At 25.9% G+C, this 57,671-nt stretch carries 45 protein-coding genes, 2 riboswitches and 1 other annotated feature (1 of these 48 running past the window's edge); of the genes, 4 read left to right on the top strand and 41 right to left on the bottom strand.

From position 1 onward, the window contains the following. The 9 genes from RGC78_RS10355 to RGC78_RS10315 all read right to left on the bottom strand — a co-directional run. Window positions 1-1,627, bottom strand: the 5' portion of a protein-coding gene (locus tag RGC78_RS10355; RefSeq protein ID WP_309556589.1) for a cellulose biosynthesis cyclic di-GMP-binding regulatory protein BcsB. It extends 593 nt beyond the left edge of the window; 1,627 of the gene's 2,220 nt are visible here — the first part of the coding sequence; it begins with the start codon at window positions 1,625-1,627; its stop codon lies beyond the left edge, outside the window. A gap of 21 nt (window positions 1,628-1,648) precedes the next feature. Further along, window positions 1,649-2,899, bottom strand: a complete 1,251-nt coding sequence (locus RGC78_RS10350; protein WP_105176543.1) for a glycosyltransferase family 2 protein — start codon at window positions 2,897-2,899, stop codon at window positions 1,649-1,651. Window positions 2,900-2,910: 11 nt separating this feature from the next. After that, window positions 2,911-4,260 carry a DUF2334 domain-containing protein gene (locus tag RGC78_RS10345; protein WP_309556588.1) on the bottom strand — a complete coding sequence of 450 codons (1,350 nt, stop codon included), beginning with the start codon at window positions 4,258-4,260 and terminating at the stop codon, window positions 2,911-2,913. Beyond that, entirely contained in the window at window positions 4,244-5,098 is an 855-nt protein-coding gene (locus RGC78_RS10340) for a diguanylate cyclase domain-containing protein (RefSeq protein ID WP_017352627.1), read from the bottom strand. Before RGC78_RS10340 ends, RGC78_RS10345 begins: the two co-directional genes overlap by 17 nt. 14 nt (window positions 5,099-5,112) lie before the next feature. Further along, complete coding sequence (gene wsfD / locus RGC78_RS10335; protein ID WP_309556587.1) at window positions 5,113-6,600, bottom strand: glycan biosynthesis hexose transferase WsfD; 1,488 nt, start codon at window positions 6,598-6,600, stop codon at window positions 5,113-5,115. Window positions 6,601-6,930: 330 nt separating this feature from the next. Next, window positions 6,931-7,437, bottom strand: coding sequence for a hypothetical protein (locus RGC78_RS10330; RefSeq protein WP_309556586.1), 507 nt, complete (start codon window positions 7,435-7,437; stop codon window positions 6,931-6,933). A 389-nt stretch (window positions 7,438-7,826) separates the two neighbouring features. Then, window positions 7,827-8,336, bottom strand: a complete 510-nt coding sequence (locus RGC78_RS10325; protein ID WP_012423750.1) for a QueT transporter family protein — start codon at window positions 8,334-8,336, stop codon at window positions 7,827-7,829. A 499-nt stretch (window positions 8,337-8,835) separates the two neighbouring features. Next, on the bottom strand, window positions 8,836-9,825 hold the full coding sequence (gene galE, locus RGC78_RS10320) for a UDP-glucose 4-epimerase GalE (RefSeq protein ID WP_309556585.1): 990 nt from the start codon (window positions 9,823-9,825) through the stop codon (window positions 8,836-8,838). Window positions 9,826-9,983: 158 nt separating this feature from the next. Further along, window positions 9,984-10,661, bottom strand: a complete 678-nt coding sequence (locus RGC78_RS10315) for a GTP pyrophosphokinase (RefSeq protein ID WP_309556584.1) — start codon at window positions 10,659-10,661, stop codon at window positions 9,984-9,986. Between the two features lie 206 nt (window positions 10,662-10,867). On the opposite strand from RGC78_RS10315, the gene RGC78_RS10310 reads away from it, so the two are divergent. Both RGC78_RS10310 and RGC78_RS10305 read left to right on the top strand, forming a co-directional pair. Continuing rightward, the gene (locus RGC78_RS10310) at window positions 10,868-12,217 is read left to right on the top strand and encodes a [Fe-Fe] hydrogenase large subunit C-terminal domain-containing protein (protein ID WP_309556583.1); all 1,350 of its coding nucleotides are present in this window, start codon (window positions 10,868-10,870) and stop codon (window positions 12,215-12,217) included. A gap of 352 nt (window positions 12,218-12,569) precedes the next feature. Next, on the top strand, window positions 12,570-14,612 hold the full coding sequence (locus tag RGC78_RS10305) for a YcdB/YcdC domain-containing protein (protein ID WP_309556582.1): 2,043 nt from the start codon (window positions 12,570-12,572) through the stop codon (window positions 14,610-14,612). A 305-nt stretch (window positions 14,613-14,917) separates the two neighbouring features. Here RGC78_RS10305 and RGC78_RS10300 read toward each other — a convergent pair whose 3' ends face one another. The 19 genes from RGC78_RS10300 to RGC78_RS10210 all read right to left on the bottom strand — a co-directional run bounded on the left by RGC78_RS10300 (window position 14,918) and on the right by RGC78_RS10210 (window position 41,072). Next, window positions 14,918-15,397, bottom strand: a complete 480-nt coding sequence (locus RGC78_RS10300) for a methylated-DNA--[protein]-cysteine S-methyltransferase (RefSeq protein WP_309556581.1) — start codon at window positions 15,395-15,397, stop codon at window positions 14,918-14,920. A gap of 35 nt (window positions 15,398-15,432) precedes the next feature. After that, a complete protein-coding gene (locus tag RGC78_RS10295; protein WP_309556580.1) occupies window positions 15,433-16,245 on the bottom strand; it encodes a purine-nucleoside phosphorylase in 813 nt (270 codons plus the stop codon). Window positions 16,246-16,315: 70 nt separating this feature from the next. Further along, a complete protein-coding gene (tyrS, locus tag RGC78_RS10290) occupies window positions 16,316-17,530 on the bottom strand; it encodes a tyrosine--tRNA ligase (protein WP_309556579.1) in 1,215 nt (404 codons plus the stop codon). A gap of 174 nt (window positions 17,531-17,704) precedes the next feature. Beyond that, window positions 17,705-17,967 (bottom strand) — a binding site (T-box leader). A 238-nt stretch (window positions 17,968-18,205) separates the two neighbouring features. Beyond that, window positions 18,206-18,301, bottom strand: a riboswitch (purine riboswitch). A 231-nt stretch (window positions 18,302-18,532) separates the two neighbouring features. After that, window positions 18,533-19,828, bottom strand: a complete 1,296-nt coding sequence (locus RGC78_RS10285) for an amidohydrolase (RefSeq protein ID WP_309556578.1) — start codon at window positions 19,826-19,828, stop codon at window positions 18,533-18,535. 384 nt (window positions 19,829-20,212) lie between these two features. Further along, entirely contained in the window at window positions 20,213-23,653 is a 3,441-nt protein-coding gene (locus RGC78_RS10280; protein WP_309556577.1) for a pyruvate carboxylase, read from the bottom strand. Window positions 23,654-24,505: 852 nt separating this feature from the next. Next, complete coding sequence (locus tag RGC78_RS10275; protein ID WP_252212366.1) at window positions 24,506-25,879, bottom strand: MATE family efflux transporter; 1,374 nt, start codon at window positions 25,877-25,879, stop codon at window positions 24,506-24,508. Between the two features lie 255 nt (window positions 25,880-26,134). Next, on the bottom strand, window positions 26,135-26,707 hold the full coding sequence (locus tag RGC78_RS10270; RefSeq protein WP_252212367.1) for a xanthine phosphoribosyltransferase: 573 nt from the start codon (window positions 26,705-26,707) through the stop codon (window positions 26,135-26,137). Between the two features lie 2 nt (window positions 26,708-26,709). Then, the gene (locus RGC78_RS10265; RefSeq protein WP_434062234.1) at window positions 26,710-28,074 is read right to left on the bottom strand and encodes a uracil-xanthine permease family protein; all 1,365 of its coding nucleotides are present in this window, start codon (window positions 28,072-28,074) and stop codon (window positions 26,710-26,712) included. A 138-nt stretch (window positions 28,075-28,212) separates the two neighbouring features. Next, window positions 28,213-28,314: riboswitch (purine riboswitch) on the bottom strand. 99 nt (window positions 28,315-28,413) lie between these two features. Beyond that, window positions 28,414-29,601 carry an MFS transporter gene (locus RGC78_RS10260; RefSeq protein WP_309556576.1) on the bottom strand — a complete coding sequence of 396 codons (1,188 nt, stop codon included), beginning with the start codon at window positions 29,599-29,601 and terminating at the stop codon, window positions 28,414-28,416. Between the two features lie 302 nt (window positions 29,602-29,903). After that, entirely contained in the window at window positions 29,904-31,274 is a 1,371-nt protein-coding gene (locus RGC78_RS10255; protein ID WP_252212369.1) for an MATE family efflux transporter, read from the bottom strand. A 214-nt stretch (window positions 31,275-31,488) separates the two neighbouring features. Further along, complete coding sequence (locus RGC78_RS10250; protein ID WP_309556575.1) at window positions 31,489-34,413, bottom strand: helicase C-terminal domain-containing protein; 2,925 nt, start codon at window positions 34,411-34,413, stop codon at window positions 31,489-31,491. A gap of 369 nt (window positions 34,414-34,782) precedes the next feature. Then, on the bottom strand, window positions 34,783-35,022 hold the full coding sequence (locus RGC78_RS10245) for a hypothetical protein (RefSeq protein ID WP_252212371.1): 240 nt from the start codon (window positions 35,020-35,022) through the stop codon (window positions 34,783-34,785). 93 nt (window positions 35,023-35,115) lie between these two features. Continuing rightward, complete coding sequence (locus RGC78_RS10240; RefSeq protein ID WP_252212372.1) at window positions 35,116-35,307, bottom strand: hypothetical protein; 192 nt, start codon at window positions 35,305-35,307, stop codon at window positions 35,116-35,118. Window positions 35,308-35,355: 48 nt separating this feature from the next. After that, the gene (locus RGC78_RS10235) at window positions 35,356-35,853 is read right to left on the bottom strand and encodes a hypothetical protein (RefSeq protein ID WP_252212373.1); all 498 of its coding nucleotides are present in this window, start codon (window positions 35,851-35,853) and stop codon (window positions 35,356-35,358) included. A 386-nt stretch (window positions 35,854-36,239) separates the two neighbouring features. Beyond that, window positions 36,240-38,429, bottom strand: coding sequence for a DNA topoisomerase III (locus RGC78_RS10230; protein ID WP_252225346.1), 2,190 nt, complete (start codon window positions 38,427-38,429; stop codon window positions 36,240-36,242). Window positions 38,430-38,702: 273 nt separating this feature from the next. Next, window positions 38,703-38,894 (bottom strand): YwbE family protein, encoded by a 192-nt coding sequence (locus RGC78_RS10225; RefSeq protein WP_252212375.1) that lies wholly within the window; start codon window positions 38,892-38,894, stop codon window positions 38,703-38,705. A 200-nt stretch (window positions 38,895-39,094) separates the two neighbouring features. Next, window positions 39,095-39,616: a metal-dependent hydrolase gene (locus tag RGC78_RS10220; RefSeq protein WP_252212376.1), complete on the bottom strand. Its 522-nt coding sequence runs from the start codon at window positions 39,614-39,616 to the stop codon at window positions 39,095-39,097. 265 nt (window positions 39,617-39,881) lie between these two features. After that, complete coding sequence (locus RGC78_RS10215) at window positions 39,882-40,112, bottom strand: hypothetical protein (RefSeq protein WP_012424825.1); 231 nt, start codon at window positions 40,110-40,112, stop codon at window positions 39,882-39,884. Window positions 40,113-40,184: 72 nt separating this feature from the next. Then, complete coding sequence (locus tag RGC78_RS10210) at window positions 40,185-41,072, bottom strand: radical SAM protein (protein WP_252212377.1); 888 nt, start codon at window positions 41,070-41,072, stop codon at window positions 40,185-40,187. A gap of 378 nt (window positions 41,073-41,450) precedes the next feature. Between RGC78_RS10210 and RGC78_RS10205 the strand changes: the two genes are divergently transcribed. After that, window positions 41,451-43,166 (top strand): methyl-accepting chemotaxis protein, encoded by a 1,716-nt coding sequence (locus RGC78_RS10205; RefSeq protein ID WP_309556574.1) that lies wholly within the window; start codon window positions 41,451-41,453, stop codon window positions 43,164-43,166. A gap of 91 nt (window positions 43,167-43,257) precedes the next feature. Here RGC78_RS10205 and RGC78_RS10200 read toward each other — a convergent pair whose 3' ends face one another. The 13 genes from RGC78_RS10200 to RGC78_RS10140 form a co-directional block, all read right to left on the bottom strand. Beyond that, on the bottom strand, window positions 43,258-44,229 hold the full coding sequence (locus RGC78_RS10200) for an alpha/beta hydrolase (RefSeq protein WP_252212379.1): 972 nt from the start codon (window positions 44,227-44,229) through the stop codon (window positions 43,258-43,260). 324 nt (window positions 44,230-44,553) lie between these two features. Beyond that, the gene (locus RGC78_RS10195) at window positions 44,554-46,818 is read right to left on the bottom strand and encodes a sensor histidine kinase (protein WP_309556573.1); all 2,265 of its coding nucleotides are present in this window, start codon (window positions 46,816-46,818) and stop codon (window positions 44,554-44,556) included. Next, complete coding sequence (locus RGC78_RS10190; RefSeq protein ID WP_252212381.1) at window positions 46,796-47,488, bottom strand: response regulator transcription factor; 693 nt, start codon at window positions 47,486-47,488, stop codon at window positions 46,796-46,798. The genes RGC78_RS10195 and RGC78_RS10190 overlap by 23 nt, the downstream gene beginning before the upstream one ends. 231 nt (window positions 47,489-47,719) lie before the next feature. Next, on the bottom strand, window positions 47,720-47,998 hold the full coding sequence (locus tag RGC78_RS10185; protein WP_252212382.1) for a late competence development ComFB family protein: 279 nt from the start codon (window positions 47,996-47,998) through the stop codon (window positions 47,720-47,722). A gap of 18 nt (window positions 47,999-48,016) precedes the next feature. Next, window positions 48,017-49,315, bottom strand: coding sequence for a CCA tRNA nucleotidyltransferase (locus RGC78_RS10180; RefSeq protein WP_252229762.1), 1,299 nt, complete (start codon window positions 49,313-49,315; stop codon window positions 48,017-48,019). Window positions 49,316-49,473: 158 nt separating this feature from the next. Continuing rightward, a complete protein-coding gene (locus RGC78_RS10175; RefSeq protein WP_252212386.1) occupies window positions 49,474-50,379 on the bottom strand; it encodes a MurR/RpiR family transcriptional regulator in 906 nt (301 codons plus the stop codon). Window positions 50,380-50,552: 173 nt separating this feature from the next. Beyond that, a complete protein-coding gene (locus tag RGC78_RS10170) occupies window positions 50,553-51,263 on the bottom strand; it encodes a pseudouridine synthase (RefSeq protein WP_252212387.1) in 711 nt (236 codons plus the stop codon). Between the two features lie 344 nt (window positions 51,264-51,607). After that, window positions 51,608-51,880: a hypothetical protein gene (locus RGC78_RS10165; protein WP_252212388.1), complete on the bottom strand. Its 273-nt coding sequence runs from the start codon at window positions 51,878-51,880 to the stop codon at window positions 51,608-51,610. A gap of 184 nt (window positions 51,881-52,064) precedes the next feature. Next, entirely contained in the window at window positions 52,065-53,114 is a 1,050-nt protein-coding gene (locus RGC78_RS10160) for a hypothetical protein (protein ID WP_252212389.1), read from the bottom strand. Next, window positions 53,095-53,991 (bottom strand): ABC transporter ATP-binding protein, encoded by an 897-nt coding sequence (locus RGC78_RS10155; RefSeq protein ID WP_252225329.1) that lies wholly within the window; start codon window positions 53,989-53,991, stop codon window positions 53,095-53,097. Before RGC78_RS10155 ends, RGC78_RS10160 begins: the two co-directional genes overlap by 20 nt. Beyond that, a complete protein-coding gene (locus tag RGC78_RS10150) occupies window positions 53,975-54,373 on the bottom strand; it encodes a GntR family transcriptional regulator (RefSeq protein WP_252212391.1) in 399 nt (132 codons plus the stop codon). Before RGC78_RS10150 ends, RGC78_RS10155 begins: the two co-directional genes overlap by 17 nt. Then, complete coding sequence (locus tag RGC78_RS10145) at window positions 54,360-54,899, bottom strand: hypothetical protein (protein ID WP_252212392.1); 540 nt, start codon at window positions 54,897-54,899, stop codon at window positions 54,360-54,362. Before RGC78_RS10145 ends, RGC78_RS10150 begins: the two co-directional genes overlap by 14 nt. Before the next feature lie 205 nt (window positions 54,900-55,104). Next, window positions 55,105-55,755, bottom strand: a complete 651-nt coding sequence (locus tag RGC78_RS10140) for a hypothetical protein (RefSeq protein WP_252212393.1) — start codon at window positions 55,753-55,755, stop codon at window positions 55,105-55,107. A gap of 454 nt (window positions 55,756-56,209) precedes the next feature. Here RGC78_RS10140 and RGC78_RS10135 point away from each other — a divergent pair, with 454 nt between their 5' ends. After that, window positions 56,210-57,571, top strand: coding sequence for an MATE family efflux transporter (locus RGC78_RS10135; protein ID WP_252212394.1), 1,362 nt, complete (start codon window positions 56,210-56,212; stop codon window positions 57,569-57,571). The last annotated feature ends 100 nt before the right edge of the window (window positions 57,572-57,671 follow it).

Genomic DNA, 57,671 nt, shown 5'->3' with positions numbered 1-57,671 from the left:
TTTTTGAACTTCTAATTGCTTTTAAACTTCCAGTATTATAATATAAATCTTTACCTAAATAAGCAAAAACTCTTCCTATATAAGTTAAATCTTGTGATGTCAAATTATCAGGCAAAACTACTAATGTATCATTATAAGATCTATCTTTAATAAAAGGTGCTCCATATGTGGAAAAGTAGTAATTATCTATATCAGTTAATCCAGTATATATATACGAGTCTCCACTCACTAAAGCCCAGGGCATTTCTTCTTGCCTTTTTTCACAATATGAATTTTCCATTTCTAAATCAAAAGCTATAGTAAGTTCCATATAACTGCTTAATTTGACATCATTAGGTATTGCTAATTCCAATTCATCACCATTTGCTTTATCTTTTTCTAATTTTTTGCTTCCAATAGGAGTATTATTCATATATATAGTTACTAAACTTTTATTAAAATCTAAGTTTTCAGAATACCTCATAAATAATTTTATTTTATCACCAGAACTTAATACCCTATTTTTAGGTAAACTATAATTTAAAGTAGCACTTCTTCTAAATTGACCTTTTAAGTTAATTTCATTACTTCCTATATCCTTGAAAGTTATTCGTCCATTCTCCTCTTTGCTTTTCATATTTTCTTTTAAATTTTTATCTACTATAAATGTATCTTTGTCTAATTGAAAAACAATATCGTTATTCATAAGTGTTTTTACACCTTTTAAAAGACTTTCATTATTGTTGCTTAAAAGAAGTAACATCTTTCTATTTTCATCAGTACTATATGGTGAATTCAACACTTTTATAACACAGTCTTCATTTTCCACATTATTTGATATACTTATTTCTTTAGGAAGAATATCATAGTTTCCAATATAAATTACATTTTGAGATTTTTTCTTAGAAAAGTCATCATATTTTAATATTTCTCCATGATAGTCTCCATTTTCATACATCTTTCCCAAGTAAGAATTTAATAATAATGCAGCACTTAATTCTCCATCACTATATTCATTTGGAATTACTATATTTGTATATACATTATCTTCATCATCTTCATTTAAATAAGGATATGGAAAATTACATATTTTATTGTCAGCTATAACATTATTAAAATTAACTTTTACATTTGAATCACCTTTTAAAGTAATCCAATTTGCAATATTAACATCATCTATACACGGTAAATCAGAAATTCTTGAATATGTTTCGACTTTCAATTCATTACTTCCATTTAAAAGTAAATCCTTGGGGATGGTTAATTTAATATCTTGAATTTCTGTCTTTTCATCATAATATATTTTTTTAGAATAAAAATTAACATTATTAATAGACAGTACTATATATGCATCTTTTTTACTATCTACTAATTGATTTATTGAAAATTGTATATGTGCTTCAACAAAGTTAACATTCCACCACTTATTAATGTTAAAATACCAACTGTGACCTGAAAATACACCTTTAAAACTTAAATCATTTCCCATTTTATATGTCTTTGTATTAATTGTATTTTCTACATTTGTAAAATTCTTAATTGGCTCTGCATTTGCTTTAATAGGCAACATATTTCCTAAAAATATAATTACAAAAGTAAAAAATAAAAAAAGTTTTAATTTATATAAAATTACATTCTCCTTACTCATATATAAATACCTCCTCCAGGTTTAAAACCTTTCAGTTTTATACCATTTAGTTTCTCTTTTTAACAATGAATCTTTTATGTAATTATAAAATCCTATTGCCGCTACAATAGCCCATAATTTACAATAAGTAAAATACATTATAGATATAACCATAATATTTTTTATATTTAATTCTCCCTTTTCTGTTGAAATTGCTATCATTATAGAAAGATTAAATACTGAATACGCCATAACCCATAATATTAATCCATATCCAGTAATATTTATTTGAATTATATCTCCAAATCCTAATAAAAATAACATATCTGAAATAACACTAGCTGATAAAAAGAAAAAATAAATCATAGTGTAATACAATATATCAAATTTAGTTACTCCAAACCCTGGTTTAAATAAGTATTTGAAATTTTTTATAACAACATAAGTATTCCCCTTTGCCCATCTTATTCTTTGCTTAAACCATACATTTAATGTTTGAGGCTCTTGTTCATATGTTACAGCGAGAGGCATAAATTTTATTTTATATCCCATCATATAAATTCTAAAACTCACTTCAGTATCTTCTGTTATAGCTTTTGTATCCCATCCATTCATTTCTTCCATGATACTTCTTCTTACTACAAAGTTAGTACCTGGAATAGTACAAAGCTTAAACATTTCCCATCGTCCTGCTTGAGCCATCCATTGATACGTTAATGTTTCTATATTTATAAAATTAGTTAATAAGTTTTTATCTTTATTTCTGCATCTAAATTTTCCAATAACTGCACCTAACTTATCATCCTCTAACAATGTTTGAACTAAATATTTTAATGCTTTAGAATCTGGAGTATTGTCAGCATCATAAACAGCTAAAATTTCTCCCTTACTTTTTTCAAGCCCTATATTAAGTGCATTGGATTTTCCCTTTCCGCCAGTTATATTATCAGTGTTTATTATTATTAGATTTCTATCTAAAACTTTTTCTTTAACTGCTTGCAGTATTTCTGCTGAATTATCATTTGAATTATCATTTATTATTATAATTTCATATCTGTCATGAGGATAATCTAATTCTAGTAATGACTCTACTGTTTTTCTTATAACAATAGCTTCATTATGTGCTGGAACCATGACTGATACAAATGGATAGTACTTTAATTTTTCTTTCATTATTTTATTATGTACTTTAGAATAGTATATATATCCAAATACAACTAAAATAATATTAACAAATATTATTATCCAAATTATCCCCAGGGAATATAATGCCATGTAGTCAAATACATTCATAACATTTTCTCCTATTTTAAAAATTTTCTTTTATCAATATTAAAATTTATCAAAACAATTATTATAAAAAGAATTACAACTACGGTACTAATAATCACAAGTATTTTATTTGTTTTATCTAAATTTATATTAACATCATCATGTCTCTGATTTTCATATCCATTCATTACAGTTTTATATTTTTCACTATCAACAAACTGTACCTGTGTAACATTTTTATCATTTAAAAATATTCCATTTTTATTACTCTTGATATTTAAGTTATCAATAGTAATACTGCTATTTATATCATGAGTATCTTTAAAATATATATCTTTATCTAATAACTCTTCAACCTTATTCTTAAATTCCTTAACAGATAATTTACTACTTATATTTATCGCTACATTATTATATAAATTACTGCTATTATCAAAATCAACTTTTTCAATTATATTCTTATAAGATGATAGATTGTATTTATCAAAATCTAAAATCCCCATATCTATATTAGAATCTATAAAGATAGTATTCGTCTTTTTAAGCAATTCCTTTAAATCATCTCTATACAGCCAATAATCACTTATACTTATAGCAGTTGGATAAATCCAATAATTAATATAATTTTTAAATCCCAAATTAACTTTCTCTTCTATATTTTTTCCTTTAACATCTAAGCTTACTAATGGTGGAAGTGTTAATACTATTTCTCCTCCATTAGCTTGTGCATATCTCAATACCTCTGCGAATCTGTTCATAGCAGATAAATTTTCATTTTTAAATACAGGTGATACTTCAATAAAAAAGCGTATTCCAATTTTTTTTAAATAGTCTATCTCTTCAATTAAAACATTAAGGTCATTAAATGGAGTGACTTTATCAAAATAAAGATATATATTTTTCTCATACTCTTTATTAAAATATTTACAAATAACATCATATATCTTCTTATAATTATCAAAATACAGACCTTCCATGTATATTACCTTATCTGTATTTAAAAAGTTATTATATGATTTTTTCCCAATCCAAAATATTTCATTCTTATATTTAATTAGATTTTGCTTTAAAGTCTCACTTAAAGTATTATCACTTAAATTTAATATAAAAATAGTTTTATACTGTGATAAATCTGATCCCTCATAAGCTGAGAATCTCATTATTTCAATGTCATCAGCAAATTCTAAACATATTCTATTTAAATCATTTAAAGTATTTCTTTTTTCTCCATATTCTTTATAAGCATCATATAAGACCAACACTTTTTCTCTTGATTCAACACCATATACATTTTTAGTGAAACATAAACTATTTATCAGTATAAAAATTAATACTACTATAATTAATTTTTTAACTTTAAACAGTTTATTCTTGAATGTCATATTCAATTTCCTTTTCAGCTTTTATTAAGAATTCCATAGAATCCTTTATTGATTTATCAAATGTACATGATCCCATTTGAATATCTAACTTTATATTTTTATATAATGAATATTGTATTAAATCAGCATTATTAATGTTTTCCCTAAACCTATTTTTTACTACCTTAGCACCATCTTCATTGGTGATTGTTATAAATGCCAATGTACTTTCATCTAATATGTACTTTACATCTTCTTCTCTTAAAGCTTTTTTAAAAATATCACATGTTTGAACCAGTAATTCTAAGTACTTTTTTCTTCCAAGAATTCTTTTTAATTTATCTGCAAATTTAACTTTTACAATTATTAAAGTTAAAGGTAAATTATGCCTTTTGCTTATATTCATATATATTGGTAATTCCATAATAATTGCTTTATCATTTCTTATTCCTGTAGATTCATCAATCATTATAAGTCTTGAATTCTCTTCTTCCAAAGATATCACTTTTTCTTGCAGCAACACTATATTCTTTGACATAAATGAAACTATTAAAGCAGTAATAGGTATTATTACAATCCAATAATATGTGTTAAATTCAGCAGTAAGATTTCCAGTAAAATTCAAGTATAATTTTATACTCATATAAATAAAATCAACTATCAACGTAACAATTAATGAAAATGTCACATTAGTATAGTAACTTATAACTGCAATTATCATTATAAGTGTCAGCATAAAGTAATTTTCAAAGGATTGTTGAAAGTTAAAAATATTAAAGCTAATAGATATAATAAAAAAATACGTTATTAAAAACGTTATTAGAATATCAACCTTTTTTCTAATGTTTATCTCATTCATAATTTAAAACCACCCTACGATTTTATTGTTTTATTTTCAAAAATCAAACTAATTATATATATAAATATCAAATCAAATGCCATGTTGTACATAAATACATGTTTAGATAAATCTGCATCACCAGCCCCTATTACAGAAATGATAATTTGTGATATTCCAACTAGAAATACATAAAAATACGTAATTTCTTTAAGTTGAATTTTTTTATTATTGTTCTTTATGGCCTTTAAAAATCTAGATGTAGATAAATATAAATAAATAACTATTGTAGCTACAGTAAACAACATGTTCTTTGGTATAACTTTTTCTTTAAATGTACTCCATGTTGCAAAGAAGTATGATTTAGCTCCAAATTCTTTGTGTTCACTTTGTTCATAATTTCCAATTACTTTTGGTCTGATTGAATATCCATTATTAAAACTTATTTTTAATACTTTAATAAATGCCTTAGGATGTGTTATATAATATTCTAAAATTTTTCCTAATGAGAATTTTTCATAATAGTCGTCTATTAATTTTTCTTCATATGGATCTAACAACTTAATTTCTTCAAAAAAATCTGTTTCTTGCAACAAAGAATATTGTGTACTTATATTAAAATCTTCTAATATGCTGTCTGGATCATCTTCATTCAATAAAATACCTCTGTTCATAGAATGATATATATTTATGTATTTAAAATCTCCTGTGATTGACTTATAAAATACCATTGAGCTTATTATAAAAATTATAGCTAAAATATAAGTTAATATTTTAGTTAATGGTTTATTTGTTGTGTAAACTCCTATTATTATAAAAATAAATGATATTAATATACCAACTGGTGCTAATTGTTGTTTAGATCCGAAAAACAGAAACGAACTTATTCCAAAAGCTATTAAGTTATACCACGTAAACTTATCAAATTCTATCATATAAATTAGTAAACCTATACTCATTAGAAAACAGCATATATTAACACTTTCTCCATAAAAAGAATTGTAATACGCTAAATACCCTGTATCACAAAATATTAAAATAGTTAATAAAGTTATTATTAGTTTATATTTAGAATTATCTACTTTATTTATTAGTGCTTTTATAAAAAAATAAACTCCTATAGCTTCAATTATCAAAAACATAATAGACATAAATCTTATATCTAAAACATAGTCTTTCGTAAAAAAACTATCTAAAAAAATAGCTGACTTTACAAATATAGATTGAGTTGATATTAGAATGTTAGCATAATCATTGTTATATTTATAAATTCCATAGTCTTTTATAAAATATCCTAAGAATATATCATTAGAATTTTTGTTCAAATGATATGCACCGCTCTTATTTATCACTCTATAAAAATCCCCATTGTCAGCCATTCCTATAATAGGATGTATAAATAATGTCAAACTTCCTATAATTAATACAAGAAAAGATGCCAAAAGAGGATAGTTAATCTTATCTAGCTTTAAAATGTTATTATATTTATGATTATATGTGTTAACATTCCCTATATTATTCACCTTCTTTTATAAAATTATCTTAATTTTATATCTAATAAATAAAACTGTAATTAAATTATCACTAACCTTATCTTGCGAAACTTAGTAAAATTTCATACTAAAATCCAGCTTATTCTTATAGATTTGCATTTTTAAATATATTTATGTGAAAATCATTATATTTAGTAATAAAATTTTTACTACTTATTTTTAAATTTGAATTTTTGTAGATTTAATATAATATCTATTTATATATATATAGTTTTTTACATATTTATACTGAAAATAAAAAATAAGTCACTTAAAATAATAGTAACTTATTTCTCTTATTTCTTATTCATTTTTATAGATTTACAAAGCTCCATTTACTGCATTTTCTATATATTTAGAAAATAACTCTCCCTTTGATGTTAATGCTTTTTTATTAGAAATGTCTAAATTTCTAAACCCAAGTTCAATATTTCTTAAGGGCATTTCCATTTTTCCACTATGATTTTCTTGCAAATTTTCAAAGTTATCTACCATATAATCTATTGTTTCTAACATATCATTAATAGAATATTTATCTGAATAAATTTTTTCTTTTAATTCTATAAAATATTTTTCTTTGAAATCACTTAAATTTGATAGTAAATATCCTTTATTTTCTTTTTGCCACATTTCATAATCTTTAATGTACGCATCTTCTTTTAAGATACTACTTGGTATACTAATAAGTTTTTTAAATTCTGTTTGATTCATATCCCAAATAGTATTTCTAACTTCGCTAATTACCCATCTTATAGTAGATAAATCATAATCAATTTTTATAAATTTATCTCCTATCTTATTAAACCTTTTTTTTGTTGATATGTGCATAATATCACCTCATAATTTTATTGATTCATTATTTATGATATTCATAAATACTTACATATGATAATAAATTTAATGCTATAAGTTACTTGAAAATAGAACAACCCATTACTTTTTCAAATATCAATGTAATTATAAGTAAAATTTTATATAAAAAATATTTAGGTATTTTATGTTGTTCTTCCCTTAACATACATATTATATCTAATATTAAAGAGAATAAAATAATTATTAGCAAAGATAGATATATAATTTTATTCATTTTACTTTTCCTAAAATAATATTCTTTAATATAATATATGCAATTTTTCATTATAAAATAATTAAATTTATAAAAAAGACACAAAAAAGATTTTTTTCTCTTTTTTATGTCTTTTATTAACTTATTTTATTTAAATATCTTGTACTAAAATTAATTTTTTATATTTATGTTGTACTAACTTAAGTATAGGTAATCCTACTAAAGTTACAACAACAAATTCACCTACTGCTATTTCTCCCATGGATAATATAAGTGGAATTTTAAATAAATAATTAAGCATCCATCCTATAATTAAAGCGTTAAATATTGTTGGCCACAATGATGCTATAAATAATGCTTTTTTATTATTTTTAATATATTTCGCTGTAAATGATATAGCTGTAACACTAATCAATGTAGCTAATGTTCCTAAAAATATATCTAACATACCGTTAGGTCCAAGCATATTTGCTATAAAGCAACCTAATGTAAGTCCTCCTATATAAAATGGATCTACAAAAGCTAATAATACCATTATTTCTGAAATCCTAAATTGAATGTTTCCATAACTTATAGGTGCTAATATAAGTGTTAGCACTGCATAAATAGCAGCTATAAGTGCTGTTCTAACTAATCGTTTTGTTGTTTTACTACTTTTCATTAAATATCCTCCTAAAAAATTAGTTTAACAACCTCCTAAACTTTACACTAAGTTTTAATTTATATTTTAGTATAAAAATTTCACTAAAATATATGGACAATTTAAACAAAACGAGTAACTGTAAGTATGATTAAAGCCAGAACAAAATCGCTAAGATGACGATAAGCCATTGATATATAAATATACTTCTTAAAATGCATATATTTATATACATCTACTAGGCGAATATATTCTTTGTTTACTCTTTATTTTTCTATCTTTATTAATAAGTTAAATCATAAATAACACTTAAATTTAATGCCTTTATCATTATATAAAGAATAAAAAAATCGTAGGACATTACATCCTACGATAAAAATTCAATAATCTAATAAACCCTTATAAATATATAAAAGTTTATTATTACTAAAAGTTAACCGTAGTTTTGTTTAAAGTCAGGAGGCTTCCGAACTGACTATATTAAATTATAACAAATCTTTAGAATTATTACAACGTAATATTATTTGTTATATCCATCCTTATTATTTGTATGCCATACCCAAGCATCTTCTATAATCTTTGTTATATTAGTTCTACTTGGATTCCATCCTAATATTTTTTTTGCTTTATCTGAAGACGCAACTAACTTACTTGGATCCCCTGCTCTTCTTTCACCTATTTGTGCTGGAATTGAATGCTTAGTAACTTTTCTTGCAGATTCAATTATTTCTTTAACTGAAAATCCTTGACTACTTCCAAGATTAAATATATTACTATTTCCTCCATTTAATAGATATTTCATTGCTAAAATATGTGCTTCTATTAAATCTTCAACATGAATGTAATCTCTTACACAAGTACCATCTTCAGTGTCATAATCTTCACCATATATTGTTATAAAATCTCTTTTTCCAAGTGCTACTTGAAGTACTATTGGAATTAAATGTGTTTCTGGATTATGATCTTCTCCAATAACTCCACCTTCTCTTGCTCCAGCAACATTAAAATAACGAAGTGATACATATTTTATTCCATAAGCCTTATCACACCATTTCATTATTTTTTCCATTGTAAGTTTTGTTTCACCATATGGATTTGTAGGACAAGTTTCCATTTCTTCAGTTATTGGAATTTGTTTTGGTTCACCATAAGTTGCTGCTGTTGAAGAAAATACTATATTTTTCACATTAAATTCATTCATAACTTCTAATAAAACTTGAGTTCCTTGAACATTGTTATTGAAGTATTTAAGAGGATCTACCATAGATTCTCCAACTAAAGAATTTGCTGCAAAATGAATTACTGCTTCAAAAGATTCTTTTTCAAAAACATCCTTTAAAAATTCCTTGTCCCTTATATCACCCTTGTAAAATTTTGCCTTTTCATTTATTGCTTCCTTATGCCCAGTTAGTAAATTATCTACAACCACAACATCATAATCATTATCTATTAATTGGCTTACTGCATGAGAACCAATATAGCCTGCTCCACCTAAAACTAAAATACTCATTATTAACCTCACTTCTATAAATCACTAAATATATTTATTTTAAAATTATATATTTAAGTCCTTAACTCTTATACATAATATGTTAAATCTATAATTTATATTATATTACTTTTTAATTGTAAAATCATCCTCTAAAACATAATATTTTATTAAGCATTTTATAATTTTTCAACTTCTTCTTGTATTTTTTGCATTTTTAAATCTGTTGCTGAAATTATATCTGCACATTCCTTTAAATCTGCTCTTATATGTTTTGGCGTATCTTTTCCTTTTTTATAATAAAGTTTATGTTCTAAGCTTGCCCAAAAATCCATTGCAATAGTTCTTATCTGAACTTCTACTTTTACATTTTCTATATGATCTGAAAAATAAATTGGAACTTCTAATACCATATGTAAACTTCTATATCCATTTTCCTTTGGATTTTTTATATAATCTTTTTCTTCCACTAATCTTATGTCATTTTGACTTTTTAACATATTAGCAATTTCATATATATCACTTACAAATGAACATACAACCCTTACTCCAGCTATATCATTTAAATTTTCTCTCGCTGATTTAATACTAATATCAAAGCCTCTTCGCTTAAGCTTTTCTAATATGCTTCTAGGTGATTTAACTCTAGATTTCATATATTCTATAGGATTTCTTTTTCTTCTTATTTTAAATTCAAAATCTAAAATATCTAATTTAGTTTTAATTTCTTTTATAGCAGAACTATATATCATTAAAATTTCTTGAACTTCATCTAGTTTTTCCTCTACGTTTTCAGTTGATATGGTTACATTTCCACAATCAAAAAATATTTTATCACTCTCTCTTAAGTCGTTCATAATTATGTCATCCCCCTTTAGTATACTAAATAAACATCTACAATGAATATGTTAACATATTCATTGTAAAAATCAATCTTTTAAAATCATTATAACTTTTAAGCAATTAAATTTATATATAATTTAATAAAATACAGCATATTAATACATACTAATATTAAAATAGAAAATTTGATATTATTCATTAACTTGGAGGTTATATATTTATGAACAATAAATACTTAGACTTATTTGATACATTAGTCAAGTCATATTATGATGGTAATTTTGATGAAACCCTTAATCGCATTATGATATGTCATGAAGTATCTCCACAAGAAACATTTGAAATAATAACATCGCTTTGTGGAGTAAAACTTAAATTTGATAATAATTATGTATATAATATAAAAAAAGCAATTACAGAATATACTGTAAATAAGAGAATAGTTGAAAAACTTGAATGTTGTGGCGCTAATTGCACACCTAACAAAGAAAAAAAATACACTTGTGAATTAGCATGTCCTTTTAATGCTATATATTATGATAGTGAAAAAAACTCTACTGCTATAAACAAGGATATGTGTATTAATTGTGGTATATGTATTGATTCATGCAAGAATGGACGAATATTAGATAAGGTTGAATTCTTACCTATAATTAATCTAATAAAAGAAAATAAAACTGTTATTGCTGCTGTAGCACCTGCAATTGCTGGACAATTTGGAGAAAATGTAACAATGGATCAATTAAGAGAAGCTTTTATCAAAGCAGGTTTTACTGATATGGTTGAAGTTGCATTTGCTGCTGATATACTAACAGTGAAAGAAGCTGTTGAATTTAATAAGCATGTTAATAAACCTGATGATTTAATGATAACCTCTTGTTGTTGTCCAATGTGGGTCGGAATGTTAAAAAAAGTATATAAAGAACTTGTCCCTGATTTATCGCCATCAGTTTCTCCCATGATTGCAGCTGGAAGAATATTAAAAAAACTAAATAAAGATACTAAAGTAGTCTTCATAGGCCCATGTATCGCAAAAAAAGCTGAGGCAAAGGAAAAAGATCTAATTGGAGCTATTGATTTTGTATTAACATTCCAAGAAGTAGAACAAATCTTTAGAGCTTTAAAGATAAATCCAATAGACTTAAAGGGAGTTCCATCTGTTGAATATACATCAAAGGCTGGACGTTTATACGCTAGAACTGGTGGTGTTTCAATTGCTGTTTCTGAAACAATAGAAGAACTCTATCCAGAAAAATTTAAAGATTTTAAAAGTGTTAAAGTTGATGGAATTAAAGATTGCAAATCAATACTTGATAAAGCTCTAAAAAAAGAAGTAAATGCTAATTTTATAGAAGGTATGGGGTGTCCTGGTGGATGTGTTGGAGGACCTAAAGCTATTGTTCCACCAACTAAATCTAAAGTTGCTGTTGATGAATTAGCTTATGATTCACCTATAAAAGTTCCTGTTCATAGTAAAATTTTAGATGAGGTATTATCAAAAATTGATATAAATTCATTAGAAGATTTTAAAGATCCTAAAAAAATAGAAATATTAGAACGTGATTTTTAAAATTTAATTTTTTTACTTATTATTAAACAATGAATTTTAACTTTTTAATACCTAGAAAATTTAAAATACAATACATTTAAGGCTCTGTTTTAAATATGTGTTGATATATGCAATAGGTGAAGTGGCATGCAATATCAACATGCTACTAAAACAGAGCCTAATTTAATAATTCTTTCTTAAATTAAACTTAATAAACATATTAAATAGTAGCTGGAAAATATATTTAATGATACCATATAATTATAAGGTTGATGAGTAGGTTCAGGATCAAGCGAATATTTATATCCTGTTTCATACTATAGACTATAACTGTATTTTTAATTTTTTTATAATTTAATGGAGGGATATATTAATGAAAAAGAATTATTTTTTTAGTATTTTACTACTCTTTTGTCTTCTTTTTAGTCTTCAATATCCAGCATTTGCAGATGAAAATTATAGTAAATCATTAGAAAATGCTATTACAAAAACAAAAAACATAATAACTATTCCCGATACTTATACTGATTTTACTCATTCTAGTAGAGAACAAAAAACAATTCTTGGACAAGTAAACTTATTTGAACTTAATTGGTCAGAAGTACAAGGAAAATACGGAAATATATCTATATCTATAGATGAAAATGGGAATATATATGATTTTTATAAGTACAGTAATGAAAATACTTCAAAGTTGCTTGCATCTGTCACTAAGAATGAATCAAGACAAGCTTGTGAAGATTTTATAAAAAAAGCGCTTGTAAATCATTATAGCTCTTTAAAAGAAATAAATGTTTACAATGATCCAACAGACAGTGCCTATACATTTAAATATAAATGTTATTTTAATAATATTCCATTAAACTTTTTATATGTAAATATTTCTGTGGATAAACATACTGGTGAAATAATTACTTTTAATACAAATAACTTAAATACAAACTCTCTTTCTTATCCTCCTAATGATAATATAATTGAAAAATTTAAAGCTAAACAATCATATATTGATAAAATTGGTTTAAAGTTAAATTATTATTCTTATTATGACTATAAAAATGATAAGCTAAATATTTTCCCAGCATACTGCATAAATAGTACTCCTGATGTAGCTATAGATGCACATTCTGGAGAAAAGATTTCTATAAATAATGACAATATATATTTAGGTAAAAATGGATATGAAAATACTAATGAGAGCTTAGATTCCTTTAAAAATTTAACAAAAGAAGAAGACGATGCAATAAAAAATGTATCTGGACTTATAAGCAAAGACACAGCTACAGATATAATAAAAAAATATAGTGATTTAGACTCTTTTGAAAGTAAAATTTCTAATTCTCATATAAACAAAGATTTAATATCAAATAATTATATTTGGACAATTAATTTTGAAAATGCTTCTGCAGAAATAGATGCTAAATCAAGTGAACTATTATCTTTTTATCATTATTCAAATATTGATGATAAAAACAATATGATACCTATTGATGATGCTAAAAATATAGCAGATAATTTTCTAAATGAAGTTTCTCCTAATAAGTTTAAAGAAACAAAATTAGAAGTCTTAGATACAAATATAAATGAAAATGATAACTTTTATAATTTTAAATTTATCCGTCAAGTAAACGGAATTAACTTCATAAACAACTATCTTATGGTTTCTATTAATAAATCTAGCGGAAAAGTTTGTGAGTATACTCGCCAATGGTATGATGATGTTAACTTTCCAGACATAGATTCAGCATTAACATCTGAATCAATCTTTGATAAAATTGGTGATAAATTTGGATTAGAATATACAATGTCTAATGATAAAAATATTTCTTTAATATATAACTTTATAGATTTAGGTGAAAATTATCTTGTTAATCCTTTTAATGGGACAAGAATTAAGTTTAATGGCGAAGAATATACAGAAAATACACTTCCTAAATATTCTGATATAAATGGACATTGGTGTGAGAAAACAGTTAAAGAGCTATTAGAAAATGGTTATTACTTAAAAGGTGATAAGTTTAATCCTGATAATAACATAACTCAAATTAATTTTTTAAGATATCTTTATTCTCAAATTGGGGACTTTAATGATGATGATAAATTTTATGACATGCTTATAGAAAAAGGTATTTTAAAAATAGAAGAAAAGTCACCAAATTTATTGCTTACAAATAAAGATATAAGTAAATTAATAGTTCGATATTTAGGATATGATAAGATTGCTAGAAATTTTTATATTTTTAATAACCCATTTAATGATTCAATTGAAGATAATGTTAAAGGCTATGCCGCAATTTGTCATTCCTTAGGTATAATTACAGGTGATGAAAATAATAATTTTAATCCAAACAATAATGTAACAAATGCTGAAGCTGCAAAAATAATATATAACTTATTAACTAAAGCAAACAATAAATAAGACTGTGTTTTAGTAAAATAGCTGATATATGTAGAAGTAATGTTTACTAAGTAATTAAACTTAAAAATGCTTAAATGAGAATAGTCCCATTTTAGCTTGCTCTCAATATAAAATTGGGACAAACCATAAATGGGACTATTAAAAGGGAATTCCATTTTGTTGAGTAAATTCAAAATGCAAAATCCACAGTATGAAAGTTATGTAGCCAAATGTAAAATTTGGACACTTACTTTTTTTGGTTCTCACATAAGAATTCTCAAAGTCCAATTGCAACTCAACTTTAACATTACATATATCAAACATATTTAAAACAGAGTATTATTAGTTGAACCTTCCAAATATAAAAGCTTTTCTTTTATGTCTAAACCACCCGAATATCCAACTAACTTACCACTTTTCCCAATAACTCTATGACATGGTATAAAGATAGGAATTGGATTCTTATTATTAGCAAGACCAACAGCCCTTGATGCTTTAGGATTTCCTATTTTTTCAGCTATATCTCCATAAGTACAAGTTTTTCCGTATTGAATACCTTGCAATTCATTCCATACAGATTTCATAAAATCAGTACCATATGGCTCTAATGGAATTTCAAACTGCTTTCTATTTTTACAAAGATATTCTTCTAACTGAGTAAAAGCTTTTTTTATAAGATCAGTTTCAATTAAAATCATATCTTTAGCAACACTATCTCTATTAAAATATAAATTTGTGATAGCGCTTCCATTGTCCGCTATTCCTATATTCCCAAGAACTGTTTTATAGAAAAATATATTTTTCACTAAATACAAATCCCCTATCTTTTTTTATGTTTAAGTTATATAACTTCTATAACTTTTGATACCCATTTGCATAAGTTAGCTGATGCTTTTTGAGCTGTTTCTACTACTCTTTCATGTGAATGTTTAACTTTTTGAATTCCTGTTGCCATATTAGTAATACAAGCTATTCCTAATACATCCATTCCTAAATAATTAGCAACTATTGTTTCTGGTACCGTTGACATACCTACTGCATCAGCGCCATGTTTTCCTATCATTCTAACTTCAGCAGCTGTTTCATAGTATGGTCCCATAAATCCAGCGTAAACGCCTTCATCATATTTTATTCCTAATTCATCAGCTACTTTTTTAGCTTTATTCATAAGTTCTATTTTATATGGTTCTGACATATCTGGGAATCTAGTTCCTAATCTTTCATCATTAACCCCAATTAATGGATTTGTTCCAAATAAGTTAATGAAGTCATTTATAATCATTAATGTTCCTGGTTCAAAATTTGTATTTATTCCACCACAAGCATTTGTTACTATTATTTTTTCTATTCCTAATTGTTTCATTACATATATTGGGTATGTAACTTCTTTCATATTATACCCTTCATAATAGTGAAATCTTCCTTGCATTAACAGAACTTCAACACCATTAATTTTTCCAAATGCTAATTTTCCTTCATGTCCTTTAACTGTAGAAACTGGAAAATTAGGTATTTTCTCATAAGATATACTTTCCATATCTTCTACGACATTAACTAAGTCTCCTAATCCTGATCCAAGTATTATTGCGATTTTAGGGTTTCTTTTTACTTTCTCATTAATGTAACTTACTGATTCCATTATTTTATTGTACATATCATTTCCTCCATTGTTAAATTTATTGTATATTACTATATTAACCGCAAATGTTAATATTGTAAAATACTTATATCCTTTTTATCTTAATAAATTTCTTTTTCCCTATTTTTAGTATATCATTATCATTGATTTTAGCATTGTCAAACTCTAGTACTTTTTCAGTATTTATTTGTACTCCACCTTGTTCTGCTAGTCTTCTAAATTCCTTATTAGAAGATACTAACCCTTCATCTACAAGGATTTTACTTATTTCTTTTAACTTTAAAAATTCTTTTGGTATATTTATTTCTGGCACTTCACTAGGTAAACATCTATTTTTAAATACTTGTTCATAATATTCAATAGCAGCCTTTGTTTCTTCTTCTGAATGATATAAACTTGTAATAATTTTAGCAAGTTCTAACTTTATATCTCTAGGATTTTTTCCATTTTCAAGATCACTTTTTATCTCATCAATTCTATCTGGATGTTCATCAGTTGCTAATTCAAAGTACTTTATAATAAGATTATCTGGTACTTCCATAATCTTTTTAAACATTACTTCAGCCTGTTCATCTACTCCAATGTAATTTCCAAGACTTTTACTCATCTTTTCCACTCCATCGAGTCCTTCTAAAATTGGCATGAATATTGCTATTTGTTGCTCCATTCCCATGCCTTTTTGTAGAGTTCTGCCCATAAGAATATTAAATGTTTGATCAGTTCCACCAAGCTCTATGTCAGCTTTTAGTACAATTGAATCGTATCCTTGCATCAAAGGGTAAAAAAATTCATGGATACCAATAGGTGCATTATTACTATAGCGATTTTTAAAATCATCTCTTTCAAGCATTCTTGCAACTGTGGTCGTTGCAGCTAATTTTAATACTTCTTCAAATTTTAATTTAGATAACCATTCACTGTTGAATCTAATTTCTGTCTTTTCCTTATCTAAAACTTTTAAAATTTGTTTTTTGTATGTCATTGCATTTTCTATAACTTGTTCTTGTGTTAATGGTTTTCTTGTTTTTGACTTACCTGTTGGATCTCCAATTTTTCCTGTAAAATCTCCAATTAAAATAACAGCTCTATGTCCTAAATCTTGCAGTTGTTTTATTTTTCTTAAAACAACTGCGTGCCCTAGATGTATGTCTGGTGCACTTGGATCTAAACCTAATTTAATTGTTAAGGGTTTATTTTCCTTTTCAGATTTGATAAGCTTTTCTTTTAATTCTTCTATGCTTATAATATCTGCTGCTCCCTTTGCTATAATTTTAATTTGTTCATCAATTGTCTTTTTCATATATCATAACTCCTTATATTTAAAATTTTTAATATAAGCAAGTTCTATAAGATTTATAAAAGCTAATAAAAATTATTAAGGCTAGTTTTAGTTGTGTATAACTTCTCTCACATTCGCATTTCTAAATATACACGATAAAATATGATAACAAAAAAAACTCTCATCCTTTATTTTATAAAGGACGAGAGTATATCTCGTGTTACCACCTTAATTTATTAATTACTCACATAATTAACCTCTTCAAGTACGCCATATTTTATGGATATACTTTAGCACTATAACGTGTGCAAGGATACGTCTCACCTAATTAGATTTTAAATCTGTTCAGTTTGAAGCTCTAAGATGTATTCAAAATTAGAATTCCAAGTTCCTCTCATCATCCGGCAACTTTCTGTTTGGCTTAACTAATTTCTACTTTTTCTTTTCAAAGCTTTTCTTTAAATCTCATACTCCGAAATATATAAAATATAAATCTTCGTTATGCTATGTATATATTAAATTATTTACAATTATAGATAAATATTTTTTATTTGTCAAGTAATATAAATTCTATTTTTTGTAACCACTTTCAATTTTAAAATAAAGTATTTGTACGAGAATTTACTATATTTTATCAATTTATTCTATTTTTATGTACAAAAAAACCAACACTCATAAAAATTTGAATATAGCAATCCCGTAAAAGGATTAACTTATAATCAACTATTATGGTAGTTGGTAGAAACGTTCAACCTATTATGAACTTATATAAGTTAAAATATTATTTAATTAATGATTGTTTATTATTCAATTAAAATGCAAATTATAAATTTCGCTACCGTATTATTTAAACCATATAATATCATAGTAAAAATATAAAGTCAACATTATATTAACTTTTTTTAATATATTTAATGTAAATAATTCTTTTTAAAATACACCTATATATAAAGAAAATAGCGAGAAAAACTTACTTTAAATCTAAAATTTTTCTCGCCAAAACTTTATTAATATATAAAATTTCTATTTTAACTTAGAAATTTTTTCATTCTTAATTCTATTAACATTATAATAAACTTTTTCTATATCAATAGTTGTAAATATTCCGTTTTTATATACAACTTTTCCATCTATCATAGATAAACAAATATCACTTGCTTGTGAAGAATAAAATATATTTGCTAAAACATCATGCACTGGTTGCATATGAGGACTATTGAAATCATAAACAACAATATCCGCTCTATTTCCTACTTTAATACAACCACAATCATCTCTTCCTTGTGACATTGCACCATTCAAACATGATATTTTTAGTATTTCTTTTGAACTTAAGAATAATGGATCATTATTAGCACCCTTATGTAATAAAGCTGCAAGATTAACTTCTTCAAGCATATTAAGATTATTATTACTTGCTGCACCATCAGTTCCAATACTCACATTAATTCCATGTTCTAGCATAGTCTTCACTGGCGCTATTCCACTACCAAGTTTTAAATTACTAGTTGGACAATGTGATACTGTAACATTATTTTCTTTAAGAATATTAAAATCATTACCTTCAAGAAAAACACAATGAGCTGCTGTTGTTTTACTATTAAAAGTTCCACATTTACAAAAATATTCAGCTGGAGTTAATCCCCCATGTCTTTCTTTGCAAGCTTGTTGCTCAAGTATTGTTTCTGAAAGATGTATATGCATATTCATTTCTGTAGAATTGCAATACTCAGAAATTTGTTTTACTAACTCTTCTGATGAAGTATATTCAGCGTGTATAGATACATCACCTTTAATAGCTCCATTTTTAGAACTTTTAGCATAATTTCTTATAAATTCTGTTTCTTTATATGAATTATGTTTAAAATAATCATTATTATCATCATTTTTTAAGTATGAACTTGAAATATTTGCTTTTATTCCTGTTTCATCAATAGCTTGTACTAAAGATTCAAGATGAGAATACATATCAGTAAAAGATACTACCCCACTTTTTATCATTTCAGATATTCCAAGTAAAGTACCCCAATAACAGTCTTCATCTGTAAGTAAAGCCTCAAATGGAAAAATTCTTTCAGTTAACCATCTTTGTAAAGGTAAACCTTCGCCATATCCTCTAAGTAACGTCATTGGTACATGGCAATGTGTGTTGAAAAATCCTGGCATTGCAACCTTATTTTTACCATCATACACTTCACCAACATAGTTTTCCTGAATATTTTCTCCAATATATACTATTTTATTATCCTCTACTAAAATATTAGTTCCTTCAATAGTATTAAAATTTTCATCAATCATTGTAATATTTTTAAATAACATAATAAGCATCCCCATTTCTTTTATTTACGGTAGCTAGTATTATAAATTTGCTTATTATAATTTATGATATATTACCAAAAATAATTATAACATTCAACAACTATTTTTATTTAAAAACTTATTTTTTTATATTTCATTATTCATATTTAATAATTTTTTCTATATTATTTTTTCAAATAGATATATTAAACGTTATACATATTTACTAACCGAAAAAAATATTATAAATTTAAAACTAAATGTATAATATAGAAAAATCATATTTAAAATGTTTAAATGAATACACTGTTATCAAATATACAAAACAAAACAAAAAACAACTCGATTATTAAATTAAATAATCAAGTTGTTTTTTCGTTATTCATATATTTTAGTTTTACTAATTTATTTTAGTTTTACTAATAATTCACCTGTTTTTACTTGTTCTCCCTCTTTAGCAAAAACATATTCTACAATTCCATCACAACTAGCAACTATATTTGTTTCCATTTTCATTGCTTCTATCACAACTAAACCTTCGCCTTCTTTAACTTCTTGCCCTTCTTTAACAAGTACATTTATTATATTTCCTGGAATACTTGCACCAATTTCAAGCTTATTTGATGAATCTGCCATTTTAGTTGGATTATCTAAGCTCAATGCACTTGTAGCTCTCTCAGTTCTATCTTTTATTTTTATTTCTCTTCTATTACCATTTATTTCAAAGTCAACAGTTCTATATCCCTCTTTATCTAATTTTCCAATTTCAATTAATTGAACTATCATAGTCTTACCTTCAGCAACTTCAATTTCACTTGTTTCACCTTCAGATAAGCCATGGAAAAATACATCACTTCCCATAAGACTTACATCACCATATTTTAATACTGACTTTATAAAGTCTTCAAATACATCTGGATATAAAGCATAACTTAGTATATCTCTTTTGCATGGTTTAAATTTATATTTTTCTTTTAAGTATTTTTCGATTTTATCAAAATCTTCTGGTGGTAATAGTTCTCCTGGTCTAACTGTAATAGGTTGTTCTCCCTTTAAAACAAGTTTTTGTAATTCTTCAGGAAATCCGCCTTCTGGTTGACCCATCATTCCTTTAAAATATGAAACCACAGAATCTGGGAAAGCCATATTCTTTGCTTTTTCATATATGTTTTCAGGAGTTAAATTGTTTTGTACCATAAATATAGCCATATCACCAACCATTTTTGAAGATGGTGTAACCTTTATTATGTCTCCAAGTAAATCATTTACTTTTTTATACATCTTCTTCACTTCATTAAATCTATGTCCCAGTCCAAAACTTTCAACTTGTGGCTTTAAATTTGAATATTGTCCTCCTGGAATTTCAAATTTATAAATCTCCGCACTACCTGATTTTAAATCAGATTCAAATTGATCATATACAGGTCTTACTGCATCCCAATAATCAGATAATTTTTGAATTCCACGTATATCAATTCCCGTATCTCTTCCAGTATTATTAAGAGCTGCAACTATTGAATTTAAAGCTGGTTGACTTGTAAGTCCTGACATACTATTAAAAGTTGTATCAATAATATCAACTCCAGCATCTGCTGCCATTAATACAGTTGCAACACCATTACCTGTAGTATCATGTGTATGAAGGTGAATTGGAATTGAAACTTCATTTTTTAATGCAGTTATAAGTTTCTTAGCTGCATAAGGTTTAAGCAATGCAGACATATCTTTTATTGCAAGTATATGTGCACCCATTTTTTCAATTTCTTTAGCTTTATCTACATAGTATTTTAGACTATACTTATCTCTATTCTCATCTAAAATATCACCTGTATAACATAGTGCAACTTCTGCTATTTTATTAGCTTTTAGTACTTCTTCTAAAGATACTTCTATTCCTTTTAACCAATTTAGTGAATCAAATATTCTAAATATATCTATTCCACTGTTTGCTGATTCTTTTATAAATTCTCTTATAACATTATCTGGATAGTTTTTATATCCAACCCCATTAGCACCTCTAATAAGCATTTGGAACATAACATTAGGAATTCTTTTTCTTAATGAGTCAAGTCTTCTCCATGGAGATTCTTTTAAAAATCTATATGCAGTATCAAAAGTAGCTCCACCCCACATTTCAAGTGAGAACAAGTCATTTCCATATACAGCTGTTGCCTTAGCTATGTTTTTCATATCCTTACTTCTAACACGAGTAGCCATTAATGATTGTTGAGCATCTCTCATTGTAGTGTCCGTAAGCAATAATTTATTTTGATTTTTTATCCATTTGACTACTCCATCAGGACCTTCTGCTTCTAATATTTGCTTAGTTCCTGATAAACCATCTAAAGAATTTACTATAGGAATTACAGGAACATCGTATTCTTTCTTAATTCCTTTAGTTTCATTTACTAACTTTTCACCAATGAAATTAAGTAATTTATATTCACTATCGCTTTGTGGTGTTATATCAAACAATTGTGGGTTTTCTGATATAAAATTAGTGTCACACTCACCTTTTTGGAATGTTTTATTATTTAATACATTTATTAAAAAGTCCACATTGGTTTTTACACCTGTAATAGTTGACTCTTTTATTGCACGTATTGATTTTCTAACAGCATCTTCAAAAGTTCTTGAATATGCTGTTGTTTTAACTAGTAAGCTATCATAATAAGGGCTTATAACTGCACCACCAAATCCATTTCCACCATCAAGTCTTATACCAAATCCTGAGCTAGTTCTATAAACATCAATTTTTCCAGTATCAGGTGCAAAATTGTTTGATGGGTCCTCAGTAGTTATTCTGCATTGAATAGCATAACCTCTTGGTTTTATATCATCTTGTGAATTTATTCCAATTTCATTAGAATCTAATGGATAACCTTGAGCTACCAAAATTTGACTTTGAACTAAATCTATTCCTGTAGTCATTTCTGTTATTGTGTGCTCTACTTGAATTCTTGGGTTCATTTCTATAAAATAATGATTTCCATGTATATCTACTAGAAATTCTAAAGTTCCTGCATTTCTATAATCAACAGCTTTAGCTATTTTTAATGCATCAGCACATATTTCTTCTCTCTTTTCTTGTGTTAGAGATAGTGCTGGACTAATCTCAATAACTTTTTGATGTCTTCTTTGAATAGAACAATCTCTTTCATAAAGATGAACTATATTTCCATATTTATCACCTAAAATTTGAATTTCTATATGTTTTGGTCCTTCTATGTATTTTTCAATGAACATATCATCTATGCCAAAAGCTTTTTTAGCTTCATTTTTGGCACTTAAAAATGCATCAATAAGCTCATTTTCATTTCTTACTATTCTCATTCCTCTTCCGCCACCACCTGCAGCAGCTTTTATCATAACTGGATAACCGCACATTTTAGCAATTTCAATTGCCTCTTTTTCACAAGTTATTGGCTTTTCTACTCCTGGTATTACAGGAACTCCAACATTTTTAGCAACTATTTTTGATTTTATCTTATCGCCTAATTGCTCCATCATTTCAGATTTTGGTCCTATAAATTCTATACCTGCTTCTTCGCATCTTCTTGCAAAATCAGCATTTTCAGATAAGAATCCATACCCCGGATGTATAGCATCAACATTTTTCTTTAATGCAAGATTTATAATTTCATCAATATTCAAATATGCTTCTACTGGCCCCTTTTTTCTACCTATTTGATATGCTTCATGTGCTTTTGTTCTAAAAAGAGCACGCTTATCTTCTTCTGAGTATATAGCAACCGTTCTTATTCCAAGTTCATGACATGCTCTAAATATTCTTATTGCAATTTCTCCTCTATTGGCAACTAATACTCTTTTAAATTTCTTCCCCAATTAATACACTCCTTTGTTTCTTCTTATTATTATAATTACAGTACATTTGATTGATTTAATTAATTTAATTGATAATATTATAAAAATTATAGCACATTTGCCTAAAATTATCACTTAATATTCGTTATTATTTTTCTTTTAATTCTATCATTATTAATTTTACTCCAATAAATAATAAAAATCTTAAACACCAACAATTATCAATATTTTTATTTTTAAAATATTGATAATATATTATAAATTTTTATCAATATTTATTCAATCTTACAAATAATTTTTTAGTTATAAAGTTCGTATTATTATGTAAAATCATAATATCTTTAATATTTACATTATAACAATTAATCATCTAATTCTGTTTAATTTGTATTTTTAAGCCTTATTTTTTCATAAATATCATCTATATCTAAAAATCAAAAAACACTTCTTCATCATTTAAATTATTTATAGCATTGTTCTTAAGAAATTCATTACTAAATGCAATTAAACTAGATATTAATACTGTAGACATAATTATACTTATAATTTTTTTAATTATCTATTCTCCTTAAAAATTATATCAATAACATTATTTTCTTTCTATAATAGAAAAATATACTTATTACTAAATTAATATATTGAAAGTATTATTTTGTACTTACTTATAATAATTTTCTAAATACTGATTTAACCCCTAGCATTTTAAATACAAAAATAGCTAAGTGTAACAAAATACTCTCAGCTATTTTTTAACCAGGCTAATATCTATTTCTAAAGTTCCTAAAGTAAATCCCTCTGTCCACTAGGCTTATACTATAATATTAATACTATTTTTAAACATAGCCTTAATTTTAATAAGTAGTATCTAAACCATTATATTTCAACAATATTTTTTAGCCATTTCTTTTTTTTATATCTTTTAAAGCTTAAAACAAATTTATAAATTTCTTCTGCTAATACTAGTACATAAACCCAATAAATAGGTAATGATAAAAATATTCCGCCTAAATAAGCTAAAGGAATTCCAATTAACCATACTCCAGTAGAATCTAAAATAAGTCCTGCTTTAGTATCTCCTCCACTTCTAAGAACTCCAGTAATATTAACTAAATTAAACATTTTAAAAGGTAAATATAATACAAATACTATTAGACATTTGCTTATATCTACTGCTACTGATTCTGTCACCGTAAACAAATGTATTAATGGCCATCTTGTTAAAAAGCATATAATTCCTATAAATAAAGTAGCTATAAATTGCAATATAAGAAGATATTTTGCATGTATATCTGCTTTTTTAAGTTTATTTGCGCCTAATTCATTTCCCAAAATAACAGCTGTTGCTGCACTAATACCTTGGAATATTACTACTGCTATTTGTTCAACTGTTTGAGTTATAGTGATAGCTGCAACTGCTCCATCACCCATTCTTCCATATACAAGTGAATATATAGTTACTCCGAGTCCCCACATAAACTCATTTGCAATAACTGGAGATACTGTAATAAAGAACATTTTTATAAACTCTTTATTAAAATCAACTAATTCCTTTAATCTTGCAGCAGCTGGTCCATTTTTTAAGTAAACCACACTTAATACACTAATACATTCAACTATCCTAGCAATTAAAGTTCCAATAGCAGCGCCTTGCACCCCTAATGCTTGAAAACCAAAGTGTCCAAATATTAATGTATAATTTAAAACTGCATTAATTAAAATTGAAAATAAACTTATTACAACTGGTGCTTTTACTTCATTTACAGCTCTTAATAAAGAAATATAAGCATTAGTAATTGCTGTTAATGGATAACTTAATGCAACAATTGATAAGTACGCAACTCCTATACCTATTGTTGATTCATTTGGTGTAAAAATTCTCATAACTAAATTAGGGCATATTAAACTTGGAATAACGAATATTATTGCTCCAAGTAAACCTATAATTAAAGATATTCCCAGTACTTTTCTTATATTTTTAATATCTTTTTTACCCCAATATTGAGCTGTTAGTATTGATGATCCACTTACAATTCCAAATAATAATAATGTAAATACAAAAAAGACTTTGTTAGCAAGTCCTACAGCTGCAATGGTGGTTTCACCTAATTGCCCTATCATCATAGTATCTATAAGATTTAATGTTGTATTAAGTAAAGCTTGTATAGTTACTGGAATAGCAATGGCTATTGTTTTACGAAGAAATACTTTATCTTCTACTATGTTTATTAACTGTTTTGTTATTGTCACTATTTCTCCCCCCTTTTGTCTATATAAATAACTACAAATATCTAAAAAACTCCATGTACAATACTAACATAAAATATATAAATTTACCAAGTGTTCTATAATAAAGTAAATTATGCTATGTGTTTTAGTTATACAAAAATTAATTAGTAATAAAATTTTCAAAAGAATAAAGTAATAACAAAAACTAGAATTCATAATTAATACTAATCTAACTACGATTCTAGTTTTAGTTATGCATATATAATTTTAAAAGCATTATTTTTTAATTTTTATGATTCCTTTTTCAAGCTTTTCTATTCTAGCTAAAGAATATAAATCATATCCTTTTTCTTCTAAAAGTTTTGGACCTGGTTGGAATGATTTTTCTATTACAATCCCAATTCCAGCAACTTTAGCTCCAGCAACTTCTACTAATCTTGCCGCTCCAAGTGCTGCTTCTCCATTAGCTAAAAAATCATCTATAATTAATATATTATCATCTTCATTTATATACTTCTTTTGAAGTGTAAGTTCATAATCTGTACCTTTTGTAAATGAATGTACTGTTGTTTGATAAACATCACCATTTAATATTTTAGATGCTTGTTTTTTTAATATTACCATTGGTAAATTCATTTGCATAGCTGTCATGACAGTTGGTGCAATTCCTGAACTTTCAATTGTAAATATTTTAGTTACATTATGACCTTTAAAGTAATTTTTAAAATATGTGCCCATTTCATACATTAAATCAGCATCTACTTGATGATTTAAAAATGAATCTACTTTTAACACTTCATTTGAAAGTGCCTGTCCTTCTTCTAATATACGCTTATGTAAATTTTCCATTTTTATTTTACCTCACTTTTTTCATCTTTTAATATTAAGTTTAAAACTAAAGCTACAATAGTTCCAGTTGAAATACCAGATGAGAATATCATTTTTAATCCTTCTGGTAATTGACTTATAAAATCTGGACGGAATGTAATTCCAACTCCAAGACCTATTGATGTTGCTATTATTAATAAATTTCTATTATTTAACTTTACTCTACTTAAAGTCTTAATTCCAGATGCTGCAACAGTACCAAACATAACTATTCCTACACCGCCTAAAACTGGTGATGGTATTATATTTATTAAAGCTGCAAACTTAGGAAAAAAGCCTAATATAATCAATATAATTCCAGCCATCATTGCAACATACTTACTAGCTACTTTGGTTAAAGGAATTAATCCTACATTTTGACTAAAAGAAGTATTAGGAAATGTTCCAACAACTCCTGCTAACATACTTCCAATTCCGTCAGCTAACACACCAGCTCCAACTTTTTTATCGTCCATATCTATTTTAGAAACTTCACCTATTGCTTTTAAGCACCCAACTGTTTCTATTGTAGTAACAAAATATGCAGGAATAAAAGGTATTACTACTTTCCAATCAATAGTTACACCATATGAAAATATTTTAGGAAATGATACGAAATTTGCTTCTTTTACAATGGTAAAATCAATCATTCCAAGTAGTATACATATTATATATCCCATTATCATACCAATTAAAATTGAAGCACTACTAACTAATCCTTTTCCGTATCTATTTAAAAGCAACGTTACAACCATTACTAACATAGCAATTGAAATATTCATTATACTACCATAGCTTGATGAACCTACTCCACCAGCTGCCCAATCCATAGATACTGGAAGTAATGTAAGACCTATTAAACATACAACTGTTCCTGTAACTAATGGTGGAAATAATTTCATTAGTGGTCTAATTATAAAACTTAAAATTATTTCTACAAATGAGCCCAAAATTGTTGCACCTATAATACCTGGAATTCCAAAAACACTTCCAACAGCTATAGATGGTGAAACAAAGGTAAAATCTGTTCCCATTATACATGCTACTCTTGATCCTACAGGCCCAACTCCTCTAGATTGAATAACTGTAGCTATTCCAGCAGCTAAAATCGTTGCACTCATAAGAGCAGTTGATGTTGCAGTGTCAAATCCTAATGCACTTGAAATAACCAATGGGACAACTATAATTCCTCCAAATGCTGCAAATATATTTTGAAATGCCAATAATATTTGAGTAGTTAAATTAGGTTTGTCATCAATACCATAAAGTAATTGTACATCTTCTTGATTTTTCAACAAATTATCTTGTCTCATTTTAGGCCTTTTCGTTTGCTCTAATTCTAATTGCATGTTATTTATCCCCCTCTTAGTAAAAATAATCATACCTAAAGACGCGTAAATAACTAATATATGCTTAAATAAATCTAACAAAAAAACACCTCAAATTATAAAATTTGAGGTGTTGCATTTCTAGATAATAATTAATCAAGAATTTTAACAATACCTCGTAGTCTGCTAATTTACGGATAGCAGGTAGAAACTTTTCAACCATTATATCGAAAATATACGAGCCTTTCGTATGAATGTTGAAATTATAACATATAAACTTTATTTATTCAAATAAATTATAGTTTATTAAGACGTTCTCAATATAATACAATAGTTTTTAATAAAACTAATCATTTTTTATCAAAAATTCTTGCAATTTGGAAATTCATCGTCTTTAAAATTTTTTGTATAAATTAATATAAAATATGTAATTATTAATATTAATCCAGCTATTATAAAAGGTAACTTACTTCCAACATTAAATATAAATCCTGAAAATAAAGATCCTGCTACCATTCCTAATGCTTTAGACGAATTTTGCATTCCCATTATCATACCATAATTTTTGTTAGCTTCCTTAGATATTATACTTTGTTGTATAGGTATTATTAAAGAAATAAATGATAAAAAAATTATCACAAAAATTATTGCAATAATTAAATTTTCTATTAATGATGCTATTATAAGAGATATTCCTGAAAAAACTACAACTGCTTTAAAGAGATTCTTTTCATTAAATTTTTGTGCTAAATAAGGATTTACAAAAAAATTCATTATAAGACCTATCATTCCTGATACAAACATCACTATACCAATTACACTAGGTGATAACTTTAAAACTGCTTCAACATAATAATTTATTGTTGAATTATAGCTTGTTGTTGAAAAAGAAGTTAATGCAACTGCTATTATCATAATTCCTAGTACAGATTTTAGATTTATTTTAATTTTTTCACCTTCATATATTTTAAGTTTTTTGTTTATAGTCAAAGATGGTGTCCTTATGCTCTCTCCTATAAAAAAATTTATTAACAAGGTTATTATCAAACATACAACAAATTGAAATAAAAATGTTAATTTATATTTATTGCTTCCTATTACACCTCCCATAAGTGATCCCAAAGAACTTCCTACGTAACCAAAAGCTGAATAATATGACAAATATTTTATCCGATTCTTGTTATTGGTTATATCTGTTATATATGCCATTGAAACTGTTATATAACTTGCTGCAAAGGCACCTGCTAATAATCTAAAGATTAATATGAATATTGTATTTTTTGAAAAACCAAAACCAATTTGACTTATTCCATATCCACAAACACCATATATTAAATATCTTTTTCTTCCATTTTCATCGGATAGCTTTCCCCAAACTGGAGATGAAATAAATGTTGCAATAGACATAAAAGCAAAAAATATACCAAACATAAAAGAAGGTAATGATAATTCTGTAATTAACCTTGGAGTAACGGGATGTGCCATATTAAATGCAAACATAACAGTTAGATTTAACACAAGTAAATATCTCTTGGATACTTTTTTCATATTTATTTACACCTAGCTTTCTTTTCCTTATGTACATTTATTTTGTCAATTTTGATTTATTACTATTCCTATTAGTTAAAGTTTAATTATCCTATAACTTGTGAAAAACTTAAATTTAGCAGTATGCTTACAAACAAATGTATATGATTATTGCATTATCTGTGTCTTATTAGGCATTATTTAATATTTTTTGTATTCATATAATATTTACATATTTACTTTTATTTTCCATATAAAGAAAAAAAGAATTGAATTAATTAAAACTATAAATCAATTCAATTCCTTATGCTTTTTAAAATTCTCTATTCCTTAATTTTAAATAATTTCTTTGAAAAAATTATAAAACAAATTATAGTTGATATTGCTGCTAGTATATCTGCAACTGGTTCTGCCATTAGTACCCCTCTTAATTTATCTTCAAAAAACATAGGTAATATAAAAATAAGCGGTATTAATAAAATAACTTTTCTAAGCAGAGCTAATATAAGTGATATTTTAGCTTGACCTAAAGCAAGAAATGTTTGTTGGCACGCTATTTGTGCACCAAAAATTATAATTCCAGCAAAAAATATTCTCATACTCCATGATGTCATTTCTATTAATTTAGGATCACTGTTAAATAACTTTACAAATCCTTGTGGAGATACCATTATAAGCACCCACATAATAACGGTATAAGATAAACAACTTATAAGAAGCAATTTAAATGTTTTTTTAACTCTATTAACATTTTTTGCTCCATAGTTATAACTTATAATTGGTTGAGCACCTTGAGATAGTCCCATAAGTGGTAATAGTATTATTTGCATAATACTACTCATTATAGTCATAGCTCCAACTGCTAAATCCCCACCATAAAGTGAAAGTTGGTTATTTTGAGATATTAAAACTAAACTTTCAGTAGCTTGCATTATAAATGGAGATACTCCAAGGGCCATTATTGATAATACTATTTTTGCATTTGGAATTAAATATTTATTTCTTATCTTAAGTATACTCTTTTTACCAAATAAGAAATACAACACCCATGCTGCTGATACTGTTTGAGATAGTATTGTAGCTAAAGCTGCCCCTTTCACTCCCATATCAAATCCAAAAATTAAAATAGGATCAAGAACTATGTTTATAACAGCTCCTATCATTACAGTAGTCATACCTACTTTAGCAAATCCTTGAGTATTAATAAATGAATTCATTCCAAGAGCTATTTGAACTGCTATAGTTCCTACAAGATATATCCCTAAATAATCATTAGCAAATCCTATTGTAGCTTCACTAGCTCCAAATGCCCAAAGCAATGGTTCTTTGAATATAAAAAATCCTATTGTTAAAGCTATTCCTAATATTATTAAAGTAGAAAAACTATTACTTAATATTTTTTCAGCACCATCATTATCTTTTTCTCCCATTTTAATAGCTGCAATTGGCGCTCCACCCATTCCTATTAATGCACTAAATGCAGATATTATAAGAATTATTGGGAATGCAACTCCGACTCCTGCCATGGCTATGTCTCCATTAGCAATTCTACCTATAAATATTCTATCTACTATGTTATACAAAATATTTACAAGCTGAGCAACAATAGCTGGAAGAGCCAAACTAAAAAGTAATTTTCCTATTGGATCTTTACCTAAGTCTGTAGTTATTTTATCTGTTGTATTTTTATTCATGTTATTCACTCCTATTATCATATAGACTCAAACATTCCCTAACTATGTTTAGCATCTTAATACATAATGTTACTACAATATGTACATAATGTTAAGACACCTTGATACGTAAATTTATATTTCTACAAACTTACTGGTATTGGAATTGCCTAAAAATCATCTATAATATTGTGAAATACATCTTTCAATATTTACTTTCATCATACCTTATTGTCTACAATTTAGCCTTTAAATTAAAATCTATGTTACGAAAATAACTTTGCTCATCTTTGGTACCTAAAAGTTCCCAAAAAATTTTATGCTTTCTCGCTTCATTATTGAATTCAATTTCAATGTTTTTATTTTTCTTTCTCATATCTCTTAACAAAATATTTAAATTATACTTTTTCCAAAACTTATAGTCATAATCAATTTTATCTAATACTCTATCTGAATTAAGAATTTCAATTTCCGGACCGCTAAGATCTCTTTCTATATTTCTTATTGTATTAGAATTCTTCCCTGGATCTAATATAACAAAATATCCATAGTCTAAATCACTTCTAATCAATCTTCCATATATCTGTTTCATTTTTATACATAGTTGAGGATAATTAACTTCTTGGTATCTCTTACTTTGATATGTTGTTATAGCTTTTAATATTGGGTAATCTATACTATAATTAGGTAATTTATCTAACATCACACATGTAAGTCCCTCTCCAGCTATGTCTATTCCTTCAAAGAATCCCTTTCCCCCTAATACTATAACACTTCTATTTTTATCATTTAGAGATGAAATAGCTTTTCTATTTACATGAACTTCTATCTTTGTTCCACTAGTTAATAATTGCAATTCATCAAAAACTTCTTGTTTTCTATTGTTACTATTAAATAAAACAAGTATATGTCCATTTAACTTTTTAGCAGTATTAAATATAAAATATGCCATATTCTTAGTGTAATTTGGACTATCATAAGAACCTATATCATTTAAAGCAAATATTTTTGTTCTTTGTTTTAAATTAAATGTGGATGGAATTATAAACTCATCAGAATTTTCTTGACCTAAATGTTTCTTTATCTTTTTAAAAGAATTTTCTATTCTTAAAGTTGCTGATAAGAAAGTTGTACTTTTTACTTCTTTAAGCATATGTTCATTTACTAATTCACCAACGTTTAAAGGTATATTTCTAAATGTAAATCCTTTATATTCCATATCTATTTCTAATTCTTTTGCGTAAAATGTACTTTCTTCTAAAAATTTATCTATTATATTAAAGTTATCTTTTAATTTGCCTACATAATCATTCAAACTTCTAAGCTCTTTATCTCCGTTTGTTTCATCTTCTAATGTGATATTTCTTATATAATCATTTAAAACCTTATATATTCCATATATACTTTCTTTTATATTAGATATTGGTAATCTTAAGTCCTTCATTATATCTTTTAATTCATCTTTAGGTAAAAAGAATTCAGTAGTAAAATTATACTTACCATTCGCTAATTCTATACTTCTAAACTCATTTAACAGTATAATTATATTACTATTAATCTCTTCAACTAAAAATCTCAATTTATTTAAATCTATATTTTCTCTATACCCATATTCTGCATTTAATGTCCTAAGTTGAGTATAAATACTTGGATGTCCTTTTTCTATTTGATTTAATAACTCTATTAATTCATTAGAAATAAACTCTTCACAAAAGAAATCATAGCATTTATCCATTAAATTATGAGCCTCATCAATTATTAAGTGGTTTATCTTTTTCTTTTCAGAATATGGATAACATGATAATAATGAATGATTAATAACAGTTATATTTTCACTAGGAAGTTCATTATACCTATTTTTTAAATAACATGGTTTAATGCATCTATCCAAATCACAAGATTCATTATCACAATTTATTGCTTTTAAATATTTATCAATTTCAAAATGAATATATGCCCAATAGCTTATATTTTCTATATCTCCATGTTTACCACCATCACATAATCTTCTTAAAAACAATTGAGTTAAACTACTTTCTTTGCTTTCATTAAGTGCATCACATTTATTTAATCTATCTATGCAAATATAATTTGCTTTTCCTTTCATAGCTCCATAGTTCAATTTTTTGTCTAATCCAAGTTTTTTAAGTATCATTGGTATATCTTTTTCAATAAGTTGATTTTGAAGTTCTTTGGTATTTGTAGATATAAAATAACTTGCATCTTCTATTTTCTTATTCTTTTTGTTTAAATAAGCTTTAGTTGCTGCTATAAGAAGATATGCAAATGTTTTTCCACTTCCAGTTGGTGCTTCTATAAATATTCTTTTTTCATTTTCTATATTTTCTCTTATCTTATTTGAAAAGTTCTTTTGATCTTCCCTATATTGGTAGCCAAAATCACCGCCATTATTCCATATTTCTTCATTAACTAATAGATCTTCATACTTTTCATAATCTATTGGTAGTCTTTTTAGCTTAACATCTTGCCTTTTATTTTCTTCATAACTTACATAAGGATAATCCTCTATATTAAATAATATTGGCTTCAATAAATATTCTTTCCATTCCCAATGTTTTAAAAATTCATAGTCTTTATCTATAATATTATATAGTGATTTATTTTTCTTTTTACTTTCTTCTCTAATCCACTCTCTACATAAAAGTGAGTTTACCACTTTTAAAGTATCAATTGAATCTTCAAGACCTCTATGAAATTCATCTTTATCTAAAATAGTGATACTCTTTATTAAAGAATCTAAATTATACTCTTTTCTCCAAGGTTCAAGTATTGCTGAAAGTTCCATAGAATCAAATATTTCATTTTTTATCTCAGGAATATGATAAGAGAGAAATTTTCTTTCAAAGCCTCCATTATGGCAGATAAGTGGCAAATCTTCTAAAAAAACTAACAACTCCTTCTTTATATCTTCTAAGTACTTTGAGTTCATAAGCTCTTCCTCTTTTAACCCCTGACAAAGTTTATAAATGCTTACAGGAACATTTCCCTTAGGTCTTATTAGTACCTCATATGTAGTTACACTTGAATTTTTTATTTTAACTGCACCAATTTCGATTATTTCACAGTTGTTTTCGTCTAATCCTGTTGTTTCAATATCTAGATATATAACATTATCTAAAATGCTTTTTAATTGTTCCATAATATACTATTAACTCCTAGTATTTAAATAATTTAAATATGTGTTTTTTAATAAATCTAATAAAATTATATCATAATACAATTCTTCACTAAATCTATTCCTAATCTTAAATATTATTAGCTTTATAAGCTTTAATAATTCTATACTTTTCTTATACAATAAAAAAGTTCCAGACATAATAAATTTATTATATCTGGAACTCTCCAAATAATTTACTAAATCACTTTTTGCATCAAGTATTATAAATAAATATTTATAATTATTATACTTACATATAACTATATTCTTGATATTTAGTGTGATTTAGCTTCATTATTTTTGAAAGGAATTAAGTTTAAAACTTATGTTTGTAATATAGATGTTTTCTTATTACTTTGAACAAGAACACCATTGATTATTTGTAGCAGTTTTTTCATGTTTTTCAAATGGTTCTTTAATATCATAATTTTTAGGTACTGATGACCAGTTATTACAAGTGGCGCTTTTTCCTGATGTATCATTCACTGTTTCTTTAGTCAATGGTGTTTCCTTTTCATGGCATGAACATCCATTACAAGTCTTAAGGTTACTGTTATCATGATGACCACAACTTCCGTTTTCATTACTCATAACAAACACTTCCTTCCTACACATATAGCTTGTGTAAAAATTAAGTTTTTATGCTTTTTTATTCTGGAAATTCACACCATTTACTACTTAATTTTACTTGGTATGTGTATACTTTTCTCCTGTACTATCATTAAATCCTTTAACATGATAATGTTCAGTTAAAGGATTAGACGCTATATTTGACATTTGATTTTCTGTAACCATTCCAAGGTCGTGATATCCTTCCCCATTATAACGATTAACATTTTTTTCTTCTTCACTACAAGATCTTTTAGGTGTATACATCTTAAACACTTCCCTTCTACACTAATATATTGTGTAGAAAAAAAAATTTTATTCACTGCTTGTTCCTAATTCATTTAGTACTTCTAAAAATAAATTATACATTTCTACTTCATCATCTTCTTTGATTAGTACAATAAGTCCATAGAAAGATATCATTAACATATAGCATAGTATTGATATAGTTCCAAGTTTTTTTATATACAGACTAGTATAAGCAAAAACAGCACTTGCCGTTAAATTAGTTAAAAGAGATGCCTCTATTCCGCAGCCTCCACTTAAATAAGAACCTAGCTTTGTTTTAACATATATCTTTTCCATGCTCATGTTTATATTTTCTGCTTCATACCATTTTTTAACCTTGTCATACATTATATATAAAGTCTTATCTCTATTTTTAGTAAGTTTAAGTAAAATTTTAAAAGTCTTCTTATATTTTTTTGCAATTTTAGGAGTATAAATTTTGTATTCATCAGTATATCTATTTTTCAACTCTTTATTAGTATTAGAATGCAAATATCTTATTTTTATATTGCTCTTATCTTCCAATATACTTTCCTCCAGAATTTTTCAAGAAGATTGTTAAACATTATTCCTAATAATATAAAATATTCTTATATACTTAAAATATTGCAAATGTATTTTTAATTATTATAAGTCTTACTTTATAAATATATTATTTCAGCATGTTTATTATTAAAAATTTAATCTGGTAATCTCACATTTTGCAATCAAATTCTTAAGTTCTTAAATTCTTAAATTCTTAAATTTAAATATTCTTTTATTTTTAGAATTTTCTAAACAAAAAAGAGCCTATTATATTCAACATATAATAGACTATTTTTCATGCTTAAAGTTCTATTTTAAATATGTATTGATATATACAATAGGTAAAGTGGCATTGTATATATCAACACTCTACTAAAACAGAGCATTTATTTAAAATCTTTTAAAAGTGCAGCAAATGGATTATCATTAAATTCTTCTGCTTCCTTCTTCATTTTTTTCATATAATTATTAACTTCTCTTTTATCTACTTTGCCTTTTTTATCAAATCTCTTTTTGAATTGTGATGCTTTTTCTCTAAAATTACAATTTGTATTTGGACAAACATATATTTGACCTTCACCATGTCCTCTAAGTTCTAATTTCTTCTTACATTCAGGACATCTAGCATTTGTTATTTTAGATACACCTTCTCTGTGACCGCATTCTCTATCTTGGCATACATTCATTACGCCATTTTTGCCCTTAACTTCTAGCATGTATTTTCCACATACAGGACATTTTTTACCAGTCATATTATCGTGAATGTATTTATCATTACTGAATTTAACATCTTGAACTAAAGCTGTTGCATAGTTTCTCATGTTAGAAATAAAATTATGAACATCTTCTTTCCCCTTACTTATATCATCTAGTGTCTTTTCCCACTTAGCTGTAAGAAGAGGTGATTTTAAATCTTTTGGTACTAAATCAATAAGTTGCTTTCCTTTTGATGTTGGATATAAATCTTTACCTCTTTTTTCTATTACGAAAGAATTAAATAACTTTTCTATTATGTCTGCTCTTGTAGCAACAGTACCCAATCCTCCAGTTTGACCTAAAGTCTTTGCTGACTCCTTATCTAGCTGAATATATTTTTGAGGATTTTCCATAGCTGATAAAAGTGTACCTTCATTAAATCTTGCTGGTGGTTTAGTTTGATGATTCTTTATTTCTATAGAATTTATCTTTAACTTATCACCTTTTGATAAATTAGGAAGTACTTGTTCTTTTAATACACCCTCTTCACTTGTTTCTTCAAGATCATCATTTTTATCATAAACCATCTTCCAACCTTTAGATTTTATGACTTTACCTTTAGCTTTAAAACTTTCATTTCCAATCTTAACTTTAATTGAAGTCTGAATATATTCAAAAGGTGGTAATAACACACTTAAAAATCTCTTTATAACTAAATCATAAATATTTTTTTCTTCCTTGCTAAGCATTCCCAGTGATACCTTTTGTTCTGTTGGTATTATAGCGTGGTGATCACTTACCTTTGAATCATCAACAAAGCTTTTACTACCATGTATAGTTCCTTTTAATATTTGATTAGCAGATGATGAATAATTTCCAACAGATATAGCTTTTAATCTTTCTTTAAGCGTTGGAACTATATCTCTTGTTATATATCTTGAATCTGTTCTTGGATAAGTTAATATTTTATAGTTTTCATAAAGTCTTTGCATTATAGATAAAGTTTGTTTAGCTGAATATCCAAATATTCTATTTGCATCTCTTTGAAGTTCAGTTAAATCATATAAAGCAGGTGAATATTGTTTTTTATTGCTTTCGCTTATTTCTGAAACTTCGCCTTCTTTACCCTTTAATCCTGCTATTAATTTCTTTGCTATCTCATTGTCATATATTCTATTATTATTATCATTAGATGACCACTCCATAGCTAAATTATTATTTTTAGCTATTATAGTATAATAATCCTTAGGCTTAAAATTTTTGATGTCCTCTTCTCTTTGAACTATCATAGCAAGTGTTGGTGATTGAACTCTTCCAGCTGATAATTGAGCATTATATTTGCAAGTTAAAGCTCTAGTAACATTAAGTCCTACAATCCAATCTGCTTCTGCTCTTCCTTGGGCTGCTCTATATAAATTTTCATAAGCAGAACCTGGTTTTAAATTTCTAAAACCATCTAAAATTGCTTTATCCGTTTGAGATGAAATCCATAGTCTTTTTATTGGCTTTTTAACTCCAACCTTGTCTATAATCCATCTAGCAACTAATTCTCCTTCTCTTCCTGAATCTGTTGCAATTACTATCTCAGTTATATCATTTCTAAGCATTTGTTTTTTCACTTCATAAAATTGCTTAGAAGTTTTCTTTATAACACATAACTTCATATTTTTAGGAAGCATTGGAAGAGTTTCCATACTCCATTTTTTATATTTATCTCCATATCCTTCTGGATCTAGTAATGTAACTAAATGACCTAATGCCCAAGTTACTACATAATTATTTCCTTCTATATAAGAACCTTTATTTTGATTACATTTTAATACCTTAGCTAAATCTCTTCCTACTGATGGTTTTTCAGCTAATACAAGAATTTTACTCATTATTTTCTTCCTCTCTCAAAAGAACTCTATTAAAATCTAATTTATAATATAAATTTTAATAGAGCTCTATTTTTGTGTCGTATAATTTAATTATATCATAAAGTTATATGTGATATTATGATCTATAAACTTTAGTATATATCTTTCATAATGTTTCTTTATAAAATTTATAAATTATTATTTTATCTTATTCACTATCCAATAGATAATACAGATTTTTATAAACCACGAGCTCATGTGATAATATTCTTACTCACTTAAACCTACTTAAATTTAAAGAATCTTTTGAACTCTTCCGACTACATTATCTTCAAGCATAACTTTAATTCCTCTATGATGATTAGAAGAATTAGTAAGAATTCTCTTAACTATTCCTTCAGTTAACTTTCCTGTACGTTGATCCTCTTTCTTGACAACTAATACCTTAGAACCTATTTTTATATCACATCTATTTGTTCCATTCATAACAGCATTCTCCTCTAAAATTCTTAATGTCTATTGCAAATTCTAACAGTCTTTTACTATCTGCTATCAACTCAATAAACACTTTATTTAATTGTTTATTTATCAATCTATTTTATTTCTCATTATTTTTACACAAGATATTACACTTAACTTGACAATTCATCATATATAAATTTCACGAATAAATATATTACCTCAACTTAATGTTGTGTAAATGTAAATATTGATGTTATTCTTAATAAATCTAATAATATTACTATATTAATAAATATTATTATTCCACAAAAAGTAAATTCCAATTGACTATTAGTTTTTATTTTACCTAATGATATTTTCTTTTTACTTAAGGGATAAAACCAAGGTAATCCCCCAATTGTACAACTATCTAAAATTAAATGAGAAACTATTCCTAAGAATAACCCATTAATAAAAATCAGTTGAAGTGTATCTTTAACTGGATATGTCACTATTAAATATAATATTAAATATAATAACGGTGAATGAAAAAGCTTTCTATGACCTGCTAATTTATTTATAACTCTAGATACCGGCTTTGCTTTGTTTCCAATATAACTACTTTTATGATCAATATCCGGTAAAAGACTTCCTAATATAGAACCGCCAACAAATATAGTTACTGGTAATAATTCAATATTGTGCATTTGTGAAGTTATATAAAAACTCGCTAGAATACCTCCATTTATATGAGTTTTATAATTCATTTTTATTCTCCTAATTTTTCTTTGGTTTCTATTAGTATATTGGCTATTATACTACATATTCGCCATATTTCCAAAAAATTAGATATAAAATTGATATTTATTTGCAAACCAAATTAGAATTTACTAAAAAATACACTAAAAAAGCATCTAAACATATAAATTATTTTAGATGCTTCTTAGCTTAATATTTAATTTTTGAAAATTATAATTGAATAAATTCTAATCAGCTTAAATTTAGTTAAATATTTTTGTTACTATGACCTTATTAATTTTCTATCATTGATAATAAATCTTGAACCGCTTTTTTTACCTTGCTAGGTAATTTGTCTAATGCTTTTTCTCTTTTTCTTTCATCTTGTATTTGAGCAATTCTAAGTACTTCTTGTTGAAGTCCAGGTACTCCCTTAAGATCTCCAACTGTTTTATAAAATCTTTGAGCAAATACTGGATCCTGCATTTTTTGTTGAACTTTCATTATCAGCTGATAACCATTCATTTAAAATCCTCCTACTTAAGTTATCATTTCATACTCTTATAGTATTCAGATTTAATATAAATGGTACGAATATTATAAACTTCTTAAATTTCTGTTAAATTCAAATTTTAATCTCATTTCATCATAATTTTCAAGTATTATATCTAATCTTTTAATAAATTCTTCTTTATCTCTTGGTAATTTTCCAGACATTTGTATAAAATTTGATTCATGTTTTGAACTAAACAATGTATTTTCATTAACATTTAAGTTTTTTATCAAAGTTCTTAATTCTACTAATCTTTCCAATTCTGTTGCTTCTTTGAATTTTCCAAGCAAGCAATCTGAATTTAACTTTGTTCCTGACATTAATATTAAAGATAATGGAAAAATCCCCTTACTATTTACTTTATTTAATAATTTTGCTGTATCAGTAGCATTTCTTATTCCTTTACCTGCTCCAGCAACACCAGTCATAACCATACAATAATATCCTATTCCTGCTTCATCTAATTTTCTTAATTGCTCTAAAGCGTCTTTTGAAGCATTTCCTTTATTAATATTTAAAAGAACCTCATCATTTCCACTTTCTAAACCAATATATAAATCATTGATTCCAAGCTTGCGTAATTCTTTTAATTCATCTATAGTCTTTAATTTAATGCTTTTTATTGAAGCATACATAGCTATTGTCTTACATTTAGGTAAATACTTTCTTATTAAAATAGCTATGTTTTTTAATTCTTCTGTATTTAAAATAAATGGATCTCCGTTTAATAAATAAATTCTTGAATCATCTTTATGTAATCTACTTGCTTCTTTTAAGTCCTCTTCTATTTGATTCAAGTCCTCTTTTTGAAATTTTATATTTTTATACATGTTACAATATGCACAGCTATTATGCGAACATCCTGATGTTACTTGTAATAATAAAGTATTTGATTCTATTGGTGGTCTATAAATAATTTTATCGTAATTCATAAAAAATACCTCTACTATTATAATATTATTCTAATTTACACTAGATAAACATTATTTGTAATCATAATGTTTAATCAATTATTAAACATTTTATCCATAATTTATCTAATTTAAACACTTTGTAACTATTCCGTTTTTAAATAAATTTAAGTCATGGAACAATGGTTAATTTTAATAACAAATGCCATAATGCTCTAGAATTTATTGAAAGCAATATAAAGAATTTTCTTTAACTAATAAGTTAGTTAAATCTTTGCACATATCTTTTAATAAATTATCACTAAATTTATACAGATTTAATTTTTTGTAATATATATGCAAAACCTTGCATGTGTTGTATAATTATGTCGAAAATATAAAAAGGGGGTTCAGAATATAATGAATAATCTTAAGATAAGATTTAAACTAATAATTCTATCATTAATAGCATTAATATTAATTAGTATTATGAGTGGAATCGGATATTATTATATTGCGAAGTCAAATAAAAGCATGGCAGAAATGTATAAACAAAACTTATTAAGTATTGAATGGTTAAATGATAACAGAAATCAAGCTAGAGCTATAGAATCAGATTTATATTACATACTATTAAATATAGAAGACAAAGATACGCAGAACGAAAAATTAAAGGACATTCAAACTAGACAAGAAACTTTTAACACAAATTGGACAAACTTTAAACAAATAGCTAATGAACAATATGCACTAGATAGAATTCCTATTGTTGAAAGTAATCTTAAAAATTTCACAAAAGGAATGAATTCTGCAGTTAAACTAGCAATGGATGGAAAACAGAATGAAGCTCTTGAGGAATTTAAAACTGTTGAAAATAATCAATCTGAATTTCAAACAAACTTAAAAGAAATTGCTATATATAATTCTCAATTAGCAAATAGTCTAAATAATCAAAATAATGAAGATTTTAATCTTTCTAAAAAATTATTTGGAGTAATATTTTTTATTATCGTATGCCTTGGTTATGTAGTAACTTTTACAATTTCAAGATCTATCTCAGTTCCATTAACTACTGCTGTAAATCATTTAAAACGTGTATCCACAGGGGATTTCACAATTACTCTTCCTGAGAAGTTCATGAGAAGAAAAGATGAAATAGGTGAAATTTCAAATGCAATAACTGGTATGCAAAACTCATTAAAACTTTTGATTGGAAATGTAAAAGGTGAATCTGACAGTATTAAAACTATAGTAAACACTATTTCAGAAAATATAAATAATTTAAATGAAAATATAGAAGATGTATCCTCAACTACAGAAGAATTATCAGCAGGAATGGAAGAAACTGCTGCATCAGCACAAGAAATTAATGCAACAGCAGATGAGATAGAAAAAGCTGTTGACTCTATATCAAAAAAAGCTCAAGAAGGTGCTATAGAAGCTTCTGAAATAAATAAAAGGGCAATAACTACTAAACTCAATGTTAATAATTCACAAGAAAAAAGTATAAATATTTTTTTACAAACTAAATATAAATTACAAACAGCAATAGAAAATTCACAAGTAGTACAACAAATTACTGTATTATCAGAATCAATAATGCAGATATCAACTCAAACAAATCTTTTAGCATTAAACGCTGCAATTGAAGCTGCACGTGCTGGAGAAGCTGGACGTGGTTTTGCAGTGGTTGCAGATGAGATAAGAACACTTGCAGAAGAATGTAAAAATACAGTTATTGAAATACAAAATATAACTCAAAAAGTTGTAGTATCAGTTGATGATTTATCATCTAGTTCTAATGAATTATTAAATTTTGTTTCTGAAGATGTACAAAGTGATTATAATACAATGTTAAATATAGCAGATCAATATAGTACAGATGCAGAATTTGTAAGTAATCTTGTACTAGAATTCAGCTCTACTTCTGAGGAACTTTTAGCTTCACTCCAACAAGTAACAGAAACAATTGGACATGTATCTATGGCTTCAAATGAAGGAGCAGACGGAACTTCAAATATTGCTGAAAAAGTATCAAATATAAATGAAAAATCTAATACAATTATGGAAGAAGTACTAAAATCCAAAGAAAGTGTAGAAGAATTAAATAACCAAATATCTAAATTTAAAATTTAATATAAAAGTTGTTAATGAGATAAAAGTGATATCTAGTATTATAAAAATCTAGATATCACTTTTATAATTGCTAATTTTATTTTTATATAGTTTACACAGAGTTAATATACTTATCAACAAATTTCTTTATAGTATTCCAATATAAATCTGGATTAACTTTATGAGCCTTACAATGCCCTGCTTCTTTTACTATTAATATTTCTTTTTCACATTTCGCTGCATTATATACCTTATCTAGCATAAAATATGGTACAAATTTATCTTCCTCTCCATGAATAAATAATATGGGGGTCTTTGATTTACTAACTTGTTTTATAGCTGAAGCTTCTTTTAAAAAATATCCTGATTTCATTTTAGTAATAACGCTTGCTGCATACATTATTGGAAATTTAGGTAATTTAAACATACTTTTTAATTGATATGAAAATTCATCCCAAGCTGATGTGTAACCACAATCTTCTATGATAGCCTTAACATTACTTGGAAGATTTTCACCTGATGTCATCATAACAGTACTTGCACCCATAGAAATACCATATAATAAAATTTCAGATTCTTTATCTTTATTTACTATATAATTAATCCATTCAATAATATCTTTTCTATCGTGCCATCCCATACCAATATAATTCCCCTCACTTTTACCATGACCTCTCAAATCTGGTATTACTATATTATAACCCATTTCATAAAATGCCTTTGCTCTACTTCCCATTCTCATACCCTCACCAGTATATCCATGAACCATAACAACCCATTTTTGTGAATTATTAGTATATAAGATTTGATATCCATGAAGATTTAAATCATCAAATGACTTTATATATATATCATTATACTTTGATGTATTTAATATCCATTCTCTATCTTCTTCTCTATCCTCTCCGCTAGTTTCATCTTTCTTTACTACTTCACTTCCAAAGTTTTTGTTGCTATCAAATACTTTATCTTTTGATATATTGGGATTAAGTGAAAAATTGTAAAAATAGTTTCCTGCAAATATAAGTAAAATTATAATTATTAATAATGCAATACATATTGTTAGTATTATCTTATCTTCCATTATTATCTTTATCTCCTATTATTTAATTTATATAAATTATATACACCATACTCTTAAAACAATCATTTATTTCTTACTTTTTCATCATATAGTTATATATTATCATATTTTCAACAGACTGTCTGAAAATAAAGATTATAAAAATCAAAGTCTAATTCCACCTTATACTACAATATCAATGTTCCATTAATATATAATACAAGAAGAAAAGACTATCTCAAATATACAAATATATTTTTTGAGATAGTCTTTTTATATATCAAATTCCTAAATCTACAGACCTATATAAAATTAATATTTTAAATAATACTAACCTTATAAGTTTTAAGCTTTTTTCAAATTAACTACTACCTTAAATAAATCTCCATCAATACTAATAGTAAACTGTCCACCTTGTAATTCAACTAAACTTTTTGCTATTGATAATCCAAGACCTGATCCTTCAGTTGTTCTTGAACTATCACCTCTTTTAAACCTCTCTAGTATTTCTTCTTCAGTAAAATCAACTTGATATTCTGATATATTTTTAAATACTATTGATATATATTCATTTTCTTCAAATACTTCAATATATACTCTAGAGTTCTTCATAGAATACTTAAGTATATTAGATATTAAATTTTGGAATACCCTAAAAGTCTTTTTCCCATCAGCATATATAGATAATTTTTTTTCAGGTATGTTTTTTATAAATTGCAAATTAGATTTTTCTATTTCATTTTCAAATTCTCCTATAGTCTGTCTAATAAGAGCTACTAAATCTAAGTTCTCCATATCTAATTCTAAAGTTCCAGATGCTGCTTTTGAAGCTTCAAATAAATCTTCAATTAAAACCTTTAGTCTTAGTGATCTTTCTTTAAGAATTTCTAAATACCTTTTTTTATCTTCTTCTGAAACATTTTCTTTATCTAATAAATCTATATAATTAATTATAGAAGTTAGTGGAGTCTTTAAATCATGAGATACATTAGTAATCAATTCTCCCTTCATTTTTTCACTCTTAACTGCCTTATCTATAGCCTTGTCTAACCCATCTTCTATATTCATAACATTATTTGCTATATCCTTAAGGATTATTGCTCCTTTTACATCAATTTTATTATTATAATTTCCTTTTAATATATTATCTGTACCAATTTTTATTCTATTGATATTCCTTGCAACGAAAAGAAAATACATTATTATACATATTGTAAAAATAATGCTAGGTATTAATTTCATTACCTCATATGGCTCCATGTAAGGCCACCATCCAACATACCCCATCCAATATGCTTGTATAAATACTACAATAGCATAAGTAATAAATACTATTATTGAAATTATAAGTCTTGAAGAAGTTGATTTTATTAAAAAGCTTTCTTTCATTAACTCTTTCATTTTAAAAAGCATTTTATAAAGTAATGATTTTTTACAAATATAATTTTTTATATTTATTTCTTTATTTAATAAATATAAATTTCTTATGTCTGATACCACTAAATATATTGATATAAACTCTACTATAATGAGGGTATACAAATCATTCCAATATAGTATATCACTCCAACATACTACATCATATAAAAATCTTAAACATATTATAGATAATACAAAAATTAAACATCTTATTTCAATAAATAAATTCTTGTAAAGTCTTATTATAAAATTATCCTTTAATATTACATATAATGTTTTTTTACATTTCAATATTAAAATAATAATCATAAAAATATCTAATAAAGTTAAAATTAGAAAAGCATATCCCTTAAAATTTTCTTCATTTTTTTCATTAATGTCATTGGCTATTTCATCACCACTTTTTAATGGGTTCGATATCCTAACAATAACTTGTTTATTATTATAAAGATTCTGTATTCCATAATAATTATGTGTTCCATTAATGGATTCTTTTAAACTGTTTGAAACATTAATTTCTTCTGGAACTTTATAATTAATATTTAAAAACATAATATAATACTTATAATTGCTTTGAGTTTCATTTATAATATCATTTTTTGATTTACCTTTAATATTTGTTATAGGTTCTTCTTCTTCATTCTTTTCTATATAATATTCTACATTTCTATACTCTGCAAGATATTGATATTTGTCTTCTAAGTAATCTTGTATACTTTTTATACCCTCTTCTCTATATGCTTCATCACCTTGTTTAAGCTTTTCCTCTAATTTATTGCGTCTATCTACCATTTCATTATAATATTCATTGTGTTCTAGAAATTTAAGCTTTTCCTCATCACTTTCAGGTAAATTATTGTTTTCTTCATTATCACTCATAAAATTTTTAATTTCATTTGTAACATCATTCAAACTACCTCTATCAACATTCTCTAAGTATTTTATTTGATTTTGTATAGCTTCTTCTTTTAGACTTCCATCTGATTCATTAACATAATAATTCATGTCCCTTGCTGAGAAACATACATCATTCATAACATCTACTAAAAATTGTTCAACCTTCGTATTATTTTGAGCTCTAATAAATTTATTGGATGAGCTCATAAAAATAGGTAAAATCATAATACATAAGAGTAAAATCAATAAATTAGTATATCTGATTTTTTTGTTATTTTTCAATTTTGTATCCAATTCCCCACACCACCTTTAAATATCTTGGTTCTTTAGGATTTATTTCTATCTTTTCTCTTATCCTTCTTATATGAACGGTAACTGTATCCACATTGTTAAAGACCGGTTCATTCCAAACTCTTTCATAAATTTCTTCAATGGAAAAAACCCTATTTGGATTATCCATAAGAAGAGTCAAAATCTTAAATTCCAATGGAGTTAATCTTATATTCTCACCATCTACAAATACTTCTTTACTCTCCTTATTTAGTTCTATCCCTCCTACTGTAATCACATTGTTATTTTCTTTTAAAGGAGAAAACTTAGTATACCTTCTTATTTGAGAGTTAACTCTTGCTATAAGTTCTAGTGGATTAAATGGCTTAGTTATATAATCATCTGCCCCTAAGTTTAAACCTAATATCTTATCGGTATCTTCTGATTTAGCTGAAAGCATTATTATTGGAATCTGTTTTTCTTCTCTTATCTTAATAGTAGTTCTAGTCCCATTCATATTCGGCATCATTATATCCAATATAACAAGGTGTATATCTTGCTGATCTATAACTTCTAATGCTTGTATACCATCATAAGCTTTGAAAATTTTATACCCTTCGTTAACTAAATATACCTCTATTGCTTCAGTTATTGTCTTATCATCATCAACAACTAAAATATTGTAACTTTTCATTTGATCCTCCTTAATAATTTAAAATTCATGTTAATTTTACCATATTTTATTAGTTGATAGAAAATCTAATCCTTTTAGGCTTTTAAATATGCCTTATCTTTATAATAAAAGTAAAATATTACAAAACCCTCATTGAAATTCTTAAGAATTTCGAAAGAAAAAACTGACTTAAAATTATATTTAAATAATTTTAAGTCAGTTTATAGGATTTTTAATTAGTTATATATCACTCTAAAATGTTTCATCTGTATGTTTAGGATATTTTTTTACTGTTTCTATTGCTTTAGAAACCTCTATTACTATATCAGTCTCAAATTGCTGATACATCCCACTTATTTTAGCCATTATTTCACCTTTATTTGTTGATACATAATATGGTTTTAAATTATTAAGGGCAAGTGCAAAAATATCTTTTTTGCATTTATCACATTTGCACATATCATTTTCAATTAATAACTTTTCCATACACTCTTTTACCCATATTTCCATATAATTTATTGCTTTTTCCATAATAACCTCACATCTTCCTTATAAATTTATTTTTTCTTTTACAATATCTATAAGGATTTCTTTATTATTTAAGTCTGGATTTATAATTACTAATTCTAATAATTCATTTAACATTTCACCAATGTTCTTTCCTTTTTCAAGACCTAAACTTATCAAATCCTCACCATTTATATTTAAATTCTTTAAGTTAAAACATTCATTATTAAAAATTACGTCTTTAAGATTTTCTCTAATATATAACAACTTTGATAACCTTTCTTCCTTATATGATGGATTTTGAGATAATATTTCAGCTTCTTTTACTTTTAACAAATCTTCAAACAAATCTAAGTTAATTAAATTTAATATTTGTTTTATTTCTAATTTTGTATTTAAAGAATTATTCATATACCTTATCAAAGTTGTAACTTTATTTACTGTATAATTATCATATTTAAATTCTTTTAAAAACTTTTTAACTTGTAAAATAGTATACTCTATATCTTCATTGTTTATTTTAATTAAATTATGAAATAACATAGTTAATTTTAAATATAGTTTTTTTTCTATTGCTTCAGTAGCCATAATTGTATGAGCATATAAATTATCATTATAATATATATTATCAATTTTGAAGTCATAAAACTTAATTATTTCTGGAACAATATACTCAATTAGGCCCGTTTCTCTTAAAACATCAATACCTTTTGTATTACTCAAAAGTATCTTATTAAATTCTTCTCTAATTCTTTCTTTGGATATGTTTTTTATACTATCTCTTAAGTTTTTTATTGAATTTAATGTCTCATTTGAAATACTAAAATTTAATTGTGATGAAAATCTTATAGCTCTTAACATTCTTAACGCGTCTTCAGAAAATCTTTTTTCTGAATTACCTACTGTTTTTATAACTTTTTTCTTTAAATCACCTACTCCTTCAAAATAATCTATTAATCCATCTACTTTATTATATGCCATAGCATTAATTGTGAAATCTCTTCTTGCTAAATCTTCTTTTAAATTTGATACAAAATTTACTTTTTTAGGATGTCTACTATCTTCATATTCTCCATCCATTCTATATGTAGTCACTTCATAACCTTCTGAATTTATAAGTACAGTTACTGTGCCATGTTTAACCCCTGTTAATATAACTTTATCAAACAATTTTATAACTTCTTCGGGTCTTGCTTTAGTTGTTATATCCCAGTCTTTAGGAATATTATTAAGTATACTATCTCGTACACATCCACCAACTATATAAGCTTCATGACCATTTTTCTTTAGAGTTTCAAGAATAAATCTAACATCATCTGGAATATTAATGTTAAAATTCATATTTAAAATCCTTTCTCAAATATCTCGTGTACTATACAACAAGATATTGTATTTTTATTATTATATACTACCATTAAGTCTCAAAATATCAAAATTTATAAAACAAAAACCTTAAGGAAATAAGTTTAATAATTTCCTTAAGGCTTTTCAAATAATTATTAATCATCAGCTACATTTCTATTATTATAAGAATACACATTGTAATCTTTCCATATTTGTTCTAAACTACCAAACGTAGTTGAAATACGATCTTTTTCTCTCATTCCAACTGCAATAACCAATGCATTTATTACAGATAAAGGAGCTACTAATGAATCAACAAATGATGCCATATTACTTTGAGCAATTAAAGCATAATCTGCTTTAGAAGCTAAAGGTGATAATAAACTATCTGTTAATGCTACTACTTTTGCTTTTCTGTCTTGTGCAAAAGCTAATACGTCTATAGTTTTAGCAGCATATCTTGGAAATCCTATTCCAATAACTAAGTCATCTTCGCCTATATTTATCATTTGTTCAAAAATATCTGAAATTCCATAGCTTACAATTCTTACATTTTGAAGAATTACATTTAAATAAAAACCTAAAAATTCTGCCAGTGCAGTTGAACTTCTAAGACCTATGATATATATCCTTTTTGCTTCAAATATACTTTGTACAACATTTTCAAAAACATTTTGGTTTATCTTCTCTAATGTTGCTCTGATATTTTCCATATCAGCTTTAAGTACACCCTTTAATGCATCTCCATCACTATAGTAGTCATTTTGAAGTTCTATTCTCTGAACAGTTGTAAGTTTGTTTTTTATAAGTTCTTGTAATGCTTTTTGTAACTTAGGATATCCTGAGAATCCTAATTCATTTGCAAATCTTACAACAGTTGATTCTGATACCCCAACTGAAGTTCCAAGCCTTGCTGCCGTCATAAATGCAGCTTTATCATAGTTCTTTAATATGTATTCTGCAATTAATTTTTGACCTTTGCTTAATCTTGAAAATTTAATTTGAATGAGTCTCATTAAATCTTTAGTATTTTCATTATTATCATTATTTATATCATTCATGTTTTTTTATCACCCTATCGTTCACAATATTGAATAATATTCATTTAAATTCTATCATCTTACAATCATATATTCAAGGAATATTGAAATATTAAGAATAAAAACTCTTAATTTGCAAGTTATTACTGAAAATCATTCATTTATATCAGCAAATTTATTAAAACAACATGATTTTATAAGTTTCTTATATAATTTAACTCCTCAATAGTTAATTCTCTCCACTCACCTTTTTTTAGATATTTTAATTGTATTTCTCCTATTGACACTCTGTTTAATGATAATACTTCATGATTTATAGCTGTACACATTTTTCTTATTTGTCTATTTTTCCCTTCATGAATACATACTTCAACTGTAGATTTTCCATTTTCATAACTTAAAACCTCTAGACTCGCCGGTGCTGTTACATAGCCTCCAATATCGATTCCTTTATTAAAAGTATCTATGTCCTTTTTTGACACTTCACCATTAACTACTGCTATGTATTTCTTATTTAGTTCTTCTCTTGGGTGAATTATTTTATTATATATGTCTCCATCATTTGTTAATAAAATAAGCCCTGAGCTATCATAATCTAATCTTCCAATTGGATATATTCTTTCACTCACTTTAACTAAGTCTAAAACTGTTTTACGTCCCTTTTCATCCTTTGCAGAAGTTATATATCCTTCAGGTTTATTAAGAATTATGTAAACTTTATTTTCTTCCTTAGTTATTAAGCTACCTTTGTATTCAACTCTATCTTCTACAGAATTTACTCTAGTTCCAAGTTCTGTTACAACTACTCCATTAACTTTAACTTCTCCATTTAATATTATCTCTTCGCATTTTCTTCTTGAAGCTACGCCACAACTTGCCATATATTTTTGTAATCTTTCTTCCATAATACTAATCAACTCCATAAAATAAACATTTATTTAAGTAACACTTAGTTTTTAATAAATCTATACTAAGTGAAATTATCTTAAATACATATAAATTAATTTTTTATATTGCATTAATAAATATACCATAATTTTTATATTAATTGATATTAAAATTATAATTATAAATAATAAACCTAAGTTTCTTAATACTTTCCTCTCAAGAAGAATAGAAATTAGCATAAGAAACTGGTTTATTATTTTAATAGATTACATGCAAATAGAGGCTATATTGCCTCTATTCACATAATAAAGTGACTTTGCAATCTGCGTCACTGTTATTCTATTTGTCTAAAAATCGGAAATTACCAGCATCCTCCGCCAAAGCCTCCACAGCCTCCGCCAAATCCGCCTCCGCCAAATCCGCCAAATCCAAATAGAATTAATATTATCCAGATCCATCCGAATCCACCGAAGCCTCCGCCGAATCCGCCTCCGCCGCCATTATTGCAGCATGGATTGCAACATGGGTTACAGCATGGATTGCAACATGGGTTACAGCATGGGTTACAGCATGGTTTACAACATGGTTTGCAACAGCATTCGCATTTACAACAATCACAAGATTTCTTTGACATGTTTACCAACTCCTATTCTTTCGTTTAGTATATATTATTCAAACTTTAAATTTTGTGTTCTATTGTTTAAAAATAATTTTTCATACTAGTTACTAGATGTTATTCCTAGAAATCCTATACTTTCCTAGACATTAAAGAAAGAGTCATACCAAATAATTTTGATATGACTCTTCTCTAATAAATTTTATGCTAACTTTTTTGATATTTTTTTAATTATCATATATATTATAATTCCTACTATAGCTGATAAGCCAAAATCTACTCCAAAGCCTATTAAATAATCATTAATAGATATTTTTTCAACTAAATAGTATGAGCTAATAAATTGTTCTTTATAATTTCCTAGTATTAAATCGCTTAAAATTATACCAGATGAAATTGCTATATATACTATCACCAAATTTTTGCTCCATGCAGATCCAAAAAAACCCACATTAGTTTCTAAAGAATTTTTTCTTTGAATATAGTTTAATATAACCAAGGAAACTACTATGATCATTATAAGTATGCATGATGCTATAAATAAATTTCTCATTCTAATTTCATTAGCACATATATATCCATCAAAAAGTCCAGATGAATTAAATCTATTTAACTCTTCAATGGTACGTTCTCTAAAACTCACTCTATTTATCCACATACAATAATAATTATCAAATTTTCTAATAATTGAAAATACAAATGAAAATGGTATTATAATCATAAACATTATGCCAACCATATTATTAGAAAACATAGCTTCTATAGTAAGCATTATTATTATTCCTAGTATTCCAAATAATACAATTCTTATAATTTCAACCATAATTATAGTTGAATATCCATTAATTATTACAAAGCTATCCATATTCCTAATATAGAATGTAGCTGCTATATATAAATATATCAGAATAAAAAATACTAATGTAATCATATAACAAAACAATTCATTAAATTTTATTTGTTTCTTAGTATATGGACCACTACATAAAAATATCTCAGTATTTCTTTTGTTATTTCCAAAAGTCAAAACATATATTACTAAAAATATTAATCCTAATACAAAATATTGCTCTAATCCTGCCGTTTTAAAACTATTAGAATCCAATTTCTCAACACCATACATTACACTTCTATACACACTACCAATTAAAGAATTAGCATATACCCCCCAAAATAGAATGCCTGCAATTATTGCAAATTTAGCAGAATTAAACCATTGATAAATTAAAGCCTTATTTAAATATCTTTTCATTGTTCTCCTCCTTATCTACTTTGTAAATAAAGATATCTTCTAAGCTTAAATCTATTTCTTCCATAAACAATGGATTAAACTTATTTAAAGCTTTTATAAATTCTTCATCATATTGTTCTGTTATAATTGTAAATACTCGTCCAACTTTAGATATCTTAAATACTCCTTTTAATTCTAAATCCTCTTCATATGTTGGCTTATCAAATGCTACTTGTATTTTCTTTATTTTATTTTTCATATTTTCAATAGAATTTTTATAAGAAACTTTTCCTTCATCCAATATAGCCACTTCATCACATATTCTTTCTAATTCACCAAGGTGATGAGAACTTATTATAATAGTAGCATTATTATTAGCAACTTCATCTATAAATATCTTTAAAAGCTTATTTTTCACTATTGGATCAAGTCCAGATGTTGGTTCATCTAAAATCAAATATTTTGCTTTAATTGAAAATGCTAATGCCAAAGATAATCTCATTTTCATTCCCTTTGAAAATTGAAACACAAATTTATTTAATGGTAGTTTAAATATTTCATTTAATTCATTAAATCTATCAATATCAAAATTTTTATATGCATAATTATAGTATCTCAAAACTTCCTTAACTTTAAAATTATAAAAGAAGGTATTTTCATCTGCTACAAATCCAATATTTTCTTTAACCTTTGGATTATTATACACATTTTCATCATTGTATTTAACTTCTCCTTCACTTGTCTTATAAATTCCACTTAAACATCTAAGCAAAGTAGATTTGCCTACTCCATTAGGACCAATTATCCCAAATATTTTTCCTTCATTTATATTTAAATTAATATCTTTTAAAATTTCTTTATCATCTATCTTAAAAGATAAATTACTTACCTGAATCACGATCTTTTCCTCCTAATTCATCAAATATTACTTGTACTATATTTAAAAATTTCTCTTTGTCTATTGAAACATAACTTGCCTCTAAAATTAAATTCTTTAATTCTTCTCTAATTTTCTCTAATTTTTTTGAGTCAGTAGTTGATTTTATATTATTAGTTATAAATGTTCCCTTTCCCCTCAATGTTTCTATAATACCCTCTCTCTCTAATTCCCTGTAAGCTTTACTTATAGTATTAGGATTTATAGTTAATATCGATGATAATTCTCTAACTGATGGTAATTTTTCACCTTCATTTAAAGCGCCCTTTAAAATTAATTCCTTAATTCTAAGTTCAACTTGTTCATATATAGGAGTACTGCTCCTTGGATCAACCTTTATCATTATGATTCTCCTTAATTATTTCTCCATTATCATCTATATCCCAAATACTTATATAATCTATTACTTTCCCTTCACCTTCATCTACTAATATCATATCTATCATCTGTTTATTTAAGGAATTTGCCCTTGGGTACTGTGTATCCGCTTTAATCCTAACAACATTAATATTATCTTGTATTTTATAATTGGATAATCTTGATGCAGCATCAATATACTCCTTCTTTATTGAGTTAATCTCTTCTTCATCTAATTCTTGTTTTTCTATGTTACGAATAGTTTCATAATCTATTGCTGATCCTGCAATTCTTTTTCTTAATGAAAGACACTCACTAAATTGCTTGCTAGCCACCCAGTCACTTTTTTCATTAAATACTATAGTTTTATTGTTTTCTAATTGATTTAATATTTCATCTGTGGTATTAAAATGTACTTGCTTTTTGTATATCTTATCACTAGATCCTATGCAAAGTAGTGCTGTCATAACTACAAATCCACCTAAAGCTACTACTATTTTAGATTTTCTCATATACTTACCTCCTTGTATTAAGTGTATTACTTTATATAGTACACTTTTATTATAATAAACTATAACTTATAAAGATATTAGTTATTTCTTAAAAAACTCTTAATATTATGTTCATATCTATTAAGAGTTTTTTTAATTAATAGGTTTTAACTTAATGCGTAATTATGTCATAAAATATTATTAAATTATCAACATTATTTAATAACTACTCATACATATCTTTTTTAACAATTAACTGTATTCCATCTTTATTTTTTATATATTTAAATTCTTTATTTGCACTATGTACAAATTCTTCTATCCACTTACTTCTTAAATGGTAAAAATAATTAACATCTCCATGCTCTTTATTCCAGATAGTCTCATGAACACAAATTTTTATTTTCCATTCAATATTATTTTCATTTGATGAAATAATTTCATTTACTTTATCACTAGGTATTCCATCTAGTATATACTTATATATACCCTTAAATATCTGTGGAGCTGTTTTTAAATCTACATGTTTTTCTAATAGTTCTTCAGCAGCTTTTTTTCCTTGATTTTTATAAAGAATTTCAAGTTTATCTTTTGCGTTACTATTATTATTTATAATTCTTGTAATCCATGCAGCAGTTCTTTCTTCTGCTGAAGTAATCTTTTCTTGTAACCATCTACTGACATCATTTATATCAACCATTTCTTCTAAAGGAAGATTAGGAAGTTTTGGTCCATATTCTTCATTTATTTCTTTAATTAAAAGTTCAATATTTAAGCCCTCATTTTCAGCTAAATTAATTATATCTTCTTCTAAACTTTCAAACCATAAAATTTTATTAAATAACACATAATGTGCTTCTTCAATGTACAAACTCATAAAATTCCTCCTAAGATATATAACTTAATATAAAGTATACTATCTTTTATTAATTCATTATAAATAAATAAAAAAGACTTTATAAATCTTTTCATTCTTTTAACAAATACTATACTTTTATTATTCACTTTTATTAATAGAATTATAATGCAAATTAGCTATTTAAATTACACTTATTTAAGAATTAAAATTTTCTTTATAGAACTACTAAATTTATAAGTTTTAATTAATTAAAAATGTATTATGTAAATACAAATAAATGTAAATAATTAAGTTTAGAATACATTTTTCATAATATATGTTTGAGTCAAGTAAGCTCTTACTTGAAAGAACTTACTTAATATGATATAATTCATAGGTCTAGTATATTGAATTATATACCCCACTTTTTACTGTTTCTTGGTACCAAAACAGTATTAAGTGGGGTTTTTTATTTAAGAAAGGACTGAAAACAATGGAAACAATAACTAAAAATAAAATGGGAATAAAACCTGTATTTCCGCTATTGATGTCAATGTCTTTTCCACCTATGATTTCAATGTTTGTACAAGCTCTCTATAATATTGTTGATAGTATGTTTGTTGCTAGAATAAGCGAAGATGCATTAACTGCTGTTTCTCTTGCTTTTCCACTCCAAAATTTTATTATAGCAGTTGCTGTTGGTACAGGTGTGGGTATAAATTCTTATATATCTCGTAAATTAGGGGAAGAAAGTTTTGATGATGCAAATAATGCAGTAACTCATGGATTAATTCTTGCATTCATAAGTTGGATAGGATTTATTCTTTTAAGTATTCTTGCAATAAAACCTTTTTTTAATTTATTTACAAATTCAGAAAATATATTTAACTTAGGCTGCAGTTATTCATATATAGTTATTATTTTTTCTTTTGGTTCATTAATACATATCGCAATAGAAAAAGTATTACAATCTACTGGAGAAATGCTTTATCCAATGATGCTACAAATATTTGGTGCTGCTATGAATATAATACTTGATCCAATTATGATATTTGGATTATTTGGATTTCCTGCATTAGGAATTAAAGGAGCTGCTATAGCTACTGTAATTTCACAAATTAGTGCTATGTCCTTAGCTGTTATCATTTTGGTATTAAAAAAACATCACGTTAAAGTCAAGACTAACAATTTTAAATTTAGTTTCCCTCTTGTTAAGGAAATATATACAGTAGGATTTCCTTCAATATTAATGTTATCATTAGATTCTATTTTAGTTATGGGATTAAATGCTATACTAGTTAACTTTTCTAATTTGGCAGTATCATTATTCGGTATTTATTTTAAATTACAAACCTTTGTATTTATGCCGATAAAAGGGTTAACTCAAGGTGCAATGCCTATAATGGGATATAATTATGGAGCTAATAACAGACAACGTTTAATTATTACTTTAAAATCAAGCTTAATTGTGTCTATAATTATTATGATGCTTGGTAATATACTATTTGCTGTATTTCCTGATAAATTACTTATGTTATTTAATGCATCTGAGGAAATGCTTTCTCTTGGAACTGTTGCATTACGTGTAATAAGCATTAGTTATATTGCAGCATCATTTAATTTTATATTTCCTACATTATTTCAATCTATTGGAAATGGACTTTATAGCTCAGTTATATCATTAATGCGTCAACTTATAATTATATTGCCTATTTCATATATATTATCAAAATCAATGGGACTTATGGGAGTATGGATTTCATTCCCTATTGCAGAGATAATATCTGCTATAATTTCAGTTTTATTATTTGTTCGTATATATAAAAGGGAACCCATATTTAAAAAATCAAACTAGTACATTTATAAAATAAAAGGCTATGTTTTAAGTGAATGTTGATATTTTAGTATAAGGGCGAACTGGCGTTGGAATTTGCTTTTTAGAACTCTTAAGTGAG

The sequence above is a fragment of the Clostridium aquiflavi genome (assembly GCF_031344075.1).
Lineage (GTDB): Bacteria > Bacillota > Clostridia > Clostridiales > Clostridiaceae > Clostridium > Clostridium aquiflavi.
This window is presented reverse-complemented; position numbering and strand designations above follow the sequence as displayed.

Bases quoted from the DNA above. Each gene is read 5' to 3' on its own strand.
- RGC78_RS10185 (WP_252212382.1), bottom strand. From the start codon at position 47,998: ATGGAAAAAGCAATAAATTATATGGAAATATGGGTAAAAGAGTGTATG.
- RGC78_RS10165 (WP_252212388.1), bottom strand. From the start codon at position 51,880: ATGTCAAAGAAATCTTGTGATTGTTGTAAATGCGAATGCTGTTGCAAA.
- RGC78_RS10240 (WP_252212372.1), bottom strand. From the start codon at position 35,307: ATGTATACACCTAAAAGATCTTGTAGTGAAGAAGAAAAAAATGTTAAT.
- RGC78_RS10255 (WP_252212369.1), bottom strand. From the start codon at position 31,274: ATGAATAAAAATACAACAGATAAAATAACTACAGACTTAGGTAAAGAT.
- RGC78_RS10190 (WP_252212381.1), bottom strand. From the start codon at position 47,488: ATGAAAAGTTACAATATTTTAGTTGTTGATGATGATAAGACAATAACT.
- RGC78_RS10245 (WP_252212371.1), bottom strand. From the start codon at position 35,022: ATGAGTAATGAAAACGGAAGTTGTGGTCATCATGATAACAGTAACCTT.
- RGC78_RS10310 (WP_309556583.1), top strand. From the start codon at position 10,868: ATGAACAATAAATACTTAGACTTATTTGATACATTAGTCAAGTCATAT.
- RGC78_RS10180 (WP_252229762.1), bottom strand. From the start codon at position 49,315: ATGAATTTTAACATTAATATTCCAGATGATGTTAGATTTATTCTTGAA.
- RGC78_RS10330 (WP_309556586.1), bottom strand. From the start codon at position 7,437: ATGCACATATCAACAAAAAAAAGGTTTAATAAGATAGGAGATAAATTT.
- RGC78_RS10260 (WP_309556576.1), bottom strand. From the start codon at position 29,601: ATGAAAAAAGTATCCAAGAGATATTTACTTGTGTTAAATCTAACTGTT.
- RGC78_RS10205 (WP_309556574.1), top strand. From the start codon at position 41,451: ATGAATAATCTTAAGATAAGATTTAAACTAATAATTCTATCATTAATA.
- RGC78_RS10215 (WP_012424825.1), bottom strand. From the start codon at position 40,112: ATGAATGGTTATCAGCTGATAATGAAAGTTCAACAAAAAATGCAGGAT.
- RGC78_RS10295 (WP_309556580.1), bottom strand. From the start codon at position 16,245: ATGTACAATAAAATAATGGAATCAGTAAGTTACATTAATGAGAAAGTA.
- RGC78_RS10220 (WP_252212376.1), bottom strand. From the start codon at position 39,616: ATGAATTATAAAACTCATATAAATGGAGGTATTCTAGCGAGTTTTTAT.
- RGC78_RS10210 (WP_252212377.1), bottom strand. From the start codon at position 41,072: ATGAATTACGATAAAATTATTTATAGACCACCAATAGAATCAAATACT.
- RGC78_RS10160 (WP_252212389.1), bottom strand. From the start codon at position 53,114: ATGAAAAGATATTTAAATAAGGCTTTAATTTATCAATGGTTTAATTCT.
- RGC78_RS10200 (WP_252212379.1), bottom strand. From the start codon at position 44,229: ATGGAAGATAAGATAATACTAACAATATGTATTGCATTATTAATAATT.
- RGC78_RS10140 (WP_252212393.1), bottom strand. From the start codon at position 55,755: ATGAGTTTGTACATTGAAGAAGCACATTATGTGTTATTTAATAAAATT.
- galE (WP_309556585.1), bottom strand. From the start codon at position 9,825: ATGAGTATTTTAGTTTTAGGTGGAGCAGGCTATATTGGTTCTCATGCA.
- RGC78_RS10225 (WP_252212375.1), bottom strand. From the start codon at position 38,894: ATGAATGGAACAAATAGATGTGATATAAAAATAGGTTCTAAGGTATTA.
- RGC78_RS10250 (WP_309556575.1), bottom strand. From the start codon at position 34,413: ATGGAACAATTAAAAAGCATTTTAGATAATGTTATATATCTAGATATT.
- RGC78_RS10270 (WP_252212367.1), bottom strand. From the start codon at position 26,707: ATGGAAAATTTACATAAGCGTATATTAGAAGAAGGACAGGCACTTTCA.
- RGC78_RS10315 (WP_309556584.1), bottom strand. From the start codon at position 10,661: ATGAACGACTTAAGAGAGAGTGATAAAATATTTTTTGATTGTGGAAAT.
- RGC78_RS10145 (WP_252212392.1), bottom strand. From the start codon at position 54,899: ATGAGAAAATCTAAAATAGTAGTAGCTTTAGGTGGATTTGTAGTTATG.
- RGC78_RS10135 (WP_252212394.1), top strand. From the start codon at position 56,210: ATGGAAACAATAACTAAAAATAAAATGGGAATAAAACCTGTATTTCCG.
- RGC78_RS10265 (WP_434062234.1), bottom strand. From the start codon at position 28,074: ATGCAATTAGAATTAGAGCAAACGAAAAGGCCTAAAATGAGACAAGAT.
- RGC78_RS10175 (WP_252212386.1), bottom strand. From the start codon at position 50,379: ATGAATGATATAAATAATGATAATAATGAAAATACTAAAGATTTAATG.
- RGC78_RS10350 (WP_105176543.1), bottom strand. From the start codon at position 2,899: ATGAATGTATTTGACTACATGGCATTATATTCCCTGGGGATAATTTGG.
- RGC78_RS10325 (WP_012423750.1), bottom strand. From the start codon at position 8,336: ATGAAAAGTAGTAAAACAACAAAACGATTAGTTAGAACAGCACTTATA.
- RGC78_RS10285 (WP_309556578.1), bottom strand. From the start codon at position 19,828: ATGTTATTTAAAAATATTACAATGATTGATGAAAATTTTAATACTATT.
- RGC78_RS10230 (WP_252225346.1), bottom strand. From the start codon at position 38,429: ATGAGTAAAATTCTTGTATTAGCTGAAAAACCATCAGTAGGAAGAGAT.
- RGC78_RS10340 (WP_017352627.1), bottom strand. From the start codon at position 5,098: ATGAATGAGATAAACATTAGAAAAAAGGTTGATATTCTAATAACGTTT.
- RGC78_RS10305 (WP_309556582.1), top strand. From the start codon at position 12,570: ATGAAAAAGAATTATTTTTTTAGTATTTTACTACTCTTTTGTCTTCTT.
- RGC78_RS10345 (WP_309556588.1), bottom strand. From the start codon at position 4,260: ATGACATTCAAGAATAAACTGTTTAAAGTTAAAAAATTAATTATAGTA.
- tyrS (WP_309556579.1), bottom strand. From the start codon at position 17,530: ATGAAAAAGACAATTGATGAACAAATTAAAATTATAGCAAAGGGAGCA.
- RGC78_RS10170 (WP_252212387.1), bottom strand. From the start codon at position 51,263: ATGGAAGAAAGATTACAAAAATATATGGCAAGTTGTGGCGTAGCTTCA.
- RGC78_RS10150 (WP_252212391.1), bottom strand. From the start codon at position 54,373: ATGATAAAGGTTGATCCAAGGAGCAGTACTCCTATATATGAACAAGTT.